Source organism: Planktothrix sp. PLAVEN19ND, assembly GCF_057220675.1.
Genome location: NZ_CM170132.1, coordinates 1740001 through 1797671, shown reverse-complemented (window position 1 = coordinate 1797671; position 57671 = coordinate 1740001). Strand labels below are relative to the sequence as shown.

The following is a 57671-nucleotide window of genomic DNA, read 5'->3' as shown; positions in this document are numbered from 1 at the left end:
AATTCGGTATCTGCTAACCGAATGCGATCGCCCACCGTCGGCCCAAAGGTTTCTGCATAAGCCCGCCGATCCATTTTATAACCCATTTTCCACTCCTTCAGTAGTAAGCCCTTCAGGGCTTTCTTCAATCATTTAATTCTACAAGCCTAAGTCAAACTAAAATTATTTTTTCTTCTTCCCCTTGTCTTTTTTATCTTTCTTAACCTTCTCTTTTGTATCCTTTTTATTTTCTTCGGGTAAATTCAAATTTAACTGACCTTCCACTAAGCCATTAAACCCATATATTTCTCGACTTCCAGCCATTGTCACTAACTCAACTTCCTGTTCATCTCCGGGTTCAAATCTAACCGCAGTTCCCGCCGGAATATTTAACCGCATTCCTTTAGTTTTTTCGCGTTTAAATTTCAGGGCTTCATTAACTTCATAAAAATGATAATGTGAGCCAATTTGAATTGGGCGATCGCCTGTATTCGCAACTTTAATCTTTAAAGTCGGACGACCAACATTAAGTTCAATTTCACCTGCTTTAACAATCAGTTCACCTGGAATCATTGGTTGTTTCCTCTTATAATATTAATATTGCAAATCGGATCTCTTTATTATACAATAATTATATCCCATTGAAAATATTTCTTGATGTAATTATCTAGGATTATTCCTAAATTGGCAAGAATTTAGGGATAAAACACATTGACATCGAGATTTTATTGATTTAAAATGAGAATAAGCTATAATATTAGTGATAACAACTATATAATCAAGATGAATGCTCAACAGTTAGAAAAACAACTCAATAATTTAAAGCCTGCTGAAAAATTGCAATTGATTCAAACCCTGGCTCACAATTTAAGCGATGATTTTTTACCCAAAGAAACCTCTGAACCTGACTCAATTGCTAATGTGGGGCGTGTTTCTATTCCGGTTTGGAAATTAGTCGGTTATCGCCGTTTAGGTTGGAGTGATTTACAAATCTTAGAAAACTTTCCGCATTTACAAGCTGAAGATTTACAAACCGCTTGGAACTATGCAGAAACTTATCCAGATCAGATCAATCAAGAGTTAGAATTATATCAACAGAATCAACCTTTATCCGTGAATTATTCCCCTTGGGATGAACTTATAAACTCGATTGATCGTTGTACTGTTGATGTATAAATTATAAATTAATATTACACTGTAATCATTAATCGCTCAAAAATCAGTGAAAACACGTATGGTAATTTATTTTAAATTATTTTATAATCCGTTGTGAATAAATTTATATCATATATATTAATAGGGGTCGTCGCTATAGTAAAATTTTAAAAACAGACCAATATCTACAAGAATACAAAATTTATCAAGATAAACTTTTTAAAAAATCTATGCAACTTTCAGGCAATAGTCAATCGATACGTCCTCCAAAAATTAACAAACTGTTTAAGAAAGGGCGGAATCAATGGGGGTTTGGTAGTGAAGAAGCCTTAGAAGATTTTATTTGGGATAATTTGAGCAATTTATTAGAACTTACACCTTTAAAACGTCAATATAAAGTTAATGGAGGTTTTTGTGATATTTTAGCATTGGACAAACAGAAACAATTAGTTATAATAGAACTAAAAAATGTAGAAGATCCAAGAGTAGTGCAACAGTTAACTCGTTACTATAATAATCTAATTACTGTTAAGCCTTTTGATTTAGGGATTGATTATAGTAACTCTATTCGATTAATGGCTATTATGCCAAGTTTCCATCAACAAAATTTTATTGATCAAGAATATAGTAAACTAGCTTTAGAGTTTTTATGGTTTAAAATCGTTAAAGAAGAAAGCCGTTTCTTTTTATCTTTAACTCATCTTGATACTAAGCAAGTAACCCAAGCAGAAATTCCTTATAATGAAAATGAGATCTCGGATCTGGAATCCAATTTATCTGATCCACCCGGCTTCTTATTGACAATCATTGAAAATCAATCATCAGAGCAACAAGAATATATTTTAAGGCTGAGAAAATATATTTTATGTTTTCATGAAAAAATTGAAGAAATTAATAGCAGACGAGGAGTTATTAAGTACGGACGAGGTAAAAATAATATCTGTATTGAAATTTGTCAGAAGATAGGTTCTAAAGACCCAGATCTATATTTATATTTACCAATTCCAGACAGACGAAATAGAAATTTAAAATATGCTATCGGTAGAATGGTAATTTTTTTGAAAAATGATTGGAAAAATATCTACTGGATAGGTTATATTTCCCAACAAAAATTATATTCATACAAACATTTTGAAAAATTTATTCAAGTTACAGATTCTACAGAACCTCCTAGTCAGCTAGAAAATCTAGTTAATATAGCTTTGGAAAATTGGTTAGAACGGCTTTAGTTGTTGTCCTCTGTGTAAGCGTAGCACACCTACTCTATTATCTTAAAGAATAAAAAGTTGGTGCGTGTGGTTTAACCTTACATATCTTACGAATTTGTTTGAGGAATAGCAGAAAGTAAAGAACGTAACGCATGATTAACCGCTTCAGACGTTTTAAAAACTTCAGCAACATCAGGATCTAATGTAATGGTAATTAAAGATTCTGATCTAATAATTTTGAGTTCCAATCGTTTGTTTTTCATTTTCTAAATGAGCAGTTGCTATTAAATGATTCAATTCCTCTATCGCTATTAAAACCACACTTTCCCCTTCAGCACGATTAATAACAATAATATCTCGATTCGCCACAACTTGGTCAAACAATTGAGTTATATTTTCCTTGGCATCTTCTCAAGAAATTTGATTAAATTTTATCAGATTTAGCTTTAATTTTTCCTCTAATTTAGCCGAATCAGTAAAAATTTGATGAAAATGACTACTAAAATAAACTACTTCATAATTAGGTGCTAATTCCTGATTTAACTGTTTCCATAAACTTAAACCTTCCCATTCAAAACGTTCTACTTCTTCCGGTGTAACTTCAGGAGAATCAGATGGATCAGCCAAGTTTAATCGTGCATCAAAAGAATCAGCCCAATTATACAAACGCTGAATAATTTCTTGACTTAAAGGTAAAGATTCTGGATCTAAATCACCCACTTGATCAGGTTCATCCCACCATAAAGGATAACATCCATAATCTGTCATTAGTCTAATTTTTTTAGGCATATAATTGAACCTCTTAAAAAGCGCACCCAAACTTTTATTAATCAAAAAAAATCGTGCGAGAAGCAAATTGTTAATGATTGGATTTCTTGATCAATATGTTGAGGGTGCGATCGCTCACTCTACAAACCGCACCATCAAATGTTAACTCGCCCCTAATTTTTCCGACTGGGAAACACCCGCAAAGCATTTTCCAGGACAGAAACATTAACCCGCATTCCCACAGGTAAAGCCGTTGTCGCACTGGTTCGGGCGATGATTTCCCGACCGGATGGAACCTGCAAACTATAGTGGTTTTCCCGTCCGAGAAATTGGCGATCGCGAATCACAACCGCAGCGTTATCATCGGGTTTAAGAATAAAATCCTCTTGTCGTACCATTAATTCTACCCGGTCTAATTTATCCCAATCGGGGGTAACAGCATCGACAAGATATGGATTAATTGCAAAACAACCCACTTCCGTTTCCCAAAAATCTCCCCGACGTTTGGCGGGAATAAAATTAGCTTGGGTGACAAATTCTGCCACAAACCGAGAGGCGGGTTGTCGATAAATTGCTTCCGGTGTGCCAAACTGTTCTAGGCGTCCGTTCTGCATCACAGCCACCCAATCGGAAATTGATAGGGCTTCTTCTTGGTCATGGGTAACAAAAATGGCGGTGGTTCCTGCTACTTTTAAAATATCGCGTAATTCCTGCCGCAATCTTAATCGCACCTGCACATCTAAATTACTTAAAGGTTCATCTAATAATACTAAAGCCGGATGGGGGGCTAGGGCGCGAGCTAGGGCTACCCGTTGTTGTTGTCCTCCCGATATTTCATGGGGATAGCGTTTTTCATAACTCGATAATCCGACTAATTCTAAAACTTCTGCGACCCGTCTGTGAATCCCTAAACTAGATTTTTTCTTAGTATTTTTTAAGCCAAAGGCAATATTTTTGGCAACGGTTAAATGGGGAAATAGGGCATAATCCTGAAACACCATTCCCACATCTCGTTGTTCTGGCGGTATCCAATAGTCTAACCCGGCGACCTCTCGCCCCCCTAGGGTAATCGTTCCAGTGTCCGGTTGTTCAAATCCGGCAATCATTCGCAATAACGTGGTTTTCCCACACCCAGAAGGGCCTAATAGTCCTAAAATATCCCCTTCATGTAAGTCTAGGTTAACGGCTTGAACGGCTGGGGTCTGGTTTTGAGGAAACTGTTTACCGACATCCTCTAAATGCAGAATTACAGATTGAGTCATCTTTACAGGCATTAATTTGATCTTAGGGTTCAACGGTGCTGTTGAAACTAATATTGCTGAAACTCCATTCCAATTGTACCCCCTTTTTAGGATATATTCTCACTAAGACTTAATTAAATTTTGGGGAGTGTTTGGCTGTGTCATTATCGTCCTTGGAGTCCTTGATCAAAGTCTGGCGTAGTTTAAAGCTGGATGTTTGGACTGTTTTCGTGGTGGCGATCGCCGTTTTGATTGCGACTCCGGTATTATTTGTATTAAGCAGTGTTTTCACCAATTCAGCCGAGGTCTGGAACCATTTAGGCTCAACGGTTCTCCCAGGTTATATTCTTAATTCCTTATTGCTAATCTTTGGCGTTGGTATAACTGTATTGCTGCTCGGGGTGAGTAGTGCTTGGTTAGTAACTATGTGTCGGTTTCCGGGTAGCCGTCTGTTTGAATGGGGGTTGTTAATTCCCCTAGCTGCCCCTAGTTATATTCTCGCCTATGTCTATACCGAATGGTTAGAATTTTATGGCCCAGTACAAACCCTCCTGAGAAATACTTTTGGTATCAGTGGAATTGATGACTATTGGTTTCCTGATATTCGTTCTATTTGGGGGGCAATTTTTTTATTATCTTTAACCTTATATCCCTACGTTTATTTATTAACTAGAGTTGCTTTTTTAGAACAATCAACCTGCACCTTAGAAGCAAGTCGTTCCTTGGGTTGTAACCCTTGGCAAAGTTTTTTTACCGTAGCTTTACCCCTAGCCCGTCCCTCTATTATTGCCGGATTAGCCTTAGCATTAATGGAAACCCTGAATGATTTTGGAACGGTGCAATATTTCGGAGTTGATACTTTTACAACCGGAATCTATCGCACTTGGTTCGGAATGGGAGAACGGGTGGCAGCTTCCCAACTAGCGGCGGTTTTAATGTTATTTATATTGGGATTAATTCTAATCGAACTTTGGTCACGTCGTCAAGCCCAATATTACCAAACGGGCAATCGCTTTCAATCGTTAAACCAGTTTAAACTTACGGGATTTAGAGCCGGATTAGCCTGTTTTATCTGTTTATTCCCCATTGTTTTTGGGTTTTTGATTCCTAGTGTAATTTTATTCAAAATGACCTTAGAAAATTTAGGAACCTTTTTAAATTCCGAGTTTTGGAATTATGCCTTACACAGTTTAACTTTAGCGACTATTAGCGGAATTTTAGCGGTTCTCATCGCCCTAATTATGGCCTATGGTGTCCGGTTAAATGCTAATTCTTTGATGCGATTATCCACCCGCATTGCCGCCATGGGATATGCGATTCCGGGTTCGGTAATTGCGGTGGGTATTTTAATTCCGATTGGTCAATTAGATAATGCAATTGATGGGGTAATGCGGTCTACCTTTGGTATTTCCACAGGATTGTTATTGAGTGGCACAATTATCGCTTTAATTTATGCCTATTTAGTCCGATTTTTAGCGGTTTCTTTCGGGACAGTAGAATCGAGTTTAAGTAAAATAAAACCCAATTTAGATGAAGCTGCGCGTAGCTTAGGATACGGGGCGACTGGAACTTTAATTAAGGTGCATACTCCGATTATGTGGAGTGGATTATTAACGGCCGGAATGTTAACTTTTGTCGATGTGATGAAGGAGTTATCTGCTACCTTAGTGATTCGTCCGTTTAATTTTGATACCTTGGCAGTTCGGGTATATAATTTAGCCTCAGATGAAAGATTAGCTGAAGCTGCTGCCCCCGCATTAGCGATTGTTTTAGTAGGGATTATTCCGGTTATTTTCTTGAGTTTAAGAATTAGTCAATCCCATCACCAATAAAAGGAACCACAAAGGCACTGAGACACCAAGGAAGGAACAAAGATTATATAGTAATCCTAAATAGGTTGTAACATTTTATCGTAGGGGTTGGGTCTCCCAACCCTCTTTGCTTTAGGCAATTTGGTTAATAAACTTGGCGACAATTTTAACAAATTCTGCGGTCGATTCGTAGGGTAAAACGTTACGTCCTGGAATTATAGCAGATTGGCAATTTTTCCAGCCTTTTTCATAAAGTTGACAACGTTGTTCTGGGGTTTCTAAAAATCCACTGCGGCTAATACTGGATGCAGTTGTGCCAAAAACTGCTAAGGTGGGAATCGAAATTCCCGCCATAATATCCGTATAGTTTTGTCGCCAGAATCCAGCTAAAAAGGAATAAACGGCATAACGACTTTGATCATTTTTGGCTCCTGTTTCTAATAAGTCTAACCAATTTTGATCGACATCTTCAGCCTTGGCAAAAAGTTGCCGAATGGAGAAGGATTCGATAAACTGACGACGACGGGCATAGAGCCAGAATAAATTGCCAATGGGAGAATCAAAGAATAGATTCCAAGCGAGTTTTTGCTGTTTTTCTGAACTGGGTTCACTCATGACTCGCCAAGCTGGGGGGCCAGATAATATTAATCCTTTAATTAAGTTAGAATTAGATTGGTTTTGGAGTTGGGTTAGGGCGATCACAACGGGTAATAACGCTCCTTGTACGACTACAATAACAGGTTTTTGAATAATATTTTGTAAAAAATAATTCAATTGTTCTGCCCAATCTTGGGGATAATAGGCAACTTTCGGAATTTCAGACTTTCCACAACCGATTAAATCGGGATTGTAAATAGCATGATTTAACCCTTGTTTCCGTGATTCCTGACAAAATCGATACCAAAAATTTCCCGATAATCCCACTCCAATCGGATGAATTAATAGTAATGAAATCTCCTGATTATTGGGATTAAGGGTCGAATAATCTTCATAAGAACATTGATATCCCTGCCAATTATAGGATTTTGATTCAGGAGTAAATAGGGAAGATTCGGGATGGGATTTCATAATATTGGTAAATAATTAATTGAATAGATTTTACAGATTACATTAATATTGAAACAAACTATTAAGGTAATCTGCACAATCAGAGTAATCTTTCAATCAGCGTTAACGGTTTGGGTTTCTTCTGTGATGATTTTGGGTTCAATTGTTAATTCTGGCGTGGGAATTTCTATTTCAGAAATGGGATTTTGTTCCTCTGAGGTAATTTCTGGAACTGGGTTAGGGGTTTCTTCAGGTTGGGGTTCGGTGACAGGTTTGGGAATTGGAACTTGATCAACAATTTCAGGTAGGGGTGTCGGAGAATTAGATGTTACCTGAACTGGATTCAAAAAGGGAAGACGGAAACGAGTCAAAAATCCACCCAATTGTTTAATTAGGGATTCAGAAGGGACATCCGGTGTTGTTTCTTCGGGTTGAATTTCAGATGCTACAGGTTCAATCGCAGGTTCTTCCGCTTCTACCACGTCCGATGGAGGAGTTTCGGGTTCTAGGGTTGTTTCTACAGGTTCCGATGGAGTATCTAGGGTTGTTTCTACAGGTTCCGATGGAGTAGTTTCGGGTTCTAGGGTTGTTTCTACAGGTTCCGATGGAGTATCTAGGGTTGTTTCTACAGGTTCCGATGGGGTAGATTCGGGTTCTACCGTTGTTTCCACTTCTGGCGTAGTTTCCTCAACGGGTTCGGCGGTGGGTTCGTCTACGGGAGGCGAAATAACTTCGGGTTCGGTCGTAGGAAGTTCTTCCGGTTCAGGGGTTTCAATCAGGTCTTGAGTGGCAAAATTAGGATTCAGGATTCCTTTAAGTTCTGCAAAGGATAATTTTTCTTGAGTCAGTTGAGACAGGGTATTTTTGAGATTGGGATTATAGGTAATCACCCGGGCGGTTTTATTAAAAACGTTATCAACGGGATTTCCCTGTTCATTCAGATATTCAATTTGTACCCAATTTTTACCCGGTTTTAACCCTTTTATATATAAAGGTTGCCATTTATCGGTGGTGAAGCTTTCGCCGTTAAGGGTAATCCGAATTTGCCAATCTACTATTTCATCTGTTGGATCTTCTTGAGCCACAATATGTAGAGGGGCGTTATTGAGGTAGAAGTCTAGTAAAATTGGTTCCGCACCGTATGCTCCTTGGGGACGGTTATAAGTAAGTAGGGGAAGATTTTGGTCGGGGTCATGATCGGGGGTTTTTGTGAAAACATGAAAGGTGGTTTGGGCAAAAGACCCTTCGTTTTTATAGCTTTCATCCCAGGGATAGGCAGCAAATACTCGGAGAGTATGGGTTCCGGGGTCTAGGTTGGGGAAGGTAATGGGAGTGGTGATATCGTAAACATCAATATTAGGTTGGTTATCCAGGATTACTTGTAAATGTGGCCCTAAACCGAATTTAGGATCTTGGAATAGGGGTAAACCCTGAACCTGAAGTTGCAGATTAATTGTATCGTCTTCAAGCAGTTGATCGGGTTGAGGATTGAGGATGGTAACTTGAGGCTGGTAAGCATCGAGGGATTGATGTAGTTTCTGGATCAGCTTTGGGGGAGAAACTTGGGAAATTGGTAACGCGGATTTGGATATCGTCAGGGTTGGAGGCGTTTGGGGCGGAACTTCTGAGGAGGAATTTCCACATCCAGCCAGACCAAAGATGATTAAGAGTGCTAACAGGGTTTTGAGTTGGGTTTTTACTCTTGTCCATACCTGAAGTATGGGATTTAGCACCCGATTTTTCTGAAGGAAGCCCAATCTAGTTTTATCCATAGGTTTTTTATTGAAAATCATAAGCCCAACCTTAATCTATCGGTTTTGGGGGGGTATTTAACTTCCCTGGGTTCGGTGGGGTGTCACTTGAGGAGTTCAGACTAATCCTAGCGCGGAATTGGGACACCAAGAACCTAGAGATTAAAGTCCGGTGGAATTGATTTTGATTCCAGCTGGAAATGGACAAGGTTTTCAACCTTCTAAGTTATTCTGATAAATTTTAAGTTTTGTAACATTTGTTGAGAAATATTTGACTTTTTGAAACCCTTATGAAAACTAAAATGATGATTCTGTAGGGAATCAGAGGGAATTTTAATTATTGTTACCAAGTCATTCCCCCCAGATTCAAAAAGATGATATATCATTTAAAGACAACAGCTACCCCAAACGGAAAGCCATTGCTATGCAAGGGTTTAGGTGTGGGTTAGTTGTCGAAATAAAATTTTAAAAGCCTTAAGGCAAATGGAAGGGTGTCCTGTTGCCCCCGAACAAAGGTTAGTTTTAGTGCAGGTATAAACCTGAATAATTAGTCTCATAGAAATTCATCTATGAAACGATTTAACGAAACACTAACTTTTGTTAAGGATTTTGAAAAAGGGGTATAACTTCTGTCAGAATCTGCAACGTTACTTATTTTTTGTCACAGGTCGAGGAGAGTCTAAATGACAATCAGTCCTCCAGAGCGTGAGGCAAAAGTAAAGGTTGCGGTTGATAAAGATCCGGTTCCTACATCTTTTGAAAGATGGTCTAAACCAGGACACTTTCGCCGTGACCTCGCCAAAGGGCCAAATACAACCACTTGGATTTGGAACCTACACGCTGACGCTCACGACTTCGATAGTCATACCAGCGATTTAGAAGATATTTCGCGTAAAATTTTTAGCGCCCATTTTGGTCATTTAGCCGTGATTTTTATCTGGTTAAGTGGTGCCTACTTCCACGGCGCTAAATTTTCGAACTACGAAGCTTGGTTGGCTAACCCTACGGGGATTAAGCCTAGCGCGCAAGTTGTATGGCCAATTTTCGGCCAAGAAATTTTAAACGGTGATGTTGGTGGTGGCTTCCACGGGATTCAGATTACCTCTGGATTATTCCAACTGTGGCGAGCTTCCGGTTTTACCAACACATACCAGCTTTATTGCACCGCCATTGGTGGGCTGGTCATGGCAGGTTTGATGCTGTTTGCTGGTTGGTTCCACTATCACAAACGGGCTCCCAAACTGGAATGGTTCCAGAATGTAGAGTCGATGATGAACCACCACTTAGCTGGACTGTTGGGTCTAGGCAGTTTGGGATGGGCAGGTCACCAAATTCATGTGTCCTTACCCGTGAACAAACTACTGGATGCGGGAGTGGCGGCGAAGGATATTCCTTTACCCCATGAATTCATCCTCAACCCCAACCTGATGGCAGAACTGTATCCCAGTTTTAAAGAAGGTTTAACACCATTCTTTACCTTGAATTGGGGAGTCTATTCTGACTTCTTAACCTTCAAAGGTGGATTAAACCCCCAAACAGGCGGTCTGTGGTTATCCGATACTGCACACCATCACCTGGCACTGGCAGTCCTGTTCATCATTGCTGGCCATATGTACCGGACAAACTGGGGCATTGGTCACAGCATGAAGGAAATTTTAGAAGCCCATAAAGGCCCCTTCACTGGAGAAGGCCATAAAGGACTCTACGAAATCCTGACCACCTCTTGGCACGCTCAGTTGGCGATTAACCTCGCATTGATGGGTTCTTTGAGCATCATTGTGGCTCACCACATGTACTCAATGCCTCCCTATCCTTACATTGCGACGGATTATCCCACGCAGTTGTCTCTGTTCACACACCATGTGTGGATTGGTGGCTTCCTGATTGTGGGTGCAGGAGCTCACGCTTCCATTTTCATGGTGCGTGATTACGTTCCGGCCAACAATGTCAACAACTTGCTCGATCGGGTGCTTCGTCACCGCGACGCAATTATCTCCCACCTGAACTGGGTCTGTATCTTCTTGGGATTCCATAGCTTTGGGTTATATGTCCATAACGACACCATGCGTGCGTTTGGTCGTCCCCAAGATATGTTCTCTGATACAGGGATTCAACTCCAACCCGTGTTTGCCCAATGGGTGCAAAACATTCACGCTCTGGCCCCGGGTAGCACTGCTCCCCATGCCTTAGCCAGTGTTAGCCCTGTGTTTGGCGGCGGTGTCGTAGCCGTCGGTGGCAAAGTAGCAATGATGCCGATTGTGTTAGGTACGGCGGACTTCATGGTTCACCATATCCATGCCTTCACAATTCACGTCACAGTCTTAATTCTGCTAAAAGGCGTTTTATACGCCCGTAGCTCTCGCTTGGTTCCCGACAAGAGTGAATTGGGTTTCCGATTCCCTTGCGATGGGCCAGGTCGGGGTGGTACTTGCCAAGTCTCTGGCTGGGATCACGTTTTCCTGGGTCTGTTCTGGATGTACAACTCCCTCTCCATCGTAATTTTCCACTTTAGCTGGAAGATGCAATCCGATGTCTGGGGAACCGTTGGTTCAGACGGCACCGTTTCTCACATCACCAGTGGCAACTTTGCCCAGAGTGCCATTACCATCAACGGATGGCTGCGTGATTTCCTGTGGGCGCAAGCTGCTCAGGTAATCAGTTCCTACGGGTCAGCCCTCTCCGCCTACGGTCTGTTGTTCTTGGGTGCCCACTTCGTTTGGGCGTTCAGCTTAATGTTCCTGTTCAGTGGCCGCGGTTACTGGCAAGAATTAATTGAGTCCATTGTCTGGGCCCATAACAAGCTGAAATTAGCCCCAGCAATTCAACCTCGCGCTCTGAGTATTACTCAAGGTCGTGCGGTTGGTGTAGCTCACTACCTCTTAGGGGGCATTGCTACAACTTGGGCATTCTTCCTAGCCCGAATTATTTCAGTAGGATGAAAACTCTCTGCTCAGGGGCAGGGATTGGCTGAATCAGCTTTCTCCTTCCCCCTGAAGCGGAATAACAAAGAACACGATTTAGTTAGGACTTATGGCAACTAAATTCCCAAAATTTAGCCAGGACTTGGCCCAAGACCCGACAACACGTCGGATTTGGTACGGGATTGCCACAGCCCATGATTTCGAGACCCATGATGGCATAACAGAGGAAAATCTTTACCAAAAGATCTTTGCTTCCCACTTCGGTCACCTCGCTATCATTTTCCTCTGGACTTCAGGCAACCTGTTCCACGTCGCTTGGCAAGGTAATTTTGAACAATGGGTTAAAGATCCTTTAAATATTCGCCCCATTGCTCACGCCATTTGGGATCCCCAATTTGGCCAACCTGCGGTAGAAGCTTTCACCCAAGCGGGTGCTTCTAACCCAGTGAACATCGCTTATTCTGGGGTGTACCACTGGTGGTATACCATCGGAATGCGCTCAAATGCTGACCTGTATCAAGGGTCGATCTTCCTGTTGCTTTTGGCTGCTACCTTCCTGTTCGCAGGTTGGTTACACCTGCAACCCAAGTATCGTCCCAGTCTGTCTTGGTTCAAGAATGCTGAATCTCGTTTGAACCACCACTTGGCAGGTCTGTTCGGGGTTAGTTCCCTGGCTTGGACTGGTCACTTGGTTCACGTTGCCATTCCTGAATCTCGCGGACAACACGTTGGTTGGGATAATTTCCTCAGCACTCTGCCCCACCCGGCAGGTCTGGCTCCCTTCTTCACGGGTAACTGGGGTGTGTACGCACAAAGCCCAGATACCGCCGGTCACATTTTTGGAACCTCTACGGGTTCTGGAACCGCTATTCTGACCTTCTTAGGTGGTTTCCATCCTCAAACCGAGTCTCTCTGGTTGACGGATATGGCTCACCACCATTTGGCGATCGCAGTGTTATTCATCATTGCGGGCCATATGTACCGGACAAACTTTGGAATTGGTCATAGCATCAAAGAAATGATGAATTCCAAAGATCCTCTGTTCGGGATCAAAAATGAAGGGCCGTTCAACCTGCCTCATCAAGGGTTGTACGACACCATGAATAACTCCCTGCACTTCCAATTAGCATTTGCTCTGGCTGCGCTGGGTGTGATCACCTCCCTGGTGGCGCAACATATGTACGCGCTTCCTCCCTACGCCTTCATCGCTAAGGATTACACCACGATGGCGGCGCTGTATACCCACCACCAATATATTGCTGGGTTCCTAATGGTCGGGGCTTTCGCTCACGGGGCAATCTTCCTGGTGCGCGACTATGATGCCGAACAGAACAAAGGCAACGTCTTGGATCGGATGTTACAGCACAAAGAGGCCCTCATCTCTCACTTAAGCTGGGTGTCTCTGTTCCTCGGTTTCCACACTCTGGGCTTATATGTCCATAACGATGTTGTGGTTGCCTTTGGAACTCCTGAAAAGCAAATTCTGATTGAACCGGTTTTTGCTCAATTCGTTCAAGCTGCTTCGGGTAAAGTGCTGTACGGTATGGATGTTTTATTGTCCAATGCTGACAGCATCGCCAGCACCGCTTGGCCGAACTACGGCAACGTTTGGTTGCCCGGTTGGTTAGATGCTATCAACTCTGGTAGCAACTCCCTATTCCTGAGCATTGGCCCTGGAGACTTCTTAGTTCACCATGCCATCGCTCTAGGTCTGCACACCACCACCCTGATTTTGGTCAAAGGTGCGTTGGATGCCCGTGGCTCGAAGCTGATGCCCGACAAGAAAGACTTCGGTTATGCCTTCCCTTGCGATGGCCCTGGCCGTGGTGGTACTTGCGACATCTCCGCTTGGGACTCTTTCTACCTTTCGATGTTCTGGATGCTGAATACCATTGGTTGGACTACCTTCTACTGGCACTGGAAGCACCTGGGCGTCTGGCAAGGAAACGTTGCTCAGTTCAACGAATCCTCTACCTACCTGATGGGCTGGTTCCGTGACTATCTGTGGCTGAATTCGGCTCAGTTAATTAACGGCTACAACCCTTATGGAACCAATAACCTGTCGGTTTGGGCTTGGATGTTCCTATTCGGACACCTAGTTTGGGCGACTGGATTCATGTTCCTGATCTCTTGGCGGGGTTACTGGCAAGAGTTAATCGAAACGATTGTCTGGGCTCATGAACGGACTCCTCTGGCGAACCTAGTTCGTTGGAAAGACAAACCCGTGGCTCTTTCTATCGTTCAAGCTCGTGTGGTTGGTTTAGCTCACTTCACCGTTGGCTATATCCTCACCTACGCAGCCTTCCTAATTGCCTCGACTGCGAGTAAGTTTGGTTGATGTAACTATTAACTGCATCCTCGTTTGATTGGTAATTAAAAATATCCCCTGCCTGCGGGTAGGGGATTTCTATTTATTCTATTTGTTGTTGCGCTTTAGCGCAATATAGGGGTATCTGTTGTATCTGTAAATGCAAGTGACCAACGCACTACAAAGAATCAATAATCTCAATAATCATATCAGTGATAATTCTAATTGAGGTGTATCAGTTCTTAGTCTGTGTTCCGCTTGTTGACAGTATTCTGCCGATAGATCGATCCCAATAAAACTTCTTCCTAGCCTTTTTGCTGCTACTGCTGTAGTGCCACTCCCCATAAAAGGATCAAGAATTATTTCGGCATTTGTTGACTCAATACATCGTCTGGCTAATGCTATCGGAAAAGGTGCGGGATGGGAGTTATTCATTTCTTGCATGAACTCCCAAACATCACCATGAGCATTAGCTTTAGGTGTCAACTTAAATTTTGGCTTCGTTATTAAATAAATGACTTCGTAGGTGGGTAAAAAGTAACCCTGGTTGAAGTTAATTCCTCCTTTTCGTCGCCAGATGATAATTTGTCGGACTGGGAAACCCGAAACTATATCTTGTCTGTCTTGAAGTAAACCGTCTTGAACCCGCCATTTATGATTATAAAATATTGCCCCATCATCTTTTAATAAACGCATCATTTGGGATAGACATTCTCTTTGCCATTCCACATATTTTTCATGGGGCATATTGTCATCATAGTCTGAATAACCATGCACAAGTTGAGCATTTTTCCACTTGCCACCTCTGCCATCCTTCATCCCATTTCCGGTAGAATTTTTCAGGTTGTAGGGTGGGGAAGTTACAACTAAACCCAGACAATTATCTGGCATTTGACTCATTATGGATATACAATCTCCACAAATAAACTTATCTAATAACTGATCCAGAGTCATTATTTATCCTTGATAATAACTTAATGGTTTGATTTGAGTGAAAATTACTAGACTTTGACCTACATTCGCTTTAAAAACACCGATTTTGCCTAAGCTAACGCAGATTTTGTCTCCGGTCAAGAGCTACTCAAAAAAATTGATTATTTTCCAGTGTCCATGATTTGCGGTAAAATACTTATAAACCCAAAGGGGAATAGAAAATGAGTTAAGCTAATGATCAACTTCCCCTTAACTTTGAGCTAGTTTTAGCCTTGGTCAAACAACTGCAACACTATCATAACCCATAGTGAAGATCACCTCCATTTTCTCGGCTAACACTAACATAAATACGCCTTTAGTTAAAAATCTAGTTAAAGCTATTGATTTAATATAAAATGAGTGTCTCCACCTCGATACTAACAGAATTGCTGAAGTTTTTGCCCAATTTAAAGCCCCAAATTTATTTTAAATCCTCTTTAACTGCGTTATCTCATGCGATGGAGGATCAGATTTTAGCTGGAACTGAACAACCTCTGGTTATTGCTACCTTCCAACAGGAAAGATTTTATCGTAAAGAAGCTCACCGTTACCGAAAAATTGCTGAACTCACACCACAGGTTTATGTGATGGCGGCGTTAGAAACGGAGTTTCAAAACTCCTCTGATAATCATGAAACCGTGGCTTTTTACCCGCAAGATCAACTAAGTCAAGAATGGAATTTATTAGTTTTAGGACAATATTATTCAACCTGTTTAGTTTGTGTTGAACGAGAAGATTTAGTCCAGAATTCTGATATATCTGAACAGTTATTGATGGATCAAGCTCGTCCCTTTGAAGGAATTTGGACATCAGATCGGCAAGTTTCTATTAAGGTTGCAGAATTGCTTTTAGAACGGACTTTATATTACCGTCCTGAATTGACTGAAAAGGTAGAACAAGCCTATAGTATTTATGGTATTCGTTCAGTAGCTAAAAAAACCAAAAAATCTTCAAATCCCACTAAATCAAATACTATCTCTACAGATTATTCTTCTCTCAATGATCCCTTTGCTTATCGTTTAGTTACTTATCTACAAGCAGGACAACATGAACTTTTACGAGTCTATCGTTCCTTAGCAGCAAAAGAACGGAAGGAACGTTTAGTTAACTCTATTACAGCAACAATTCGCCAATCTCTAAACCCTCAAGAAGTGATCAAGGTAGCAACCCAGGAATTAGGGGAAGCAATGGGAGCTTGTCGTTGTTTAATTTATCGCTGCAAGGCAACGGATAATTCTGTTAAAATTTCTAATGAATATTTATGTAATGATGTCGTTTCTATCATCGGAAAAACTTGGATATTGCGAGAAAATCCGCTATTTCAAGAAGTTGTTAAACGTCAAGAACCTATTTATATTAATCAAACCGATAAAATTCATCCAGACTGGATTAATAATACTAATAATAACTCAGTAAAGCCAAAAGAATCATTAAAAAAAATTACCCAAAGATGGGAAATTAAAGGTTGGTTAATGATTCCTATTTTATACCAAGGTCAACTTTTGGGAATGGTAGAATTACACCAATGTAATTGTAATCTTTCCCTGTGGCAAGAAGATGATTTGTTAATGGTAGATGCGATCGCGACTCAACTAGGTGCTGCCATTATTCAAGCAGAAACCTATGCCAATTTAGAAGATCTTAACCAACAATTAGAAGCATTAGAACGCACCCGCAGTAATTTAATTGCCATTACCGGACATGAACTAAGAACTCCCTTATCCACAATTTTAATTTGTTTAGAAAGTTTAAATCAAGAGCCGAATATGCCCGTAGAAATGCGAAAAATTATGTTAGATACAGCCTTAACAGATGCAGAACGGTTAAGAAAATTAGTCCAAGATTTTTTGAAATTATCCCATTTAGAAAGTGGCCGTGTAGACTGGAACCCCGAATCTTTAAGATTAAAAGAATGTATTGATTTAGCCATTAGTGGAATTCGTACCCATCATAATCAAAATCAAGTTCCAGGTATTGAAATAGAAGTTTCACCGAATTTACCTTTAGTTCAAGCCGATGGAGAATGGTTAGTAGAACTACTATCTAAACTTTTAGATAATGCCTGTAAATTTACTGATTCTGATGGCAAAGTTACCATTAACGCCAAATGTAATCAAGAACAAATGGTAGAAGTGACAATCTCTGATACTGGACGGGGAATTGAACCTAATCGTTTAGACGCAGTATTTGAGCGTTTTTACCAGGAAGAAGGATCACTACGTCGGAGTGTGGGTGGAACAGGCTTAGGATTAGCGATCAGTAAACAAATTGTAAATGGTTGGGGCGGGATAATTTGGGCAGATTCCCTGGGTAAAAATCAAGGGAGTCAGTTCCATTTCACGATCCCTTATGTTGAAGGTGATTCCTGATTTGTAGTAAGCCCTTTAGGGCTATCTAACTCTGAGTCCTGAAGGACTCACTACAATAGTGACCAGGGTGTTAAAACATGAGATCCTAGAAAAAGTCAACAATAGTAAATTGAGTTAGAATTTCATGGCAAATCAAGCAACAGTTGTGATTACGGGAGCGTCTTCGGGCGTTGGTTTGCAAGCCGCTAGAGCCTTAGCCCAAAAGGGTTGGTATGTGGTGATGGCCTGTCGTAATTTAGCCAAAACTGAACAGGCGGCCGAATCCGTGGGAATGTCCAAGGACAGCTATACCATTCTCCCCATAGATTTAGGATCTTTAGCTAGTGTCAAACAGTTTGTCGCTAATTTCCGGTCTCTGGGTCGCTCGTTAGATGCCTTGGTCTGCAATGCGGCGATTTATATGCCTTTAATTAAGGAGCCTTTATGGAGTCCAGAGGGTTATGAATTAACGGTGGCGACCAACCATTTAAGCCATTTCTACCTCTGCAATGTCATGCTGGAGGATATGAAACGTTCCTCCTACCCCGATCGCAGAATGGTGATTTTAGGGACTGTGACCCACAACCCCGATGAGTTAGGGGGTAAAATTCCTCCCCGTCCCGACTTAGGCAATCTCGAAGGATTTGAACAAGGTTTCAAAGATCCGATTACCATGATTAATGGAAAACAATTTGAACCTGTTAAAGCCTATAAAGATAGCAAAGTTTGTAATGTTTTAACGATGCGAGAATTACATCGCCGTTACCATGATTCAACGGGGATTACTTTTACTTCTCTCTATCCTGGTTGTGTGGCAACAACAGCTTTATTCCGCAATCATTATCCCCTATTCCAAAAGATTTTTCCCCTATTTCAAAAATACATTACTGGGGGATTTGTTACTGAGGAATTATCAGGTGATCGCGTCGCCATGGTGGTGGCTGATCCTGAATATAAACAGTCGGGAATGTATTGGAGTTGGGGAAATCGCCAGAAGAAGGATCGCCAGTCTTTTGTGCAAAAGGTTTCTCCCCAAGCCAGCGATGATGAAAAAGGGAAAAAAATGTGGGATTTAAGTGCTAGGTTGGTGGGATTAGCTTACTAATAAAATCAGGGAGTAGGGACAATACTTTTGGCTGTTTCAATGAATTCTTGTACAAATCCCCTACTTTTAAGTGTGGGGATTTCCCTGTTCCCTATTCCCTATAATTATATCAATAAACGAGGAGGTTAAAATGTCAATTCAAGTTTTAAAACGACGTTTTACCGTTGAAGACTATCAGAAAATGGGGGAAGTTGGGGTTTTTAAAGCCGATGAGAATAATGAATTAGTGGCGGGAGAAATTATTAAAATGTCACCGATTGGAAAACGTCACGCGGCTTGTGTACGACGGTTGGATTATTTATTGAATCGTCAGTTAGGCGATCGCGTTATTATTGATACTCAAAACCCAATTCAATTAAATAATTTATCACAACCTCAACCCGACTTAGTTTCTCCTGCAACCTCGTCCCGATTTTTATGAAGAAAGACATCCCCAACCCTCGGATATTCTGTTATTAATAGAAGTCTCGGATACAACAATTGATTTTGACCAACAGGTAAAAATTCCCCTCTATTGTCAGAGTGAAATTCAGGAAGTTTGGTTAATTGACCTGAATCAAAATATTGTGCGGGTGTATCGAACTCCCACTACTAATGGTTATCAATCTATTCAGTTTTTTACAGTAGAACAAACCTTAACGATCGGTGTTTTTCCTGAATTTAATTTTAACGTTAATCAGATTTTTTGATCTTAAGGAACAGGAACAAAATCATAACCGAGTCCTGAACGATTTCCCGGTTCAATAGTAACTAATTGTAAGGGTTGATTGCGATCGCCCGAGGGTAAAAACCGAATCACCCCCGTTGCTCCCTGGGGCGTAAAATCCGGGGCGGAAAGCGCTTGTTGCACCCCTGTCCGGGTCGGATTTTTACTAATAGCAGCAACCAAGGCTTTTGTAGCATCATAGGAGGTGGCGGTGCGCCAGTTAACCGTTGCTCCCCAGAGTTGATTTGCTGTTTGAGCAAAAGCCGAATTAGGATTAGCTAAAATATGCCAAGGAATTGCTATGACCATCCCCACCGCATCGCCTCCCACCTTCAAAGTTTCCGGTCGATATAAACTATCTCCGCCCAATAACGGTAACTGTTTGCGATTAATTCTCACCACTTGTAACGCCTGTTCAATAGTAGAAGAATCGGGCGTTAAAACAATTACTTCGGCTCCCTGTTGGCGAGCTTGTTCTAGGGCTTGAATGGCATTAAAATTAGGTTTAGCAATATCAAAAACGCTGACTATTTCCCCCCCATCTCCACTTAAAGCCGTGGTAAATTCAGTTTGTAGGGATGTGCTATATTGATTAGCACTATTAAAAAATAGTACCGCTTTTTTCAAGTTTAACTTATTGAGTAAATATCGAGATAAGCTACTTCCAGCAAAGCGATCGCTCGGAACAGTTCTAAAAATATAGTCTCCCGCATTAGAAATAGAAGTTGATGTACTGGTTGGAGAAATTAAAACTAATTTTCCGGCTTCATAAATCGGTGCGGCGGCTTGGGTGGTATCACTGCCAAAATGACCAACTACCCCCAAAACTTCTGAATTATCTACTAACTTTTGAGCAACTTCTTTAGCAACTTCAGGACTATTATCATCATTGACAATCATCACATTTAATGATTTTCCTCCAATTCCTCCCCCTTGATTAACTTCCATTTGAGCCTGAGCCACTCCTCTTAAAATCTCCTGGGCGGTATTCACAGAAGTTCCAATTGGAATAGATACTGCTATAGTATAAAAGGGTTGATTATTTTGCAGAATTTGAGCATTATTTCGATAAACTAAGGCTTCAGGATCGTTTTTATTTTGTTGTAATGCCGCATTAAATTGTTGAACCGCATTCTGATATTGACGAGAAGCGAAAGCCGCAACTCCCGACTGTTTCAGAGCTAAATCTCCCGAAGCAATTAAAACTTTTTCTCCTTGACTCATGCGAGTTTCTATCGACCCCACCGCAATATTAGATGAGGACGCTGGGGGGAAAGTTCCAGAGGGGTTATTCGTATTTAATAGGGGTTTAGGAGAAAATCCGAAAAATAAAAAATAACCCGCCCCTAATAAGCCCCCGGTGATCAGAAGTGCTAAAAATAAGATTAGAGATTCATTTTTTTGAGACATCGGATTATCAATTGATGCTGAAGTTATATTCTAACATTTTTTTGGGGATTAACCTCTAAGTTAACAGACAGAAACATACCCAGCCTAACAAACTTAACGGATTCTAATAAATCCCAGTTTTTCAATTAAATCTTGACCTTGAGACGTTAATAAAAGTTGAGTGTAGGCTTCTCCAGCCTGTTGTTCAGATTGATTATTTTGTTTAACTATAATAAATAAACGTCGGGTGAGAGGATAAGCTCCATTTTTAAACACAACTGGATCAATTTGATTCCGTTGTTGAGGGCAATTTTCCGGGGAAATTAAAGGATTTTTATAAGGTTGAATTAAAGCTCCAGAGGTTAGACCTATAGCGATGGGTTTAATCGTACATTGGGCGACCACTTCTGGAGCAGAAGCATAATAGATTCCCCCAGGATTATTAGCGATCGCTCTTAGGGCTTCTGTGGTGGTCGGAATAAATTTTATCGTCTCGGCAAAACTCTCTCCTCCTAATACATTTGTAATAAAAAATTCTGTTGTTCCTCCGGCTTCTTTCGTCCGAGAATAGGCAACAATGGGAATATTTTCCCCGCCGAGTTGACTCCAATTTGTGATTTTACCCGTATAAATTTGTTTTAATTGATTGATAGTTAACCCTGGAATATTCAAGTTGGGATTAACCGCCACTACAATTCCATCAAGAGCAATAGGAACTTCGATTAAATTTAAGCCCCTTTGTCTGGCTTGTTGATATTCTGATTCTTGTAAAGGTCGAGAAGATTCAGCGAAGGTAATTTGATTATCAATTAACATTTTAATCCCACTTCCTGAACCTGGGGATTGACTAGGATTTTGAAAATATCGTAATTGAAATTGAGGAAAAACAGTTTGAACTTCTGGATTAATTCCTTGACGAATAGGTGCAAAGGTGGTACTTCCGCCATAGGTAAAGACTCCATTCGGAACATTAGGAACTTCAGCAAAGGTTTTAAAATTTGTTGTGGAGGTTTGAGGCACAGAAGTGGGTGAAATTGAATTAGAGGGAGAGGGATTAGAATTTAAGACTGTTGGCAAATTCATATTGCGAGTAAACCACCAAACTCCGCCACTAATTAATCCTCCGGTAATGAACAAGGCTAGAATTAAAGTTGTAGTATCATTTTTTTGAGCCATAAATCTCAAAGGTTTTGGATGTTAGGCAAAATCTTAGCACTTTTGTAGGATTCTTGGGGCAGATATTGATATAATATTACTGAAGGTATGGAATAAAAGCAAAAAAACCATCTCAAAATCATTCAAGGAATAATTGCTTATGGTTTCCTCAATAGAGCCTCAATCTAAACTCTCTTTACAAGAGTTTTTGCAATTACCAGAAACGAAGCCGGCGAGTGAATATATTAATACCCATATCTACCAAAAACCTATGCCACAAGGAGAACATAGTATTTTGCAAACTCGCTTAGTAACGGAAATTAATCGAGTGGGTGAATCGCAAAAATTAGCCTATGGACTGACCGAGTTACGTTGTACTTTTGGAGGAGTTTCTATTGTTCCAGATATCGCTATTTTTGAATGGAATAATATTCCTTTACGCCCCAATAAAAGAATTAAAAATCGGTTTGAAATTCCTCCAGATTGGATCATTGAAATTCTCTCTCCAGATCAATCCCCTAATCGAGTGATTCAAAAAATTGCTTTTTGTCTGAATCATGGAACAAAGTTAGGTTGGTTTATCGATCCCGAAGATGAATCCGTGAGTATTTTTCAACCGAATTGTATTCCCGAAGTTAAATCAGATAGGGATAGTTTACCTGTGCTGAAGGTGTTAAATGATTGGCAATTTTCAGTAACAGATTTATTCAGTTTACTCTATTTAGTCTAATCTTTTCTTGTCCTGGTTTATAAAAATCGTTTAAGTAGAAGATAAATTAACCGGAATAAAGTAGTTACAGCCACGCTAAATACAGCCATAATTAAAGGAACTGTAGTTAACATGATAGAAGGGCCTAATTTTAATAAAATAAAGTATAAAACTCCTATGGAAATTAAGGGGATAATGATAAAATCTAATCCGACTTCGAGCCAACGGTGATATAGGGCAAATATTAATCCCGTGACCGTGACTAAACCAATGATTAATAAAAAAATAGGCGGGAAACTAAATACCTTAAATACAGCAAATCCTAAGCTGGCGAAAACTCCCATTTCAAACCCAATAAAGGCGGCATTCGATAACAATTCTAAGGTAGAAAAAGAGCGAGTTGTTACTAAAGGTTGAACGGGAGTTACAGAAGGAGAAATAGCAGGAGAAGGGATTGGAGGAGGTTGGGGAATGGGTGGAATTTGGGGAGGGTTTAAGGCGGTTAAAACTTGAGTAGCGGAACCAAAGCGATCGCTAGGTGTAGGTAATAACATTTTATCTAAAATATTCGCTAATTCATCGGAAACCCTAACAAATTGTTTCCAGTTTCCATTGATTACTATAACTATCAAATAAATCTTGAGGATCTTTTGCGGTTAATAATACAATACAAGTCACTGCCAAGGCATATAAATCCGTGGAAGGAAACACCGTATAACCTCGCATTTGTTCAGGGGGTGCAAATCCTAAAGAATAAATTCCGGTCGATGTACCCCCTGGACTTTGGGTGACTTGTTTAACCGCACCAAAATCTAATAAATGTAAAAGACCTTGGCGATCGCGCATAATATTAGAGGGTTTAATATCGCGGTGAATCACATCATGATCATGAACAAATTCTAAAATTTTTAGCACTTCTTGGAGAACTTCCCTAACTTCTGCTTCTGAAAATTGTCCTTTTGAATGAATTTCGGTTTCTAAATTTTCTCCATTAATATACTCTTGAACAATATAAAAAAAACATTCTGGTTTTGAGGTATGCCATCCAGGGGCTTCTAAGGGAAAATAGGCAAATAAATCAGGAATTTGGGGATGTTTATTGCCCAATTGTTCCAGAACATGAGCTTCTCTTTCAAATAAAACCTGAGCCGTTGCTAATTGTTGAGCGTTTAAATCCGATGAGGGTTTAAATTGTTTAACCACACAATATTTCAGAGTAGGAGAGCGACGATCTTTAGCTAAATAAGCTGTCCCAAACCCACCTTGTCCTAATAATCTTTCGGGGAGATAACGACCATCTAAAATTAAAGGCATTCCGCAGGTGGTACAGAATTTTTGCTGTACGGTTTTGAGGATCATTTGATCCTCTAAATCGGTAAAATTATTGCGATCAGCCCCCAAACATCCCGGACGAGTACAGTAAATTTTCATAGTGTTGCTGCTGATAAAACATTAAAATTTTAGTTTCATAGTTTTGAAGTTTTAAGATTAAGAAAATTAACAGAATATCAAGTTATCACCTACTTTATTTTTATGGGTTCAAGGTTCTAAGTCTTGAGTATCTTGAAAATCCGTAGGAGAAATAAATGTCTCAATATTAATCGGTTTTTTAGAAGAATTTGAGGAAAAATTATGGGTGTTTAATATCCAACTTTGGGCTGTAAATAAGGGTAAGATATCTCGACTAAAAGCCTCAGATGCCTTGGATTGATAGCGATGATGGTTAACAATGACTGAAAGCATTCGTTTAACAACAACATCTTCAATCACCATGCGATGTAAAACTTTCATTTCTAATTCTTTTTCAATGGCTGAAGTCGAAACAAAAGCAGCACCTAATCCGGCTTGTACCGTATTTTTAATCGCTTCAATGGAATTTAACTCCATTTCTACTTTCAGACAGCGAGGATCGATCTCTGCTCGGATTAAAACTTGATCAATAACTTTGCGAATTGTAGACTGATAATCCAAAGAAATAAAGTCAAGTTGATACAAGTCTTCTTTTTGAATTTTGTCTAATTTAGCAAAGGGATGGGAAGGGGAAATGATTAAGGCTAATTCATCTTCAATATAGGGTTGAATCGTCAAAGCATCTTGCAATTCCGGTGGTACTTCCCCCCCCACAATAGCTAGATCAATTTGTCCATTTGCCACACTCCAAGCGGTGCGTCGAGTCGAATGAACGTGCAGTTGCACCGCCACATCGGGATATTTTTCTCGAAATAAACCAATCATCCGAGGGAGTAAATAGGTTCCGGTGGTTTGGGAAGCACCGACAATTAAGGTTCCCCCTTGGAGATTTTGTAAATCCTCAATGGCGCGGCAGGTTTCCTGACATAAACTCAAGATTTTTTCGCCATAATTTAATAAAAGATGTCCGGCTTCTGTTAATTTAGCTCTGCGTCCTCCACGATCAAATAACGGAACACTTAACTGTCGTTCTAAATTTTGGACTTGTAAACTAATAGCGGGCTGGGAAACATATAAACTATCCGCCGCCCGCTTAAAACTTCCCTCAGTTGCGATCGCTTTGAGAATGCGTAATTGATCTAAGGTAAAAGGAACATCTGTCATTGTGAGAGTGGGTAAAGAATTGAGCAAAAATAGAATCAAAAATCAGATTATTTTAGATAATTTTAACCTCAAGGGTGAAAAACAACTCGGTTAAATCAATCTGATAAAGGTAAAGCCGTGTATTCAGTTGGGTATTGAACATCAATACTATGTTTGTTAAAATCGGGGCTGGCAAACTTGGGTAAAATTTCATTTGTAAATGCCTCGGCTGCCTTGGATCGATAGCGATTCGGATTATAAATCACCGATAACGTCCGTTTGACAATCACCTGATCAATTTTAACCCTTTGCAGCACCCCCATTTGCAACTCTTTTTCAATGGCAGACGTGGAAACAAAGGCAACTCCCAACCCCGATTGAACTGCATTTTTAATCGCTTCAATCGAACTGAGTTCCATTTCTAATTGCAGATGGGTGGTATCAATTCCACAACGGGTTAAAACTTGATCAATGACTTTCCGAATGGTTGATTGAGCATCCAAACTAATAAATTTTAACGAGTATAAATCCTCTTTAAGAATAGTTTCTCGCTGGGCAAATTCATGGGATGTGGGCACAATTAACGCCAGTTCATCCTCCGCATAGGGAACAATTTCCAAGGCGGACATCAATTCCGGCGCAATTTCCCCCCCGACAATGGCTAAGTCAATTTGTCCATTCACCACACTCCAGGCGGTGCGCCGGGTCGAATGAACGTGTAACTGTACCGAAACATCGGGGTATTTTTCTCGAAATAACCCAATCATCCGGGGTAACATATAGGTTCCGGTGGTTTGAGATGCCCCGATAATTAAAGTTCCCCCCCGCAAATTTTGTAAATCTTCAATGGCCCGACAGGTTTCTTGACATAGGGAGAGAATTTTTTCACCATAACTCAGGAGCAGATGACCCGCTTCTGTGAGTTGGGCGCGACGTCCCCCTCGGTCAAACAGTGGCACATCCAACTGTCTTTCTAGGTTTTGCACCTGAAGACTAACAGCAGGTTGGGAGACATAAAGACTATCGGCAGCGCGTTTAAAGCTACCCTCAGCCGCGATCGCTTTCAGGATGCGTAACTGATCTAAAGTGAATGGAAGGTCAGACATATTCCTCAACCTCGGTAAAATAAGGAAGCGTGATGACTTTTAGGATGGGGGATCAAGTTCTTTCAGCATACTGCAACGATGAAGGGTAATTGAAATTAACTTTATTATTAATGGAGAAAAGGTCAAAATGTCTGAGCATTGGCTAACATCTAGCCATTTTGTGATGTTGGGGTTACTTTTGGGGTTTGCGATCGCCCATAGTGGTTTAGCAGCCTTGCGACCTTGGGGAGAATCGAAAATTGGGGCTAGGGTCTATAGAGTTTTATTTGCTTTGGTGAGCATCCCGTTAGCCACGGTTCTAATTATCTATTTTTTTAATCATCGTTACGATGGATTACAACTTTGGATGGTGCAGGATGTGGTTGTTGTTAAACCCATCGTTTGGATCTTATCCGCAATTTCATTTATTTTTCTCTATCCAGCCACTTTTAATTTGTTAGAAATTGCGGCCATTCAGAAACCGGAAGTCCATCTGTATGAAACCGGAATTATCCGCATTACCAGACATCCGCAAATGGTGGGTCAAGTGATTTGGTGTGTGGGTCATACCTTATGGTTGGGGACGAGTTTCACCCTGTTAACTTCCCTGGGGTTGATCTTGCATCACTTATTTGCCGTGTGGCATGGCGATCGCCGTTTGTTAGCCCGTTATGGCAAATCCTTTGAAACCGTGAGATCTCGCACCTCTGTGATTCCCTTTTTAGCGATCGCCCAAGGTCGCCAAACCCTTGAATTCAAAGAGTTTTTCCGATGGGCTTATTTAGGAGTCGGTATTTTTATCCTGTTACTCTGGCAAATTCATCCCCTATTAATGCGTGCAACAGGTAACATAGACTGGTAGCATGATCCCAGGGATATAAAAACACTGATTAATAAAATTTGAGGAATGATGCTATTGTCGGTCAATGAGCAGATGTTTACTCAAGAAGTTCTGGAATCTTCTTCTCCTGTTTTAGTACATTTTTGGGCACCTTGGTGTGGACTGTGTAAGCTAATTATGCCTCAACTGCGTCAATTCCAGGAGGACTGGCGAGGCACAATCAAGCTAGTAGGTGTGAATGCGGATCAAAGTTTAAAGTTAGCGAGTACCTATCGCCTCCAAACTTTACCAACATTAATTATTTTTGATCGAGGTCAGGTTTTATATCGGCTCGAACATTTTCAAGGTCGAGAAGATTTACGACGTCGCCTTGATAGTTTTATGGTCAATTATCCGAGTTCACAACCCACCCGTCAAACCCAGGAAGTTTTGCCTTTAGAAGTTTGACGGGCTTTTTGCAGTGATTAATTAATTAACACTGTCCCGTTTTTTGATTCCCAGGCTAAGGCTTGGGAATGCTTTTAAGGGTTTAAATTCATTCATTATACCAATAAAACTAGCTAGTGGTTGCAGCTTTTTAACACACGGATTCTTTTTTTGAAAACTTTTTGCCCCATCTTCAGGGTCTAACATAACTCAATCTAGCTAAGAAAGAAGGCGGTTTTAAATGGGTAACTACCCGATTTAACGGTAAAATCCGCATTTGATTATGGTGCATAACATTCACTTGATACACTTTTTTATTTGTAATATCTAGTCCCGTTAACCAACCACTTTTTGCGTGATAAACCCCCGTATCAATTCCTAACCATCCCTGACCTTGAACTAACTGTCCCGGTTCAATACCATCAAAAGTAAAGGTAATGGTATGACCAATAATAATTAACTTGTCCGCAAAATAGGGTTTAGGGATATTATGAAATTCTCGCCGTATCCAACAAAATTCTTCCTCATTTTGTTCTTTAATTGACATTTTGGGATGCACCCCCGCATGAACCAGCCAAACATCCCCTAAATCTAAATATAGGGGTAAAGAAGCCATCCAATGCACATGATCCCGAGGAATAATTCCTAAATCTTGATAACTGGTAATCGTAGTCAGACCGCCACTATATAACCAAGCTTGCCACGCTTGGGGATTTTTCCCTTCATCGGGCAACGCATTTAACATCAGTTGTTCATGGTTGCCCCGTAAACATTGATAGGGACTATTTTTGACAAAATTAACCACTTGGGCGCTTTTCGGCCCACGATCAATTAAATCCCCCAAAAAATAAACCTGATCATTTGTACCCGGAGCAATTCGATCTAATAAAGTCATTAGCCCGTCATAATGCCCGTGTACATCACCAATAACAATGCGTCGAGTCAGCATTTTTTATTTAATTGCACACACTATAAGGTGTTCTTCAAAATAGAAATTATCGACTTAAGGCGCGAATAAAACTCTGAAGTCCAGATAAAACACCTTTTCTCGGCCGTTGGACAGTTGGCTCCACTGACGAGTCACCCCCCTGAGTCGCCTGTGCCAGAATCAGATCCAATTCATCGCCGACGGGTTTTGTCGGTTGTTCAGTGATTAACTGGTACTGTCCATCAACTTCTAACCAAACTTCCCACATTGAAGGATAACAACGTCTGAGTGCTGCACCTTCTAGGGATTTGAGGTAATAGCAAGATTCAATGGTCTTGATAAACCTTTCTCGCAACTGACGAGCAGCATATCCTATTCCTATAATAGCAATATCTTCTAGTTTTGGATTAAGTAAAATTACTGGACGATCTCCGGCTAATTGAGATAATTTTTCCATCTGAGCCACTTCCACCGCAGAAGGGGATACCACTAAAAATTGCTGATCTTCTGCTTCTAATCGAGTTTCAACCGGAGAACGAGAAGTACCTAAATCAGTGACCCGAAAAGATGTTTTTCCCCAGTCCCGACGGGCTAAAGCAGCGGCTCCGGTATCGGGAAATAAGACGACTAATTGACTATCAGGTTTCTGAATAACGGGAATAAATTCTAGGGCAATAGATTGAGCTTCTAGTTCAATTTCAGGAAAGACTAATTCGATTTGAATTAACTTATAACCATCATCTAATGCAGCTTTAGTGGCTTGTTTTGCCTGTTCAATTGCCTCGGCTAAACTATTAGGTAATTCGGGCATAATTTTAAATTTATTAATGATTAACTGTTGTTAAAAAAATGAGTGGATATCCCCCTAGATCCCCATTAAAAAGGGGGACTTTTAAGTCTATTTCCCCCCTTCTCAAGCCAGGGTTAGGGGGGATCTCAAGGTCTGTGTATAATTCCCCTAACATCGTGCTAATTCGATACGGGGAACTAAACGCTTGAGGACTTGTTTCACCACCATGGCTGTCCAATCAATATCGGCTTTGGTGGTATCCCGTCCCAGGGTAAAACGAATCCCACCTAAAGCGGTGATTTCGTCATATCCCATTGCCAATAAAATCGGACTGGGACTGAGTTTACCACTACTACAGGCCGAACCTGCACTAATACCAATTCCGGCTAAATTCAGTTGACGGACTAGGGTTTTTCCCGTTAAGGTGGCAGGGTTGATGTGTTTTGGGGCAACACAGAAACTAACATGATGGGGTAAACGATTTAAACGATCGCCTGTGGGTAATAAATACGGCACATCGGCTAATAAGTCAAATAGGCGATCGCGTAACTCCATTAACCGAGACGTTTCTGTCACCATATCCTGGGCCGCTAATTGGCAAGCTAACCCAAATCCGGCCAGGGTGGGGACGGCCTGTGTCCCAGAACGCAGTTGAAATTCCTGTCCACCTCCAGCTAATAACGGAGTTAACTGTACCCCTTCCCGCACATATAACGCCCCTGCTCCCTGGGGGCCATACAATTTATGACTGGATAGGGATAATAAATCAACGGGTAACTGCTGCATATCCAGGGGCAAACGTCCCGCTACCTGTACCGCATCGGTATGAAATAAAGCCCCATGAGCATGGGCAATTTTGCCCAGGGTTTGAATCGGTTGCAGGGTTCCCACTTCGCTCTGGCCATAAATAATCGACACTAGCACCGTATTTGGTTGAATGGCTGCCTGTAAGTCCAGGGGGTGAACACGTCCGCGACTATCTACAGGTAAGCGGGTAATTTGCCATCCCCATTGTTCCAGAAGTTTTGCGGGTTCGGCAATAGCCGAATGTTCCACCGCAGAAATAATTAAATGTTGCGGCTGGGAATATTGACGGGCGACCCCCATAATCGCTAGATTATCGGCTTCTGTTCCCCCGCAGGTAAAAATAATTGATTCCGGTGGGGCGTTAATCAGGTGGGCCACCTGTATTCTGGAGCGTTCTAAAATCATAGCGGCTCTGTTACCCCACTCATGAATACTAGAAGGATTTCCCCAATTTTCAGTCATCACCGTTTGCATTAGGGTGATCACTTCTGCACGGGGGGGAGTGGTTGCGCTATGATCGAGGTAAATTTGCATAGATTTTTATCAATCAAAAGTTGAGTTTTGTTTTCCGCAAGCACAATTAAAAATCGTTAGAATTGAGAGGATTTGAGTTAATTAATCTCCTGGTTTACAAACGTTGTAATCTTCATGAGAAAGAACTTTTTGAGGAACTAATAAATTACCGCTATCTTGACAAAGCATTCGATAATTTCGCGTTACGGGAATACTGACAATAAAACGATTATGGCGTAGTCGCTTACCTCCAAAGTCTCGATAATTTTTTTGGTCACTTAAGCCCGCTAAAATAGTCCTGGCCTTAATCACAACATAATCGGGTAAGCCTCTGAGATCAATGATATCCTGAGTAAAGGAGGCTTCCCATTCTAGTTTTTTGGTTCGTTTGTCCTCCATAGCCTGACTGTGGGAATCCTGTGTCACCTCTTGTTGATTACAACGATGACAAATTTTCCCATATCCTTTATGGCCACAGGGAAATGTCCTCTTTCGTTTTGGCATAGCACAGCAGTGAGGGTGATTCGCGCCTACAAGCTCTGAGCAAGTGCTTACGGCGCTGACAGACTGTTATATCTTTTTCCGTCGGTGACTTGGCAGAAATTAAGTTAATCTCGTCCTATTAATAGATTACCGAAAATTTGGGGTTTAAAGTCCTGTCCCATTCGACAAGCTCAGGGCAAGCCTTCTAGGACGGCTTTTTTTGTCTAGGTGTTGTCAACCTAATTTTAGTCTGCTAAGATAGTTTGCGTAGTAGGTTGCTCACGCAAATGTTTGTTCTGGAGTACAAGCTTAGAGGGAAAGAATATCAGTATCGCTCAATTGATGAGGCTTGTACAGTTATTATTAAAGCTTGATATTAGAGATATTACTCCTCAGTTAGAACCTACCCAACAATGTGTAGGTCTGGATATGGGACTAAAATATCTTTATGCTGACACCAACCAAAATGTTGTTGAATGTCCTAAATATTATCGACGAGCAGAAAAACGTTTAAATAAATTAAATAGGAGGAAATCCAAAAAATTTATCCAAGGTAAAAAACCATCTAATAACTACATTAAGGCTAGAAGAAAGTACGCTAAGGGACATTTAAAAGTAAGTAGGCAGCGAGAAGAGTTTGCTAAGAGACTAGCACTCCGTTTAATTCAGTCAAACGACTTGATAGCCTATGAAGATTTAAAAGTCAAGAACCTTGTGCGTCACCCAAAACTAGCTAAGAGTATTAATGATGCTGGTTGGTCACAATTAAGAAAATGGATTGAGTATTTTGGAGTTAAGTATGGTAGATTAACAATTGCTGTTAATCCGGCTTATACATCTCAAGAATGCTTTAACTGTGGTCAATTAATCAAAAAGTCTTTATCGGTTAGAACTCACATTTGTTCTTGTGGATATTGTGAGGATAGAGATAAAATAGCTGCATTAAATATACTCAAAAAAGCTACGATAGGGCATATCGGAAGTTGGTCGGAAGACCTAAACGCTTGGGGAGATACAACCTCTATCTGGGCTGGTAGTAATACCTGTCAAGACAAGTTGAGTCAGTGAACCAAGAATCCCCGCTCTTTTAGGGCGAGGGAGTGTCAACTGAATCATGAAGCTAGGCAATGGGCAATGGGTTTTAGAAAAATGGGCAATAGACAATAGTTATTGATTTTTTGATTGTTATCTAAAATCTCGGTTAAAAATTCATGCCCCCGAATTAAGTTTAAGGTTCATTGAAAGATAATTCATAGTGATTAGATATTATATATTAATTTCGATACACTCAAATCCGGGCTAATAAATGATCTAAAATTACGGTTGAGTTTAGGCTAAACTATTTATATCCTGATATCTATAATTTTTAAAGACTCTGTAAAATTGGTCATACGCTAGTTAAAGTTTCTGTAAATTTCCTCAACTTATTGCAGTATAAATACTTATCTAAGCAACACTATAGATATGCTCAATCTTCCTGATGTGACGATTATTTCCCAAATCTATGAAAGTGCAAACTCTCTAGTCTATAAAGCGATTCGAGAGGAAGATAATCAACCAATAATTTTAAAAGTTCTCAAAGAAAATTATCCCACTCCCACGGAACTCGCTCGTTATCGCACGGAATATGAAATTACCCAATCCTTGAATTTACCCGGAGTGATTAAAGCCTACAATTTGCAAAAATATCAAAATACCTTGGTAATGTTTCTAGAGGATTTTGGGGGAAAATCTTTGAAACTTTGGACAGAAAAACACCCGTTGACCCTCAAGGAATTTTTACAGATTTCCCTTTCTATTGCGGAAACCCTAGGACATATTCACGCAAAAAATATTATTCATAAAGACATTAATCCCTCTAATATTATTTTCAACCCCACGACCGGACAAGTAAAAATTATTGATTTTGGGATTTCTACCAAATTAACTCAAGAAAATACAACCCTTAAAAATCCGAATGTTCTCGAAGGAACCCTCTCCTATCTGTCCCCGGAACAAACTGGACGCATGAACTGTAGTTTAGATTATCGCACGGACTTTTATTCTCTTGGGGTTACTTTTTATGAATTGCTAACCCATCAACTTCCTTTTGAAACAACGGATGCCCTAGAATTAGTTCATTGTCATATTGCTAAACAACCTTTAAACCCATCAAAGATTAATTCAGACATTCCCCAAGTTGTTGCGGATATGGTCATGAAACTGATGGCAAAAACGGCTGAAGAACGATATCAAAGTGCGTTTGGAATTAAATCAGATTTAGAACAATGTCTGAATCAACTTCAGGATTCTGGAACTATATCAAATTTTGTTCTAGCCGATCAAGATATTTCCGATAAATTCCAACTTCCTCAAAAACTCTATGGGAGAGACAGAGAAATTGAGCAGTTACTCAGTGCTTTTGAGCGGGTTATATCTCACAGTGAAATGATTTTAATTGCGGGATATTCCGGTGTTGGTAAAACGGCTTTAGTGCAGGAAATATATAAACCAATTACCAAAAAACAGGGGTATTTTATTTCAGGTAAATTTGATCAATATCAGCGTAATATTCCCTATAGTGCTGTGGTTAGTGCATTTCAATTTTTGGTTAAACAACTATTAACAGAAAGTGAAGCAGAGTTAACACAATGGCGAGAAAAACTTTTAATAGCATTAGGTGTGAATGGTCAGGTAATTATTGAGGTGATTCCAGAGATTGAATTAATCATAGGAAAACAACCGCCTGTAGCTAGACTGGATGCTAATCAGTCTCAAAATCGATTTAACTTAGTTTTCCAAAATTTTATTCAAGTTTTTACACAACCCGAACATCCTTTAGTTTTATTTATCGATGATTTACAGTGGGCGGATGGGGCATCATTAACCCTAATACAAGTGCTGATGAGAGTTAATTCATCGGGGCTATTTTTCATTGGTGCTTATCGAGATCAGGAAGTCACGTCTATTGATCCATTAATGCTAACCCTAGATAAAATAACCCAACAAGGAATTGTTATTAATCACATTTATTTATCTGCTTTAGATGAATCAAATACCGTTAAATTTATTACTGATTTAATTAATTTTGATCAAGAATCAGTAAGAGAGTTGGCTAATTTAGTGCATTTAAAAACCGGGGGAAATCCTTTTTTTATGAATGAATTTTTGAAATCACTTTATATGGAAGGGTTATTAAGTTTCGATTATCAACATTTAAAATGGAAATGGGATTTAGAGCGAATTAAAAGTCGAGATTTTACTGATAATGTGGTAGAATTTATGATGGAAAAAATCAAAAGTTTACCTGAGAGTACACAGGATCTATTGACCCTATCTGCTTGTATCGGAAATCAATTTGATTTGGAAATTTTGGCTTTGATTACCCAAAAAGAAATCGAGACAATAATCGTTGATTTATATATAGCTGTTGCAGAAAATTTAGTAACTCCCGTGGGAAACATGATCGATATAGAATTGGTTTTGGCTAAAAAACAATTTTCGCTAAAATCCCGGGAAATTCAAGAGATTAAATCCCCCGCATATCAATTTAATCACGATAGAATTCAGCAAGCTGCTTATGGGCTAATTGAAGATAGTCAAAAATATTATTTTCATCAAAAAATTGGTCAATTAATCCTGAAAAATACGACTTTAGATAGGCAATATGAGAAAATATTTGATATTGTGAATCAACTCAATTTTAGTATTCCCTTAATTTCTGACCTGTTAGAAAAACAAGAATTAGCAGAATTAAACTTGATAGCAGCGAAGAAAGCCAAGTTGTCTGCTGCCTATCAACCCGCTTTAAATTATTTACAAACGGGAATAAAACTATTAACAACTGATAGCTGGGAAACCCAATATAACTTGACACTTTCTTTATATGAAGAAGCGGCGGAGATTGCCTACTTAAATACGGATTTTACTTTGATGGAAACCTGGATTGAAATGGTAATTTCTCACGCCAAAACAGTTTTAGATAAAGTCAAAGTTTATGAAATAAAAATTATGGGTTATAACGCCCAAGGAAAATTCAAGGAAGCGATTACAATTGGATTAGAAGTCTTGAATTTACTGGGGATTCGGTTACCCAAAAATCCTGGTAACTTTGATATTTTATGGGGACTATTACGAACAAAACTAAGCCTAGGATTTCGACCGATTAATAGTTTGATTGACTTGCCAGTCATGACCAATTCTTCTGCTCAGGCAGCCATGAGAATTTTAAGCAAAATTAGCAGCACAACCTATATGTTTGCCCCTTTAATGTTACCTTTAGTTGTGTTTGAACAAGTTAATTTATCCATCAAGTGGGGGAATACTTCGGAATCCCCTTTTTCAGCCTATAGTGGCTATGGAACAATTCTTTGTGGTATTTTTGGTGATATTAATGCTGGCTATCAATTTGGTCAACTGGCTATAGCATTGGTCTCAAAACTGAATGCTAAAGATGTAAAATGTAGAACAGAATTTACAGTAAATAACTTTATAATACATTGGAAAGAACCTGTAAAAAATATATTAACTTCCCTTCAGAATGCTTATTTAATTGGACTGGAAACCGGTGATTTAGAATTTGCTTCTTATGCAACTTATGCTTACATCTGTTGTGCTTTTCTGAGTGGTTTTGCATTACCACAACTGGAGTTAGAAGTAGCAACTTATACCCAAGCTGTTCGTCAATTAAGACAAGATAGAAGTGCTGATTTAAACTGTATTTTGCATCAAGCTATTCTCAATCTAATGGAATTATCAGAAACACCGCATAATTTAATTGGACAATCTTTTGATGAACAAATAGCCATCCCCATATTTCATGATAGAAATGATCGGAATGCGATTTTTTTTCTATATTTTTTTAAATTTGTGCTTTGCTTTTTATTTGGGGAAATAGACCAGGCTATTATTAATAGTAAAATTATCCAGAATTATAATGATGGAGCGATCGCCCTGTTAAAAATAGCCCAATTCCATTTTTATGATTCCTTGGTTTGTTTGGGTTGTCATCAAAGTAAATCTGCCTTTAAACAGAATTATTTAAGAATAAAAAACAATCAAAAAAAACTGAAAAAATGGGCAGATTATGCTCCTCAAAATAACCTGCATAAATATCTGCTAGTGGAAGCCGAATTGTGTCGAGTTTTAGGTAAAGATTATTTAGCCATGGGTTATTATGATCAAGCGATTAGTTTAGCAAAAGAAAATGAATATATTCACGAAGTGGCGATCGCTCATGAACTAGCAGCTAAATTCTATCTATCCCGGGGTAAAGAAATTATCGCTAAAGCCTATATGCAAGAAGCTCGTTATTATTATCAAATCTGGGGTGCAACAGCTAAAGTCAAACAATTACAAACCAAATATCCAGATTTATTAACAGTAACTCAACGAGATATTCCTTCTAGTCAAATCACCACCACTGGCTCGAGTTCAAATCTGGATATTGCCACAGTATTAAAAGCATCACAGGCTATTTCTAGTGAAATTGAATTAGAGCAATTACTCTCCCGCTTAATGAAAATTTTAATTGAAAATGCGGGGGCGCAGCGAGGGTATCTGATTTTATCAAACCAGGGAAAACTATTCATTGAAGCGACAGGAACAATTGACAGTAAACAGGTAACGGTATTACAATCGATTCCGGTTGAAAATTTTTTAGAAATCTCCCAGGCGGTTGTCAATTATGTGGCTCGGACTCAAGAGAGTGTTGTGCTGAATCATGCCACCCAAAACAGTCAATTCAAAAATGATTCTTATATCGAAAATTATCAACCTAAATCTATTTTGTGTGTTCCCTTAATTAATCAAGGTCAATTAATTAGTATTGTTTATTTAGAAAATAATTTAACCACAGGAGCTTTTACCACCGAAAGACAAGAACTGTTAAATTTGCTCTCGGCTCAAGTTGCCATTTCCGTTGAAAATGCCCAACTCTATAAGAATATGGCACAATTGAATCGAGCCTATGAAAAATTTGTTCCCAGTCAATTTCTTCAGTTTTTAGAAAAATCTAGTATTGTTGATGTGAAATTAGGTGATAACGTCCAGTTAGAAATGTCGGTGCTATTTTCCGATATTCGGGACTTTACAACTTTAAGTGAAAGCATGACACCGGAAGAAAATTTTAAGTTTATTAATTCCTATCTGAGTCAGATGGAACCCGCTATTGTTGAAAACCATGGCTTTATTGATAAATATATTGGCGATGCTATTATGGCTTTATTTAGCGGGGATGCGGATCATGCTTTAAAAGCGGGAATTTCTATGTTAAAGCGACTGGATAAATATAATATTGGGAGACTCCAAAATAATGATCCACAATTAAAAATTGGCATTGGTATTAATACCGGATCTTTAATGTTAGGAACCGTTGGGGGACAGAATCGGATGGATGGAACTGTGATTTCTGATGCGGTTAATTTAGCCTCCCGGGTGGAAGGTTTAACGAAAAATTATCAGGTGTCTTTACTAATTACTCAACAAACCTATTCTCGGCTCAAAAATCCTTTAGACTATTGCATCCGTACCATTGATATTGTTAAGGTTAAGGGAAAATCGGAGGCGGTGACGGTTTATGAGGTATTTGATGGGGACTCCCCCGATGTTAAGGATGGAAAGTTAGTAACCCTGCCTTTATTTACGGAAGCATTGGATCTTTATACTCAAGGAAAATTAGCTGAAGCGGGGCAACTTTTTGCTGAATGTTGGCATCAAAATCAAGGCGATCTCGTGGCAAAAATTTATGAGAAATGCTGTCAACAGTTAATATAATAAAAAAGCCCCGATTTTTTTATGGTCGTGCATCAAGTAATGAGGATATCGTTACGGTTGGGTTTAACCCTATTGTTAGCTTTGGGTCTGGATGGTTGTGTTCAAACCCCATCCCAATCCGTCTTAAAACCCCGTTTAGAACCCCTGGTTCAAGATCCTTTAATCCAGGTTTATTTTAACCATTCGGAAGCCTCGGTTTATACTGAACCTTATCGGAATATATCTCGTTTTGGAGATAATTTAGAACAAATTATTATTGATACTATTACTCAATCTACATCAACAATTGATCTGGCGGTTCAAGAATTTCGTTTACCGAATATTGCCCAATCCTTAGTGGAACGTCACCAAGCTGGGGTTCGGGTACGAGTAATTTTAGAAAATAATTATCGTCGTCCCTGGAGTCAATTTACCTTGGCAGAAATTCAACAGTTACCAGAACCAGAACAGGCTCGGTATCAGGAATTTCTCTTACTCGCAGATTTAAACCAAGATGGAAAAGTTAGTCCAGAGGAAAGTCAGCAACGGGATGCTTTAATCATATTAGAAAAGGCTGGAATTCCGATTATTGATGATACCGAAGATGGCTCAAAAGGTACGGCGTTAATGCACCATAAATTTGTTGTAGCAGACGAAAAAACCGTAATTGTTACGTCTGCTAACTTCACAACCAGCGATGTTCACGGAGATTTTAAAACCATAGAAAGTCTAGGAAATGCCAATAATTTATTAAAAATTGAAAGTCCAAAATTAGCAAAATTATTTTCTAAAGAATTTAACTTGATGTGGGGGGATGGAGTGGGTAAAAAAAAGGATAGTCTATTTGGAATTAACAAACCATTTCGCGGGGTGCAGAATATTTTAGTGGGGAATACTCCGATAAAAGTACAATTTTCTCCCACGTCGAAAAAACAACCTTGGCAAAATAGCACCAATGGTTTAATTGATCAAAAATTACAGAGAATTAATCAATCCTTTGATTTTGCTTTGTTTGTATTTTCCGCCCAAGATATTGTCAATATTTTAGAAAAAAAACATCAAAATAACGTCTCAATTCGAGGATTAATTGATCCGAGTTTTGCCTATCGTTCCTATAGTGAGGGTTTGGATATGATGGGAATTGCTTTAGTTAATAAGTGTCGGTATGAAGTAGGAAATAATCCTTGGAAACAGCCGATTTCAACGGTAGGAGTTCCTAATTTATCACCAGGCGATCGCTTACATCATAAATTTGGAATTATTGATGGTAAAATTGTTATTACAGGTTCCCATAATTGGACGGAAGGCGCAAATACCCAAAATGATGAAACTCTAATTGTCATTGAAAATCCCACGGTGGGAGTTCATTTTCAGCGAGAATTTGAGCGTTTGTATCAAAATTCAGCCCAAGGGATTCCTAATTGGCTATTAACAAAAGCTGAAAAAGATCTAAAAGCCTGTGGTAATACGGTTATCTCTCAAACTGCTCCTACAAAAACAAGTTCCTCTGGTAAAATCAATCTTAATACCGCTAGTCAACAGGAGTTAGAAACCTTACCCGGCGTCGGGGCAAAATTAGCTCAAAATATTATAGTAGCTCGACAGAAAAAACCCTTTACTTCCCTAGAAGATTTAGATCAAGTATCTGGTTTTGGGCCAAAATTGTTAGAGAAAATTAGCGATCGCATTACTTGGTAAACTAGAATAGGCAATAGTTATTACTAGGGGCGAGTTTATCTGTGATTGGGGTGATTAACCAAGGTTTAATAAAGCCCTGAAGGGCTTACTACTAATATGAATAAAATCGGTTTGCGAGGGCGTTTATTTTTATCCCATTTATTAGTAATGTTAATTGGGGTAACATCTTTAGTGATTATTGGAAAAATATATTCTCCTCGATTTTTTGTCAGTAATTTAGAACAACTCGAAGGCCCAGGATTTCGGTTACAATATATTAGAACTCGCCTGGTCAAAGGCTTTGAAATTGCCTGGAACCGCAGCACCTTTTGGTCAGTTTTAGCTGGAACAACCGCCGCCGTCGGACTCAGTTATTGGTTAACTAAACGCATTACTAAACCCTTAACCGAAATGGAAGAAATCACCCAGAAATTTGCTTCCGGGGAATGGTCAGAACGAATGTCTCCTAATGATATTCCTGAATTAAATCAATTAGCCATGAGTTTCAATCAAATGGCGGCTAGTTTACAAAATGTAGAAAAAGGTAGACGGGAATTGATTGGTGATTTAACCCATGAATTAAGAACTCCTTTAACAATTGTTAGAGGTTATTTAGAAGAAATAGCCGATGGAAATATTGACCCCTCCCCAGAAATTTATCAACAATTAGCCAAAGAAACCAAACGTTTAGAAAGGTTAGTAAATAACTTACAGGAACTCTCAAAAGTTGAATCCGGTTATTTACCCATTCATCAAAAACCCGTTAATTTATATCCGTTATTAGTATCCTTAGTTCAAAAATTTTCTGACCAACTCTTAGAAGATGGGCCGATTATTCAGTTAGAATCACCATCAAATTTACCTTTAGTTTTAGCGGATTTAGATCGAACCGAACAAATTTTAGTTAACTTATTAGGAAATGCTATTTGTTATACAGAAACCGGAACTATTACTGTGAAAATAGGTTATGACTTAAACTTTTTGTGGATTGGGGTTATCGATACTGGAATCGGCATTTCTCCCGAAGATTTACCCCATGTTTTTGAACGTTTTTGGCGGGCTGACCGTTCCCGTTCTCGACATTCAGGTGGAACCGGAATTGGATTAGCCATTACCCGTCGGTTAGTGGAATTACAGGGCGGAAAAATTACGGTTTCTAGTCATTTAGGAAAAGGGAGTATGTTTAAATTTTCACTTCCCCTAGCCAAATAAACCATAATATTTAGAGTTGAAACGGGTATCTATTGATTTTTCCCCTCCCCCTTTCTTAATATCCCTGTTTTCGCTAAAGTGATTGGGATGATTTATCTGGAGCTAACTGTGGATCTAGTTACAGGATTTTTCTCACTGGACTCGATATTCTCAAGTCTGGGATTAAATTTCTTGCCGATTTTGGGGACAGCAACGGAAGCCTTTCCTCCCGTTGAAGCTGAATCAAGCATGGTACTCCTGGGAGTTATGCTGAGTTTAGTCGCTATTTTTGTAGCTAGTAAAGCGGGTGGAGAATTTGCCAATTGGTTAGGATTTCCGCCAGTTCTGGGAGAACTCCTCGGAGGCGTGATTATTGGAGTTTCCGCCCTGAATTTAGTGGTTTTTCCAGAAGGGGGTATCGATAGCACTCAATCTGTAATTATCAGTATCCTAGAAAAAACCGCCGGGTTAAGTCCAGATGCCGCAGAAGCGACGTTTAAAAGTCAAAGTGAAGTTTTAGAGATTTTATCGGAACTGGGTGTGATTGTTCTGTTGTTTGAAATTGGTCTGGAATCCAATGTTGAACAACTTCTTGCTGTCGGAATTCAAGCCTTTGTTGTTGCTTCTTTAGGGGTTGTGGTTCCCTTTGTAGTAGGGACAGCCGGATTAATCATTATTTTCCATGTTCCTGTAATTCCGGCGGTTTTTGCCGGGGCAGCACTGACCGCTACCAGTATCGGAATTACCTCTAGGGTGCTATCAGAAATTGGTTGTTTGTCTACCCAAGAAGGTCAAATTATTTTGGGTGCGGCGGTAATTGATGATGTCTTGGGAATTTTGATTTTAGCAGTGGTTGCCAGTTTAGCTAAAACCGGTGAAATTGATGTAACTAATATCATCTATCTAATTATTAGTGCCACTGTTTTTATTGTCGGTGCAATTGTTTTAGGGAAGTTTTTTAACGGGACTTTTGTGGCCCTGGCTTCCCAATTTAAAACCCGAGGTCGGGTTGTGATTCCTGCCCTAACTTTAGCGTTGCTTTTAGCCTATATTGGCGGCGCGATTCACTTAGAAGCAATTTTAGGGGCATTTGCAGCCGGGTTAGTGTTAGATGAAACCGAACCGGGTAAAGAGTTAGAAGAACTCATTAAACCCATTGCCGATGTAATTGTCCCGGTATTTTTCGTAGCGGTCGGGGCAAAAACCAATTTAGGGGTTTTAAACCCGGCAGTCCCAGAAAATCGGGAAGGATTAATTATTGCGACCTTTTTAATTGTGGTGGCAATTGTGGGCAAAATTGCCGCGGGTTGGGGGGTATTTGGTTTAGATAATCCCAACCGTCTTGGCATTGGCGTCGGGATGATTCCCCGAGGAGAAGTGGGTTTAGTATTCGCCGCCGTGGGTTCGGCTAGTGGTGCATTATCTCCAGCGTTAGATGTGGCAATTATTCTAATGGTAATTATCACGACATTCTTAGCGCCTCCTTTACTGCGAATTGTGTTTAAAACCGACACTCCGCCGCCATTATCCGAAACAACTTAACGGAATGGCTGTAAGAGTTAAGGTATGGTGAGAAAACGAGGAAGCAGTGCGAGCGTCCTCGCTCGCTAGATATCAATATCTCAATATATGTTATCTTTAAGGAGAATAGCAGTCTAACGGCTAAAAAATGAAAGCAATTACAAGTAACCAAGCCAAACAAAAATTAGATGAAATCATTGATAGAGTAATCCTTGATGCGGAGCCGACTATCTTATGTAATGATCAAGGTAAACAAGCTGTTTTAATGTCTTTAGATGAATTTAACTCTTGGCAAGAAACACTATATTTATTATCAAATCCAGCCAATGCAGAACACCTATTAGAATCAATTAAACAAGCCGAATCAGGTAAAAAATCAGTTAGACAATTAGTTGATGAATGAAAATTTCTTTTACTGAAGCATCTTGGGTAGACTATCTTTTAGATTTCACTATCAGAAATAGTAACTTTATATGTAGGGGTAATTCATGAATTACCCCTACATATAGGGATAAAAATCTGTAGGGGTTGGGTCTGGTCAACCCTCTTTGCACCTGGGCTACGATAAAATGTTACAACCTATTTAGGGTTGCTATAGCAAGTCTATTTGAGTTGTACAAATCAAACCCAGGTAAAACTCTTGCCGCGTCAGCATAGCCATGATACAAATGATTTAGACTTGCTATATATAGCAAAATTCCCGATTCGTAATTCGTAATTCGTAATTCCCAATTCGTAATTCCCTAATATATAAACGGACTAATCTCTCCCGCTTTAACATTTAAAATTTGAGTATGTTTTAACCATTGAGCATCAAAAGCCCCTAAATGAGTCGTTGTAATTAAAGTTTGAAATCGGTCTTGAATCGCATCTAAAAGTTGATTTTGTCGGTTTAGATCTAATTCTGCTAAAACATCATCTAAAAGCAGTAAAGGTGGCTCCCTCACGACTTCTTCAATGAGTTGTAATTCCGCTAATTTTAAGGCTAAAACTAATGTCCGTTGTTGACCCGATGAGCCATAACTTCGGGCTGGAGTTTGATTAATACTAAAAATTACATCATCTCGATGGGGCCCAACTAAGGAAATTCCTTGCTGTTTTTCCGCGATCGCTCTGGTTCTAATTTTATCATAAAAAGCCTGTTGAATTTTTTCCGGTGGCGCCGTTGATAAACTGTGATTGAGTAAATCTAAATTAACATTAGGTTGATAACTAATATCCAATAATTCCGTACTTCCACTAATAGATTCATGCCAAACTTTAGCCAAAGGGACTAAACGTTCTAAAACGCGATCGCGACGGCGGATAACCCGAGTTCCAGCCACGGCTAATTGAACATCCCAGAGTTCTAATTCCCCTTGTTTATGGTGAATTTCTGATGTTTCTGGATTTTGTTTAATTTGTTTTAATAAAGCATTTCTTTGGCGTAAAACTTGATTATATTGTTGTAAAATATAAGCATAAATCGGTTCTAACTGTACCAATAAACGGTCTAACCAATGGCGTCGATATTCAGGACTTCCCCGGACTAATTCTAAATCCAAACTAGAAAACTGTACCACATTTAAAACACTCAAAAAATCCAAATGTCGGCGCAGGGATTCCCCATTTAAAGAAACAGTTCTTCCCCCTTGGGAACGCAGAGTAATCCCTAAATCTAATGTCCCTAAATCCCGTTCTAAAGTTGCTGTAACCTGTGCAGTCGGTTGGGGATTGAAAATCAAATCCCGATCTCGACTCACCCGATGACTTTTGAGGGTAGACAGTAACTCGACCGCTTCTAGTAAATTAGATTTTCCTTGGGCATTATTTCCTAATAAAATTGTTTTGGGAGCTTCAAATATAACTTTTTGATCGGCATAATTGCGAAACTGTCGAAGATGTAATAATTTTAAATACATGGCTAGGCAATGAGAATAGGTAATGAGTAATAGGTAATAGGTAATGGGTAAAAATTAGATGTATCTCATGTCCTAAATTAATGATTTTAAAGACTAAAGAATGGGGCAATAAGCTATAGATATAGCTAAAACCTGATTACTTTTATCATATATAAAAATTAAAAAATAAATTACTCATTACCCATTACTCATTACTCATTACCTATTCCTCACTCCCTTGAACCCGTATTACTTTACCATACTATCTAATGGAGTTTTGGGTTGTTACCCCAGCCCAATTCGGTGCTAAGATGCCCTAAACTAGATCAATCAGTGAATTGGGGTTACATTGGAAGGGGGCAGGGATGGAAACCGTAGAAATCACTGATCCGGAGACGCCATCGCACGTCTCTACTGATAACTTATAACTAATTACTGATAAGAGGACAGTGCCATATTTAATTTGTAATCCCGACACAACCGGTGCCATGACCTTTAACCTACAGTTCGGTGTAAATACCATCGGACGGGGACGGGATAGCACAATTTGTTTAGCGGATGTGAGTCTTTCTCGTCATCACGCTCGCATTGATGTCAGCGAAGGAAAAAACACAATTACCGATATGCAGAGTAGTAATCATACCTTTGTGAATGAGGTAATGATTGAACACGCGAATCTTAAATCTGGGGATTTAATTCGTTGTGGTCGTGTGGTGTTTAAATTTATGAATGTTTCCCTCACACCCTCTTTAAAATCGGAGGCTGAAAATTCTCAAACCTCGGTTATTCAGGAATTTGCTACCGATAACAGTTATACTATTATTCAAGATTTATTAGGAACTTCCCAAGCCAGAAATTCGGTTTTAAATATTCGACAACAAGATGCTAATTTAAGAATTGTTGATAAGTTAAAAATTTTATTAGAAGTTAGTAAAGAGTTATCTTCTCCCAATGAATTGAATAAACTTCTGGATAAGATTTTAGATTTATTATTTCAAATCATGAATTTAGATCGGGCGGCTATTTTGTTAGTTAATCCGAAAACCAATAATTTAGAAAATAAGGCGGTTAAATTTCGGGAAGAACCCCTGGCGGATGAACATTTTTATAGTAAAAAAATTACCAATATCGTCAGAGAAACGGGAAATGCCGTATTAATAGATAATGCTCAAGCCGATGAGCGATTTGAGGGGTCTGAGTCTATTCTCTGTCAAGCTATTCATGCCTCGATGTGTGCGCCCTTAAAGTTGCGGGATAGTGTGATTGGGGTTTTGTATGTCGATAATTTATCTTTATCTAATCTTTATTCTCCCGAAGATGTAGAATTTTTAGCCGCCTTAGCCAATCAAGCGGCGATCGCAATTGACAATGCCGAACTCTATAAAAAAATGCAGGAAGAAGCCGTAATTAGAAATAAATTAGAACGGTTTTTTCCGCCAGCAGTGAGTCGAAAACTGCGGGAAGAAGGAAAATTTGATGTGATCGTGGAAAGTGAAGTAACGGCTTTATTTTCTGATATTACTCGATTTACGGAAATGTCTTCTCGGATGCAGCCCCGTCAAGTGATTTCCATGTTAAATGAATATTTTAAACTGATGGTGGAGGAGATTGTTTTTCCCTTTGAGGGAACTTTAGAAAAGTATATTGGGGATGCGTTAGTGGCGGTTTGGGGCGCGCCCTATTCCCGCCATGATGATGTGGATCGAGCGGTGCGAGCCGCCATTGAAATGCAGTGGACGGTAGATAGAATGAATCAACAATGGAAACAGCGTTATGGAGAACCAATTTATATTCATATTGGACTGAATACTGGACAGGTAGCGGCGGGAAATATTGGGTCAGAAAAACTGATTCAATATACCCATATTGGAGATACCATGAATGTCGCCAGTCGCATTTGTTCAGCAGCTAATAGAAACGAAATTTTAATTTCTCAATCAACTTTGGATCAGTTAAAAGATCGGAGTTTACCTTTAGAAACAATACCTCCTGTTATTGTTAAAGGGAAAACCGAACCCCTACAACTTTATCGTTTACATTGGCAAGAAGTTCAATCAACAGCCCTGTCTTTTTAAATTCAATCATTAAGAAACCCCTGAAGGGGTTACTACGGTTGTTATAATCTGGCTCGTTTTAAGGCTTGCCAACTGGTGTATCCTAATAATCCAGTTGCACCCATGGCATAGGCTAAACCACTCGGTATTCCCGAAAAAGCTAGGGCTAAACTTCCCACCCAAAGGGTGAGAGAATAGATAAATAATACCGTTCGGCGTTGGGATAAACCCGCGTCTAAGAGTCGATGATGCAGGTGGCGTTTATCCGCAGTGAAAGGGGATTTACCATGACGAATTCGATCCAAAATCACCGCCGACATATCTAAAATCGGAACCGCTAGAATGACATAGGGGAGAATAACCGAGGTCACGGCCGTTACTTTGACTAAACCAATCACCCCAACCCCAGCTAGGGTAAATCCCATGAAATAGGCTCCTCCATCCCCCATAAAAATCTGGGCGGGATTGAAGTTATACCTGAGAAATCCTAGGGCACTTCCTGCTAAAGCTGCTGCAATTAAAGCTGCGGCGGGTTGATTCATAAATAAACTGACAATCAACATGACAACGGCGGCAATACCACAAACCCCCGCCGCCAGTCCGTCTAAACCATCAATCCAGTTAATGGCATTGGTCATCCCCACTAACCAAATAACCGTAATGGGTAAACTCAACCATCCAATGTGAACTAGACCCCAATTCGGAATCGTTAAAAAGTCAATGCGGACACCCACCCACCAAGCCAGACTCGCTACCCCAGTTTGCAGGACTAGGCGAGTCACAGGGGATAGGCTAAACAGGTCGTCCGCCAGGCCAATCATAAAAAAGGCAATACCCCCAAGGGTTACGCCCCAAATTTCATATTCATCCCGTGGGCTCAGGGGTTTTCCCGCAGCATCAATAAAGCCACCTGACCCCCAAACCAATAACAGAGCAATTAAGGCACCAGCAAAGATGGAAACGCCACCTAAGCGCACCATCGGTTGTTGATGAACTTTACGATCATTGGGCAAATCAACCCGTCCTGAACGGATGGCGATTTTCTTAACAATCGGGGTACTCCAGATCACAACTAGAGCGGAAATGATAAAAGCGAGTAGGTGGTACAGATGGTGGGGCATCTGAGGTTACAGGTGCAAGAGGTTCTTTAGGTGTCAGCCAGAGTTTACTACATTTGGGAGCCTTTCTCGCAAAAAGTTTTGGCCTAGGGTTTGAGATTTATGGCTTGGGGAGTCTGAAATTGTAGAAATCCCGGCGATTAAAATTGCGGCTACACAAACGATGTCCGCCTGCGCGGACAAATAATCTCCACAGCATCCAAATCTTCAACCCGCATCGGCGGGTTTTGTTTGTGTAGCTGCGGTTTCAACCGCCTTCAACTCTTGGGTCTGCTCTTGGGTCTTGCTTAAGTCATGAGATTTTTCGGTCAGGGTAACACCTTTTTTAGCGGTCATTTGTCTGACTAACTGTTTCCACTCCTCAGAATTCGTTAAACTTTCTGAATCTAGTTCCATGCCCTGGGCTAAGGACAATTTCGAGAAACTTTCTAACCAGGTTAAAATGATTTCACTGGGGGAAGCTGTGGTTAACTTTAAGGCTTTTTGCAGGTGGGCTTTCATTTGAGGGAGTTTACCATTTCGATAGGCATTCCAGGCATCCCAAATTAAGAGGTTATAGTCCATCTCAGTATGTTTTTTAGGATCATTGCTTAGGGTTTGTTCCAGTTGTTGTCGCTCTTGGATTTGTTGGATTTGCAATTGAGATTGGGCTAATTCAATCTGAAGTTGATACATTTGAGATTGCGATCGCTTTAATTCGGTTTGCAGTTGATTAACTTGGGCTTGTTTTTGTTTTAATTCTCGCTTGGTTTCCTGGAATTGGGATTGAATTTCGGTTAACTCAGTTTGGGCTTGTTCGAGTTGAGATTCGGACTGTTGTAATTGAGAATGGGATAAATCAAACTCGCTTTCTACTTGATACAGTTGGGAAGTAGACCGTTTTAAATCTCGCTTTAACTGTTTAACTTGATTACTTGTTTCTTGTAAGTTCTCTTGATCCTGTTGTAGTTGAGTTTTAGTTTGCTCTAATTCTTCTAAAGTTTGATGCAGTTGAATTTGAAAACGTTCTTCCCGTTTTTGGGTTTGCTGTAACTGAGTTGTTAGTTGACTTAAACTTGCTTCGACTTGATCTAGTTGAGATTGAGCATCTTCCCATTCCCGGCGATGAAGCTCATAATATTCTAATTCCTCTTGAGTTTGATGTAACTGTGATTGATACCGCATCACATCAAATTGAGATTGACTTAATTGGGTTTTAGCTGTTTCTAATTCAGTACAGGTTTGATTGAGTTGATAATGAGATTGTTGTAAAACAGACTCGGTTTTACTTAACTGATTTTGAGATTTTTCTAAAACAGATTCGGTTTCTCGTAATTGAGATTGATATTGCTCTAATAGAGATTCTGCTGTTTTGAGTTGGGTTTTCGTTTGTTCTGCTTCAGCTTGAATAACTTTTACTTCTTCTAACTCATCACATTGCTCCTGCAATTGAGCTTTCAGGGATTTATTTTCTATTTCTAATTGACGTAAATTAACCCATTCTTGAAAAGCCCAAGTTTTGTATAGAGAAGGTTTTAATAATTCTTGCCAAGAAAAATCCGGTGTTTGTTCAGGATGCCATCCTCTCCCTTCTAGTTCTTGATAGAGTTCAATGGCTTCGGGAAAGTAACTGTCAATTAAAGTGGGTCGCTGACTATTCGATGAAATTTCTGTTTTCAACAAAGTAGGATCGTAAGCCGTGGGAGCAGGATGACTTAAATTAACGTTAAACTTATGATTAATAGTGTCAATATAGGCGGCTTGATATTGAACAATTGTTTTGAGGTTAGTCAACAAGCAACGATGTTGTTCTTGATTATAAAAATCGAGGATTTTTTGATTATAATGCTGCCAATATTTGATTGCTAATTCGGGTTGAGATTGAAACATTTCATCTCCCCTTCTATACAAAGAGTCAGCGACTTCCCAAGGCGATCGATAAATTAATAAAAATTTGGCTTCGGGTAACAGTTTTGCCCAAAATTCTAAAAATAAGGTAGTTCGAGGTTCTTTCCATCCCCAAATTGAACTTAAGGCATTTTGTTCTATGAGTTGTTTTGCTCGGTCAACAAATTCTCCTTTGATTTCCAGATTATCCTGTAATGTCCAACCCGCACCACTAACTCCTTGTGAGTCCAAAATGTTGATATGAAACTGAGAAAAGTCAATATTTTCAAAATGGCTTTTAATATTAACATGATCTGCACCTAATAAATTTCGGCCAATATGAACCCCCGCACTTTGCAAAATTGATGCGGCTAAGGAGGTTCCTGAACGGTGCATTCCGGTGATAATGAAAATGGTTTGTTCTGTGTTAGACTTTTGCATGATCTGTGAATAATATCTCAAGAAAATAATTTTAGATGAAATTGGTAATCTATCTCACCAAATTTCATGAATATGATCGAGAATTTCTACAAAATTGGCAGTAAGAATTGCGTCTTATAGCAACTCATACTGCCAATTTTTTGGCCTTAATTTTGCCTCTAATACTAGCATGATTACAACCTTCAAGTTGATAATTGTGATCTGATCATATTTTATCAGATTTTAGAAAACGCAGTTCTAAAAAATATGATATTGTGGCTAAAGTCGCATCCACCCATCCCGACACCTGAAGGAGTGGGCTTTCGTGGCGAAAAAAGCTGTAAACAATTATACCCCGGAAGACAAAAGGAACGATTGCCAATAAAACCTGGACAAATTACCACTGTTCATACTGCCATCCCTTCTAAAGCGGGAAGATAAAAACCCTCTCCCTCTTTTTGGTTAGGAAGAAATACGGTTATTCTAGCGCGATTTAGCTGTTCTAAATAGTCTTCCCTGGAAAGTTGAGTGGTTAATAGTTCTGCGTGACATGATTAAAATAATCCCAAACTTTTAAATGTCCCCCGGCAAAACCTCCATAATCTCGGTAAAATAAAATTGACGATTGAGGGGGTTGAGTCGGTTCCGTCGGCGCAGGGGTCAGAGTTGATCAAGATTGGAAAGATTCTATCTCAAATTGAATGTTTTCTAACCAGGACTGTGATCGCTCTAGTTGATCTCGAATTTTTTTTAATTGGGAAGCAGAAAATGACATGAATTAGGTGTAAAATTCAAAATGGGTATAGTGGGGTGAAGACTCAATGGGAACAATTAGGGGGGGATTAGCTTCTGAACCTCTAATAGTTTTTCTTGTATTTTTAGGCAAAATATCCCTAAACTTTCGGTAAAATCATAGAAAATATTGAGAATTTTAGTATGAGTATTAGCTATTTTGAAACCGCCAATCAACTGTTAAGAAAAAGCCAGTTTGAGAATGCTATTGAAAGTTACCAGAAAGCGATTGAGGAAAACCCAAAATCGCCTTGGTATTACTATAACTTAGGGGAAGCCCTCGTCAACAGTGGAAATCCAGAAGCTGCGATCGCAGCTTATCAAAAAGCTGTGGATCTCAACCCTAATTCTCCCTGGTTTAATGACCGCTTAGGCAGTTTAGAAATGCAAGTCGGAGATGTGAGTAAGGCCATAAGCTGTTTTCAAAAAGCGATTAATCTCGATGGCAGCTATTATCAATTTTACACGAATTTGGGCATTGCTCTAACTCAACAAGGTAAGATTCCAGAGGCTATTTCTTCCTTTCACAAGGCGTTAGCACTAAAATCTAATGATGGGGAAACCTATTACCACCTCGGACGGGCTTTTACACAACAAAACCAACAGCCAGAAGCGATCGCTGCTTACCATCAAGCCTTGGAGATTAACCCCTATGGGTCGGAATGTTATTTAGAATTGGCTAAACTTCAAGAGCAGTTAGGTCAAACCGATGAAGCTGTCAAAAATTATCGTCGGGCTTATCAACTCAATCCTAGTTTGATAGAGGCTTATCAGAATTTGCGATCTATTTTAGAACAACAGGAACAATGGGAAGAAATTGTTAAACTCTCCCGTCGTTGCTGTCAGGTAAATTCCCATTCTGCGGTGGCTTATTATGATTTAGGAACGGTATTAATTCACCAACAAGAGTGGGAAGAAGCGGTTATTGCTTTGCATAGAGCTTGTGAACTTAATCCTGATTTTGTAGAGGCTTATCAAAAGTTAGCAAAGGCTTTGGTGACACAAGACCAATGGGAAGAAGTTGTGACTGCTTATCGCCGCTGTGTTGAACTTGACCCTAATTCCGTCGAATCTCAAGGAGGTTTAGCTCAAGCATTGGTTCAAGTTTATCAATTGGAAGAAGCGATCGCCGTTTATCGTCAAGTTTGTCATTTACAACCTTCCTCGGCGGAATTATATGATCAATTGGCACAGAGTTTAGCCCGATTTTATCAATTTGAAGAAGCGATCAGTGCCTACCGCCAAGCCTTAGAATTGAATCCCGAAAATCAGAGTGAAATTCAAGCTCGCCTACAACATATTTTAGACAAACAACGTCAATTTGAAGAAGCGATCGCCATCTATTCTCGTACCCAAGAATTTAACCCCAATTCCTTTGAATCCTATCAAAATTTAGGACAAACTCTGCGACAACAAGGTAACATTGAAAATGCCATTGTCGCCCTCCGGCGCGCCTGTGTTCTCAACCCCGGATCTCCAGTGGCTTATCACCTTTTAGGTCATACCTTTGCTATGTTCCAAAAGTGGGATGAAGCCATTAGTTGTTATCGTCGCGCTTGTGAAATTTATCCCCATTCTCCCGATATTAATTTACATTGGGGTGAGGCCTTGGAACAGAAGAAAAATTATCAAGATGCTTTAGTTTATTTGCAAAAAGCAATTAACCTAAAGCCGGATTTTGATTTAGCTTATGAAGCCATGGGTCGTGTGATTTCAAAAAAAAAGGACGAAAAAGCGAATAAAGGGTAACGCCTTAATTGCCCATTGCCTATTCCCTATTGCCTCTTGCTATAACAACCATCAACTATCAACCATCAACATTAGGCGATTAGCATCAAGGCACACATACCAAGGAAAGGGCTGATCTTTAATAGCGTCCCACTTTTCTTTGAAAACTTCTGCCTGTACATGGTAGTCCTGAGAGTTAGTCGGTGTGGAATTGAATTTGAGAAACAAGGTCATACGGTGGGGAGTTTGGCTGGTGGAGGCTAACCAACAGGGATAAATATTATCGCCCACCGTACCAGAAAAATTAGAATTTGTGGTGATCTTGATTTGGTGCGCGTGGATGCCAATATTAGTTAGAGAATGAGGAATTGCTTCGAGGACTTGTAAGGTCACGCCCCAATCCGTAGCAGTCACGGAATTAGCCCCCTGTATTACCGCCCGTGAGAAGTTTTTGCAACCTGTAAGTTGTGCCACCCGCATGGTGTGGGGATATTCAAAGATTTGATGCTTAGTCCCGGAAGCGATCGCCCGACCCTCAGACATGACCAGCAGGTTCCCACACAGACGGTAAGCCTCCTCTAGGTTGTGGGTGACAAACAGGGTAATGCCCCCATAGGAGGTAAGAGTGGCCAGGAGTTGTTGCTCCATTTGGCTACGGAGATGGGTATCGAGGGCGGAAAACGGCTCATCGAGCAGAAGTAATTCCGGCTCCGTTGCCAAAGCCCTAGCTAGAGCTACCCGTTGTTGTTGTCCCCCCGAAAGTTGGTGAGGGAAGCGATCGCCCAGTCCCTGTAGTTCCATCAGGGCAAGCTGTTGAGTCACTTGTTGTTGGCGGAGGAATTTAGGCAGGTGCTGTAGGCCAAAGGCAATATTTTGGGCTACTGTCAGGTGGGGAAACAGGGCATAGTTTTGAAATACCAAGCTAACCCGGCGTTGATGGCAAGGCAGGTTAATCTGCTGATCAGCATCAAACAGCGTCCGTCCATTCAGGACAATCCGCCCCCTAGTTGGCGTTTCCACTCCCGCCAGACAGCGTAGGGTCATACTTTTTCCCGAACCCGAACCCCCAAGAATCCCCAAAGTTTCCTGCTGGGCAGAGAACGCCAGATTCAGTTTGAAGTTGGCTAATTGTTTTTCAATATCAACGACGAGCAAACAGTTATTATCAGTGATCAGTGAACAGTTATCAGTTATCAGTTGTTGAGTATTTCCAGACTTACAGTTAACTGTTAATTGTTTTCCTCCCTTTGCTGCGGTGAAATTGACTGCCATGAGGCCGGAGAGGGAGATGGACATGATGGCGATCGTCCACAGCCAGGCTTCACGGAAATCCCCAGCTTCCACAGCAAAGTAGATGGCCATGGGCATAGTTTGAGTTTGACCGGGAATATTGCCAGCCAGCATCAGGGTCGCTCCAAATTCCCCCAAAGCCCTAGCGAAAGACAGGGTTATCCCCGCTACCAGTCCTGGAGCCGCTAAGGGTAAGAGAATTTGCAGCAAAACCTGGACTTCATGAGCTCCCAAGGTGCGGGCAACTTGCAGCAAACTACTATCGATTTGCTCAAAAGCTCCCAAGGCGGTTTTGTACATCAGGGGAAATGAAACTACGGTGGCGGTGATGACGGCGGCATACCAAGTGAAGACAATCGAGAAGTTTCCCCAAGATAGGAATTGACCGAGAAAGCCGTTTTTCCCAAAGAGTAGTAATAGCAGAAATCCCACCACGGTAGGCGGCAAAATCAAGGGGGCAATCAGCAGCCCCTCCATCAGAGATTTCCAACGTCCTCGATAGCCCAACATCCCATAGGCTGTGGCTGTTCCCAGAAAGAAAGTCGCGATCGTCGCTAGTCCCGCCGTTTTCAGGGAAATCCACAGGGGCGATAAATCGGTAGTCATAGCCTTTAGATCTGCGGTCACGCCTTAGTTGGCAATGCCAAAACCGTATTTTTTGAACACATCTTGGGCGGAGTTACTGCTCAAAAACTGTATGTAAGTCTTGGCAGATTCCTGATTCCGGCTGGCTTTAATTACAGCGATCGGATAGACGATCGGGGAATGTAAATCCTTTGCGGCAGTGGCGACTTGTTTCACCTGCTTAGAGATTTTGGCATCGGTGAGGTAGACAATTCCCGCATCGGCATTGCCACTCTCTACGGCGCTTAAAACATTACGAACTGAGTTGCCATAGACAAATTTGGGGCGCAATTCTGCCAAAATTCCTAACTTAGTAAAAACTTCTTCGGCATATTTCCCAGCCGGCACACTTCGGGGTTCTCCTATGGCAATTTTTCCTACATTATAGTCGGTTAACTGTTCAAAACTGGTGATACTTAAGGTAGAATTATTTGGCACAATTAAAACTAAACTGTTAGTTAAAAGTTGCCGCCGAGTATCGGTGAGAATCAAATCTTTTTTCTGGAGATTATCCATCTGTTGAGCAGCGGCGGCAATGAAAACATCCACTGGCGCGCCCTGCTCAATTTGTTGTTGTAAAAGCCCAGAGGCGGCGAAATTATATTTTAATTCCACCCCAGAATTAGCAGACTTAAATAGGGGATTAATTTCTTCTATGGCATTTTGTAAACTGGCGGCAGCAGCAGTTAATAAGGTAGTAGCTTGGGAGGTTACGGCTGGGGTGATAGTTCTTGTCACTTGGGGAGGAGTGGCAGAAGGGGAAAAGGCTCCTACAGCCAATAAGACGACAACAACTAGGCCAATTAAAAAATATAAAATACGTTTAGGCATGGCTATTAATTTTAGTGGTTTGTGAACAATACTTAAACAGAAATGGCTTTTATAGCAGTCGCCACATCTATTAGGACATTCTTGAAAGCTAAAAGCTTTTCACAGTAAGTATTTACCTATAGCGAGATTGCCTATTCCCTATTGCCTCTTGCTATAATTTTGTTTAATTTGAATCATTTAATAGTTTAATCTGTTTAATTATTAATCAAAAAAAATAGGTGCAGGTTGACTCTTAACTGACACCCCACACCTATCTTTTACCCTTAAAATTCGTGCATCAAGCAGTAGAACCAATAATCTCCTGAAATTGAATCATATCCATACGGGGATCAACATGACTCACCTTCACCTCAAACTGTTCTCCAACTTCTACGGAACGACTAAATCGCATCGGTAACTCTAAGGCTAACTCCTCTAAAAAGACTAACCCTAAATTGGTATCTTCCCGCAGCCATCGCAACATTGTGGCTTGCCAAATTTCATCGCTATTCCGGCGCAAAAACTCCAAACTCCAATAACGATTGGTTTCCCGTTCCACTTTGGACGCTTCCTTCACCGCCGGCCCTAAACTCATCACAATCGCCTGCATATCTTCTAGGGAAAAAGGAGAGGTTTCACCTCGCAGATGGGCTTTAATTTGAAAATGAGCCAATAAATCACTATAACGACGAATCGGCGATGTCACCTGGGTATAAGTTTCTAAAGCCAAACTCGCATGGCGCGAAGGAGTCAAACCCACCTCACTACGGGGCATATAACGTCGCATAGTACAAGCTCTCACCGCCCCTGGTGGCAGTTGCATCAACTCCTCCTCCGGCGGTAATTCTGGTTGGGGTTGACTGCGATAAGGTAACGGTAAATTATGGGTTTGACCATAACGAGCCGCTACTTCCCCCGTTAAAATCATCATTTCCGCCACCATTTGGCGGGAAGGAGAATCCTCTAAAACCGTAATACTGATTTCTTCCCCGTTCACCTTAATCACCGACTCGGGCATATAAATACTAATTGCCCCGTTCGCATTTCGCCATTCCTTACGGCGTTTAGCCCACATTGACAAAGCATCAATTTCCGGTTCCCCCTGGATGCCAATTTGCAACATCTCATCTACATCATCGTAAGTGAGGCGATAGGTCGGTTTAATATTACTGACATGAATACTATAATCCCTTACCCCACCCGTTTCATCCAAAATCACACCAAAACTCAAAGCACAACAGACCTGGCCTTGAATTAGGCTCATTGGGCCAGTTGCCAATTCCGAGGGGAACATCGGAATCATTCCGGTAGGGAGATAAACCGTTGTTGTCCGGCGACGGGCTTCTAAGTCTAGTTCATCTCCGGGAGAAATCAAACGAGTTGGATCAGCAATATGAATCCAAATTCGTCGTTGTCCATCCTCCAAAATCTCTAAACTCAAACCATCATCAATCTCACGGGTACTCTCATCATCAATCGTATAGACCTTAAGATGAGTCAGATCTAAGCGATCAGAATCCGGATCAGGCGGGGGAGAATCCAAGCAACATCGAGCCACTTCAAGCACTTGAGTTGAAAATTGGGTGGGAATTTGACTCCGACGTAGGGATAGGTTTTCATGCAGACCCCAGATCCCTAAGTCTACTAACAATTGCAACGCAGCTTGGGGCGTTTGAGAACGTTCCAAGGTTGCCAAAGTTTCTAAAGCCGGTGCGACATGGGAGGCATCTTCTCCATACAGCGCCAAACGCTCTAACGCATCCAAACGGGTGCGATCACTATTTTGCCATTCTACCACGACCCCCGCTAGTCTCTTTTCTACCCTCCGCCAATATTCTTGGACATCCCGTTGCTTGGCGCTGTTAACTTCCTGTTGATGTTTTATTTCTGCTACTTGTCCAGGAGAGCGGGGTTCGTAGCGTTCACCCTTCTGTTTGAAGTAGAGTTTATCATTCGACAACAGCACATAACTGGCATAACACTGAGGCGGACTCTGCTCAGAAAATAAAAGCAGAGCCATTTCTTTCGGGTCTACGGTTTCTCCTTGCTCTACTAAAATCTCCCAGGCTACCTCCAAACTTGACGGATCAAGATAAGGCTGCAATTGTTTAGTAAAAGCCAGGATATCCGCAGGTTTGTATGTAGCCCCCGTTACCTCATAAGCAATTTGCCGCGGGTGAATCGTATGAGCCAGGAGGTTTTCATCAATAACGACCCAATGTTTTTTCCCTTCAGGTCGATCAGCAACGGCGAGACGACGCTCTCCGTTTAATCTAAGCTCAATCAGAGTACCCTTTTCCACAGATAAAATTAGCCTTCCTTGTTCACAAAAGGCAACATCGCTAGGATTCTAGCCCGTTTGATAGCTTGTGTTAGATCTCGCTGCTGTTTGCAGGTGAGTCCAGTAATCCGACGAGGCAGGATTTTACCCCGTTCTGTAACAAATTTCCGTAACAATTCGATATCTTTATAATCGATAGGAGTTCCGGGTTTGATCGGAGAAACTTGGCGACGGAAGTAGGTCATGCTGAAATTGATCCTCTATGAATTGTTAAAGTTGATTTAAGGTTTAGGGTAAGTGTTTAAGTTATGGATACTTTATACAGCCATTACTTAATTTCTTTGTGAACCGTGTGTTTGTTACAGTGGCGACAAAACTTTTTCAGTTCTAAACGTCCTGTTGTATTCCGGCGGTTTTTGGTTGTGGTATACCTAGAAACCCCTTGAGAGCGCTTATCAGTATTTGTACGGCACTCCGTACATTCGACAGTAATAACAAGGCGAACACCTTTAGCCATAATCGTAGATAGTTGTGATTATTTAAGCACAAATGTTTATTGTCTCATCTATCGTTTCACTTTGTCAATCAAATGCCGAATTTTAACATCCAAAGAATAACCCCGTCTGCTCCCAATCACAATAGTTTGTCCAATTCGGTCATGAACAGTTTGGGGATGACGACTGGTATC

The 57671-nt window shown here is 40.3% G+C and carries 47 protein-coding genes and 1 pseudogene (2 of these 48 only partly in view); 20 read left to right on the top strand and 28 right to left on the bottom strand.

Annotated elements, in window-relative coordinates; genetic code table 11:
• A protein-coding gene (gene ureC, locus AC2D3N_RS07650; protein WP_484693258.1) for an urease subunit alpha crosses the window boundary here: on the bottom strand, positions 1 to 86 show its start. Its footprint begins 1633 nt before the window's first position; 86 of the gene's 1719 nt are visible here — the first part of the coding sequence; the start codon lies at positions 84 to 86; the stop codon falls past the left edge of the window.
• A gap of 76 nt (positions 87 to 162) precedes the next feature.
• Positions 163 to 552, bottom strand: a complete 390-nt coding sequence (locus AC2D3N_RS07645) for an urease subunit beta (protein WP_079676974.1) — start codon at positions 550 to 552, stop codon at positions 163 to 165.
• A gap of 210 nt (positions 553 to 762) precedes the next feature.
• On the opposite strand from AC2D3N_RS07645, the gene AC2D3N_RS07640 reads away from it, so the two are divergent.
• Positions 763 to 1155, top strand: a complete 393-nt coding sequence (locus tag AC2D3N_RS07640) for a DUF433 domain-containing protein (protein WP_484693257.1) — start codon at positions 763 to 765, stop codon at positions 1153 to 1155.
• A gap of 209 nt (positions 1156 to 1364) precedes the next feature.
• Positions 1365 to 2363, top strand: a complete 999-nt coding sequence (locus tag AC2D3N_RS07635) for an endonuclease NucS domain-containing protein (protein WP_484693256.1) — start codon at positions 1365 to 1367, stop codon at positions 2361 to 2363.
• 86 nt (positions 2364 to 2449) lie between these two features.
• On the opposite strand, the gene AC2D3N_RS07630 is transcribed toward AC2D3N_RS07635, so the two are convergent.
• The 4 genes and pseudogenes from AC2D3N_RS07630 to AC2D3N_RS07615 all read right to left on the bottom strand — a co-directional run bounded on the left by AC2D3N_RS07630 (position 2450) and on the right by AC2D3N_RS07615 (position 4372).
• On the bottom strand, positions 2450 to 2605 hold the full coding sequence (locus AC2D3N_RS07630; RefSeq protein ID WP_484693255.1) for a hypothetical protein: 156 nt from the start codon (positions 2603 to 2605) through the stop codon (positions 2450 to 2452).
• Positions 2571 to 2738, bottom strand: a pseudogene (locus tag AC2D3N_RS07625) (type II toxin-antitoxin system Phd/YefM family antitoxin); the annotation flags it as partial. The pseudogene AC2D3N_RS07625 and the gene AC2D3N_RS07630, both read right to left, overlap by 35 nt.
• A gap of 15 nt (positions 2739 to 2753) precedes the next feature.
• On the bottom strand, positions 2754 to 3131 hold the full coding sequence (locus AC2D3N_RS07620; RefSeq protein WP_484693254.1) for a hypothetical protein: 378 nt from the start codon (positions 3129 to 3131) through the stop codon (positions 2754 to 2756).
• Between the two features lie 152 nt (positions 3132 to 3283).
• Entirely contained in the window at positions 3284 to 4372 is a 1089-nt protein-coding gene (locus tag AC2D3N_RS07615; RefSeq protein WP_484693253.1) for an ABC transporter ATP-binding protein, read from the bottom strand.
• A gap of 137 nt (positions 4373 to 4509) precedes the next feature.
• Here AC2D3N_RS07615 and AC2D3N_RS07610 point away from each other — a divergent pair, with 137 nt between their 5' ends.
• Entirely contained in the window at positions 4510 to 6183 is a 1674-nt protein-coding gene (locus AC2D3N_RS07610; RefSeq protein ID WP_484693252.1) for an ABC transporter permease, read from the top strand.
• Positions 6184 to 6294: 111 nt separating this feature from the next.
• Here AC2D3N_RS07610 and AC2D3N_RS07605 read toward each other — a convergent pair whose 3' ends face one another.
• On the bottom strand, positions 6295 to 7230 hold the full coding sequence (locus AC2D3N_RS07605; protein ID WP_484693251.1) for an alpha/beta fold hydrolase: 936 nt from the start codon (positions 7228 to 7230) through the stop codon (positions 6295 to 6297).
• 92 nt (positions 7231 to 7322) lie between these two features.
• Entirely contained in the window at positions 7323 to 8981 is a 1659-nt protein-coding gene (locus AC2D3N_RS07600) for a hypothetical protein (protein WP_484693250.1), read from the bottom strand.
• 662 nt (positions 8982 to 9643) lie between these two features.
• On the opposite strand from AC2D3N_RS07600, the gene psaA reads away from it, so the two are divergent.
• Positions 9644 to 11899 (top strand): photosystem I core protein PsaA, encoded by a 2256-nt coding sequence (gene psaA, locus AC2D3N_RS07595; protein ID WP_484693249.1) that lies wholly within the window; start codon positions 9644 to 9646, stop codon positions 11897 to 11899.
• Positions 11900 to 11990: 91 nt separating this feature from the next.
• Positions 11991 to 14219 (top strand): photosystem I core protein PsaB, encoded by a 2229-nt coding sequence (psaB, locus tag AC2D3N_RS07590; RefSeq protein ID WP_079676983.1) that lies wholly within the window; start codon positions 11991 to 11993, stop codon positions 14217 to 14219.
• A 174-nt stretch (positions 14220 to 14393) separates the two neighbouring features.
• Here psaB and AC2D3N_RS07585 read toward each other — a convergent pair whose 3' ends face one another.
• Entirely contained in the window at positions 14394 to 15143 is a 750-nt protein-coding gene (locus tag AC2D3N_RS07585; RefSeq protein WP_079676984.1) for a DNA-methyltransferase, read from the bottom strand.
• 374 nt (positions 15144 to 15517) lie between these two features.
• On the opposite strand from AC2D3N_RS07585, the gene AC2D3N_RS07580 reads away from it, so the two are divergent.
• The 4 genes from AC2D3N_RS07580 (at position 15518) to AC2D3N_RS07565 (ending at position 19303) form a co-directional block, all read left to right on the top strand.
• Entirely contained in the window at positions 15518 to 17530 is a 2013-nt protein-coding gene (locus tag AC2D3N_RS07580; protein ID WP_484693248.1) for a DICT sensory domain-containing protein, read from the top strand.
• A gap of 124 nt (positions 17531 to 17654) precedes the next feature.
• Positions 17655 to 18614 (top strand): protochlorophyllide reductase, encoded by a 960-nt coding sequence (locus tag AC2D3N_RS07575; RefSeq protein WP_484693247.1) that lies wholly within the window; start codon positions 17655 to 17657, stop codon positions 18612 to 18614.
• 130 nt (positions 18615 to 18744) lie between these two features.
• Positions 18745 to 19035, top strand: coding sequence for a Uma2 family endonuclease (locus tag AC2D3N_RS07570; RefSeq protein WP_484693246.1), 291 nt, complete (start codon positions 18745 to 18747; stop codon positions 19033 to 19035).
• On the top strand, positions 19010 to 19303 hold the full coding sequence (locus AC2D3N_RS07565) for a Uma2 family endonuclease (protein WP_484693740.1): 294 nt from the start codon (positions 19010 to 19012) through the stop codon (positions 19301 to 19303). Before AC2D3N_RS07570 ends, AC2D3N_RS07565 begins: the two co-directional genes overlap by 26 nt.
• A gap of 2 nt (positions 19304 to 19305) precedes the next feature.
• Here the strand turns inward: AC2D3N_RS07565 and AC2D3N_RS07560 are convergent, their stop codons facing one another.
• Both AC2D3N_RS07560 and AC2D3N_RS07555 read right to left on the bottom strand, forming a co-directional pair.
• Positions 19306 to 20730: an ABC transporter substrate-binding protein gene (locus AC2D3N_RS07560; RefSeq protein WP_484693245.1), complete on the bottom strand. Its 1425-nt coding sequence runs from the start codon at positions 20728 to 20730 to the stop codon at positions 19306 to 19308.
• Between the two features lie 93 nt (positions 20731 to 20823).
• Positions 20824 to 21885, bottom strand: a complete 1062-nt coding sequence (locus AC2D3N_RS07555) for a PstS family phosphate ABC transporter substrate-binding protein (RefSeq protein ID WP_484693244.1) — start codon at positions 21883 to 21885, stop codon at positions 20824 to 20826.
• Between the two features lie 139 nt (positions 21886 to 22024).
• Between AC2D3N_RS07555 and AC2D3N_RS07550 the strand changes: the two genes are divergently transcribed.
• A complete protein-coding gene (locus tag AC2D3N_RS07550; protein ID WP_484693243.1) occupies positions 22025 to 22594 on the top strand; it encodes a Uma2 family endonuclease in 570 nt (189 codons plus the stop codon).
• A 17-nt stretch (positions 22595 to 22611) separates the two neighbouring features.
• Here the strand turns inward: AC2D3N_RS07550 and AC2D3N_RS07545 are convergent, their stop codons facing one another.
• The 4 genes from AC2D3N_RS07545 to AC2D3N_RS07530 form a co-directional block, all read right to left on the bottom strand.
• Positions 22612 to 23127 carry a hypothetical protein gene (locus AC2D3N_RS07545; RefSeq protein WP_484693242.1) on the bottom strand — a complete coding sequence of 172 codons (516 nt, stop codon included), beginning with the start codon at positions 23125 to 23127 and terminating at the stop codon, positions 22612 to 22614.
• Between the two features lie 34 nt (positions 23128 to 23161).
• Entirely contained in the window at positions 23162 to 24004 is an 843-nt protein-coding gene (locus AC2D3N_RS07540; protein ID WP_484693241.1) for a protein kinase domain-containing protein, read from the bottom strand.
• A 108-nt stretch (positions 24005 to 24112) separates the two neighbouring features.
• Positions 24113 to 25147, bottom strand: coding sequence for a LysR family transcriptional regulator (locus AC2D3N_RS07535; RefSeq protein ID WP_079676992.1), 1035 nt, complete (start codon positions 25145 to 25147; stop codon positions 24113 to 24115).
• 95 nt (positions 25148 to 25242) lie between these two features.
• Positions 25243 to 26232, bottom strand: coding sequence for a LysR family transcriptional regulator (locus AC2D3N_RS07530; protein WP_079676993.1), 990 nt, complete (start codon positions 26230 to 26232; stop codon positions 25243 to 25245).
• Between the two features lie 127 nt (positions 26233 to 26359).
• Here AC2D3N_RS07530 and AC2D3N_RS07525 point away from each other — a divergent pair, with 127 nt between their 5' ends.
• A complete protein-coding gene (locus AC2D3N_RS07525; RefSeq protein WP_079676994.1) occupies positions 26360 to 27073 on the top strand; it encodes an NnrU family protein in 714 nt (237 codons plus the stop codon).
• Positions 27074 to 27121: 48 nt separating this feature from the next.
• Positions 27122 to 27499 (top strand): thioredoxin family protein, encoded by a 378-nt coding sequence (locus tag AC2D3N_RS07520; RefSeq protein ID WP_079676995.1) that lies wholly within the window; start codon positions 27122 to 27124, stop codon positions 27497 to 27499.
• A 172-nt stretch (positions 27500 to 27671) separates the two neighbouring features.
• Here AC2D3N_RS07520 and AC2D3N_RS07515 read toward each other — a convergent pair whose 3' ends face one another.
• The 4 genes from AC2D3N_RS07515 to AC2D3N_RS07500 form a co-directional block, all read right to left on the bottom strand.
• Positions 27672 to 28427 carry a metallophosphoesterase family protein gene (locus tag AC2D3N_RS07515; RefSeq protein WP_079676996.1) on the bottom strand — a complete coding sequence of 252 codons (756 nt, stop codon included), beginning with the start codon at positions 28425 to 28427 and terminating at the stop codon, positions 27672 to 27674.
• A 46-nt stretch (positions 28428 to 28473) separates the two neighbouring features.
• Complete coding sequence (locus tag AC2D3N_RS07510) at positions 28474 to 29217, bottom strand: DUF1995 family protein (RefSeq protein WP_079676997.1); 744 nt, start codon at positions 29215 to 29217, stop codon at positions 28474 to 28476.
• Positions 29218 to 29364: 147 nt separating this feature from the next.
• The gene (locus AC2D3N_RS07505; protein ID WP_484693240.1) at positions 29365 to 30537 is read right to left on the bottom strand and encodes a cysteine desulfurase family protein; all 1173 of its coding nucleotides are present in this window, start codon (positions 30535 to 30537) and stop codon (positions 29365 to 29367) included.
• A gap of 81 nt (positions 30538 to 30618) precedes the next feature.
• A complete protein-coding gene (locus tag AC2D3N_RS07500; protein ID WP_079676999.1) occupies positions 30619 to 31020 on the bottom strand; it encodes a DUF7682 family zinc-binding protein in 402 nt (133 codons plus the stop codon).
• Between the two features lie 270 nt (positions 31021 to 31290).
• Between AC2D3N_RS07500 and AC2D3N_RS07495 the strand changes: the two genes are divergently transcribed.
• The 6 genes from AC2D3N_RS07495 (at position 31291) to AC2D3N_RS07470 (ending at position 42523) form a co-directional block, all read left to right on the top strand.
• The gene (locus AC2D3N_RS07495) at positions 31291 to 32067 is read left to right on the top strand and encodes an RNA-guided endonuclease InsQ/TnpB family protein (protein WP_200816681.1); all 777 of its coding nucleotides are present in this window, start codon (positions 31291 to 31293) and stop codon (positions 32065 to 32067) included.
• 396 nt (positions 32068 to 32463) lie between these two features.
• Positions 32464 to 37752: an AAA family ATPase gene (locus tag AC2D3N_RS07490; protein ID WP_484693239.1), complete on the top strand. Its 5289-nt coding sequence runs from the start codon at positions 32464 to 32466 to the stop codon at positions 37750 to 37752.
• A gap of 21 nt (positions 37753 to 37773) precedes the next feature.
• Entirely contained in the window at positions 37774 to 39429 is a 1656-nt protein-coding gene (locus tag AC2D3N_RS07485) for a DUF655 domain-containing protein (protein WP_484693238.1), read from the top strand.
• Positions 39430 to 39525: 96 nt separating this feature from the next.
• A complete protein-coding gene (locus tag AC2D3N_RS07480) occupies positions 39526 to 40620 on the top strand; it encodes a sensor histidine kinase (protein WP_484693237.1) in 1095 nt (364 codons plus the stop codon).
• Between the two features lie 87 nt (positions 40621 to 40707).
• Entirely contained in the window at positions 40708 to 42141 is a 1434-nt protein-coding gene (locus AC2D3N_RS07475; protein WP_079677005.1) for a cation:proton antiporter, read from the top strand.
• A gap of 127 nt (positions 42142 to 42268) precedes the next feature.
• The gene (locus AC2D3N_RS07470; RefSeq protein ID WP_484693236.1) at positions 42269 to 42523 is read left to right on the top strand and encodes a type II toxin-antitoxin system Phd/YefM family antitoxin; all 255 of its coding nucleotides are present in this window, start codon (positions 42269 to 42271) and stop codon (positions 42521 to 42523) included.
• 340 nt (positions 42524 to 42863) lie between these two features.
• Here the strand turns inward: AC2D3N_RS07470 and recF are convergent, their stop codons facing one another.
• On the bottom strand, positions 42864 to 44021 hold the full coding sequence (gene recF, locus AC2D3N_RS07465; protein ID WP_484693235.1) for a DNA replication/repair protein RecF: 1158 nt from the start codon (positions 44019 to 44021) through the stop codon (positions 42864 to 42866).
• 467 nt (positions 44022 to 44488) lie between these two features.
• Between recF and AC2D3N_RS07460 the strand changes: the two genes are divergently transcribed.
• Entirely contained in the window at positions 44489 to 46075 is a 1587-nt protein-coding gene (locus tag AC2D3N_RS07460) for an adenylate/guanylate cyclase domain-containing protein (RefSeq protein WP_484693234.1), read from the top strand.
• 41 nt (positions 46076 to 46116) lie between these two features.
• Here the strand turns inward: AC2D3N_RS07460 and AC2D3N_RS07455 are convergent, their stop codons facing one another.
• Both AC2D3N_RS07455 and AC2D3N_RS07450 read right to left on the bottom strand, forming a co-directional pair.
• Positions 46117 to 47175 (bottom strand): glycosyltransferase family 4 protein, encoded by a 1059-nt coding sequence (locus tag AC2D3N_RS07455; protein ID WP_079677008.1) that lies wholly within the window; start codon positions 47173 to 47175, stop codon positions 46117 to 46119.
• Positions 47176 to 47379: 204 nt separating this feature from the next.
• Positions 47380 to 49479 carry a chromosome partitioning protein ParA gene (locus tag AC2D3N_RS07450; protein ID WP_484693233.1) on the bottom strand — a complete coding sequence of 700 codons (2100 nt, stop codon included), beginning with the start codon at positions 49477 to 49479 and terminating at the stop codon, positions 47380 to 47382.
• A 915-nt stretch (positions 49480 to 50394) separates the two neighbouring features.
• Here AC2D3N_RS07450 and AC2D3N_RS07445 point away from each other — a divergent pair.
• Positions 50395 to 51999 carry a tetratricopeptide repeat protein gene (locus AC2D3N_RS07445; protein ID WP_484693232.1) on the top strand — a complete coding sequence of 535 codons (1605 nt, stop codon included), beginning with the start codon at positions 50395 to 50397 and terminating at the stop codon, positions 51997 to 51999.
• A 51-nt stretch (positions 52000 to 52050) separates the two neighbouring features.
• Here AC2D3N_RS07445 and modB read toward each other — a convergent pair whose 3' ends face one another.
• The 6 genes from modB to AC2D3N_RS07415 form a co-directional block, all read right to left on the bottom strand.
• A complete protein-coding gene (gene modB / locus AC2D3N_RS07440; protein WP_484693231.1) occupies positions 52051 to 53874 on the bottom strand; it encodes a molybdate ABC transporter permease subunit in 1824 nt (607 codons plus the stop codon).
• A gap of 24 nt (positions 53875 to 53898) precedes the next feature.
• The gene (modA, locus tag AC2D3N_RS07435; protein ID WP_079677012.1) at positions 53899 to 54723 is read right to left on the bottom strand and encodes a molybdate ABC transporter substrate-binding protein; all 825 of its coding nucleotides are present in this window, start codon (positions 54721 to 54723) and stop codon (positions 53899 to 53901) included.
• A gap of 277 nt (positions 54724 to 55000) precedes the next feature.
• Positions 55001 to 57004, bottom strand: a complete 2004-nt coding sequence (locus tag AC2D3N_RS07430) for a ribonuclease catalytic domain-containing protein (protein WP_484693230.1) — start codon at positions 57002 to 57004, stop codon at positions 55001 to 55003.
• An 8-nt stretch (positions 57005 to 57012) separates the two neighbouring features.
• Positions 57013 to 57228 (bottom strand): 30S ribosomal protein S18, encoded by a 216-nt coding sequence (gene rpsR, locus AC2D3N_RS07425; protein WP_026788747.1) that lies wholly within the window; start codon positions 57226 to 57228, stop codon positions 57013 to 57015.
• A gap of 83 nt (positions 57229 to 57311) precedes the next feature.
• The gene (gene rpmG, locus AC2D3N_RS07420; RefSeq protein ID WP_071782501.1) at positions 57312 to 57500 is read right to left on the bottom strand and encodes a 50S ribosomal protein L33; all 189 of its coding nucleotides are present in this window, start codon (positions 57498 to 57500) and stop codon (positions 57312 to 57314) included.
• 48 nt (positions 57501 to 57548) lie between these two features.
• On the bottom strand, positions 57549 to 57671 hold the 3' portion of the coding sequence (locus AC2D3N_RS07415; RefSeq protein ID WP_079677014.1) for an RDD family protein. Its footprint extends 402 nt past the window's final position; only the last 123 of its 525 coding nucleotides appear in the window; its start codon lies beyond the right edge, outside the window; it ends in the stop codon at positions 57549 to 57551.

Excerpts from the sequence above, each read along its gene's own strand:
- AC2D3N_RS07645 (WP_079676974.1), bottom strand. The coding sequence starts at position 552 with ATGATTCCAGGTGAACTGATTGTTAAAGCAGGTGAAATTGAACTTAAT.
- AC2D3N_RS07640 (WP_484693257.1), top strand. The coding sequence starts at position 763 with ATGAATGCTCAACAGTTAGAAAAACAACTCAATAATTTAAAGCCTGCT.
- AC2D3N_RS07635 (WP_484693256.1), top strand. The coding sequence starts at position 1,365 with ATGCAACTTTCAGGCAATAGTCAATCGATACGTCCTCCAAAAATTAAC.
- AC2D3N_RS07630 (WP_484693255.1), bottom strand. The coding sequence starts at position 2,605 with ATGAAAAACAAACGATTGGAACTCAAAATTATTAGATCAGAATCTTTA.
- AC2D3N_RS07620 (WP_484693254.1), bottom strand. The coding sequence starts at position 3,131 with ATGCCTAAAAAAATTAGACTAATGACAGATTATGGATGTTATCCTTTA.
- AC2D3N_RS07615 (WP_484693253.1), bottom strand. The coding sequence starts at position 4,372 with ATGACTCAATCTGTAATTCTGCATTTAGAGGATGTCGGTAAACAGTTT.
- AC2D3N_RS07605 (WP_484693251.1), bottom strand. The coding sequence starts at position 7,230 with ATGAAATCCCATCCCGAATCTTCCCTATTTACTCCTGAATCAAAATCC.
- AC2D3N_RS07600 (WP_484693250.1), bottom strand. The coding sequence starts at position 8,981 with ATGGATAAAACTAGATTGGGCTTCCTTCAGAAAAATCGGGTGCTAAAT.
- psaA (WP_484693249.1), top strand. The coding sequence starts at position 9,644 with ATGACAATCAGTCCTCCAGAGCGTGAGGCAAAAGTAAAGGTTGCGGTT.
- psaB (WP_079676983.1), top strand. The coding sequence starts at position 11,991 with ATGGCAACTAAATTCCCAAAATTTAGCCAGGACTTGGCCCAAGACCCG.
- AC2D3N_RS07585 (WP_079676984.1), bottom strand. The coding sequence starts at position 15,143 with ATGACTCTGGATCAGTTATTAGATAAGTTTATTTGTGGAGATTGTATA.
- AC2D3N_RS07580 (WP_484693248.1), top strand. The coding sequence starts at position 15,518 with ATGAGTGTCTCCACCTCGATACTAACAGAATTGCTGAAGTTTTTGCCC.
- AC2D3N_RS07575 (WP_484693247.1), top strand. The coding sequence starts at position 17,655 with ATGGCAAATCAAGCAACAGTTGTGATTACGGGAGCGTCTTCGGGCGTT.
- AC2D3N_RS07570 (WP_484693246.1), top strand. The coding sequence starts at position 18,745 with ATGTCAATTCAAGTTTTAAAACGACGTTTTACCGTTGAAGACTATCAG.
- AC2D3N_RS07560 (WP_484693245.1), bottom strand. The coding sequence starts at position 20,730 with ATGTCTCAAAAAAATGAATCTCTAATCTTATTTTTAGCACTTCTGATC.
- AC2D3N_RS07555 (WP_484693244.1), bottom strand. The coding sequence starts at position 21,885 with ATGGCTCAAAAAAATGATACTACAACTTTAATTCTAGCCTTGTTCATT.
- AC2D3N_RS07550 (WP_484693243.1), top strand. The coding sequence starts at position 22,025 with ATGGTTTCCTCAATAGAGCCTCAATCTAAACTCTCTTTACAAGAGTTT.
- AC2D3N_RS07545 (WP_484693242.1), bottom strand. The coding sequence starts at position 23,127 with ATGTTATTACCTACACCTAGCGATCGCTTTGGTTCCGCTACTCAAGTT.
- AC2D3N_RS07540 (WP_484693241.1), bottom strand. The coding sequence starts at position 24,004 with ATGAAAATTTACTGTACTCGTCCGGGATGTTTGGGGGCTGATCGCAAT.
- AC2D3N_RS07535 (WP_079676992.1), bottom strand. The coding sequence starts at position 25,147 with ATGACAGATGTTCCTTTTACCTTAGATCAATTACGCATTCTCAAAGCG.
- AC2D3N_RS07530 (WP_079676993.1), bottom strand. The coding sequence starts at position 26,232 with ATGTCTGACCTTCCATTCACTTTAGATCAGTTACGCATCCTGAAAGCG.
- AC2D3N_RS07525 (WP_079676994.1), top strand. The coding sequence starts at position 26,360 with ATGTCTGAGCATTGGCTAACATCTAGCCATTTTGTGATGTTGGGGTTA.
- AC2D3N_RS07520 (WP_079676995.1), top strand. The coding sequence starts at position 27,122 with ATGCTATTGTCGGTCAATGAGCAGATGTTTACTCAAGAAGTTCTGGAA.
- AC2D3N_RS07515 (WP_079676996.1), bottom strand. The coding sequence starts at position 28,427 with ATGCTGACTCGACGCATTGTTATTGGTGATGTACACGGGCATTATGAC.
- AC2D3N_RS07510 (WP_079676997.1), bottom strand. The coding sequence starts at position 29,217 with ATGCCCGAATTACCTAATAGTTTAGCCGAGGCAATTGAACAGGCAAAA.
- AC2D3N_RS07505 (WP_484693240.1), bottom strand. The coding sequence starts at position 30,537 with ATGCAAATTTACCTCGATCATAGCGCAACCACTCCCCCCCGTGCAGAA.
- AC2D3N_RS07500 (WP_079676999.1), bottom strand. The coding sequence starts at position 31,020 with ATGCCAAAACGAAAGAGGACATTTCCCTGTGGCCATAAAGGATATGGG.
- AC2D3N_RS07490 (WP_484693239.1), top strand. The coding sequence starts at position 32,464 with ATGCTCAATCTTCCTGATGTGACGATTATTTCCCAAATCTATGAAAGT.
- AC2D3N_RS07485 (WP_484693238.1), top strand. The coding sequence starts at position 37,774 with ATGGTCGTGCATCAAGTAATGAGGATATCGTTACGGTTGGGTTTAACC.
- AC2D3N_RS07480 (WP_484693237.1), top strand. The coding sequence starts at position 39,526 with ATGAATAAAATCGGTTTGCGAGGGCGTTTATTTTTATCCCATTTATTA.
- AC2D3N_RS07475 (WP_079677005.1), top strand. The coding sequence starts at position 40,708 with ATGATTTATCTGGAGCTAACTGTGGATCTAGTTACAGGATTTTTCTCA.
- AC2D3N_RS07470 (WP_484693236.1), top strand. The coding sequence starts at position 42,269 with ATGAAAGCAATTACAAGTAACCAAGCCAAACAAAAATTAGATGAAATC.
- recF (WP_484693235.1), bottom strand. The coding sequence starts at position 44,021 with ATGTATTTAAAATTATTACATCTTCGACAGTTTCGCAATTATGCCGAT.
- AC2D3N_RS07460 (WP_484693234.1), top strand. The coding sequence starts at position 44,489 with ATGACCTTTAACCTACAGTTCGGTGTAAATACCATCGGACGGGGACGG.
- AC2D3N_RS07455 (WP_079677008.1), bottom strand. The coding sequence starts at position 47,175 with ATGCCCCACCATCTGTACCACCTACTCGCTTTTATCATTTCCGCTCTA.
- AC2D3N_RS07450 (WP_484693233.1), bottom strand. The coding sequence starts at position 49,479 with ATGCAAAAGTCTAACACAGAACAAACCATTTTCATTATCACCGGAATG.
- AC2D3N_RS07445 (WP_484693232.1), top strand. The coding sequence starts at position 50,395 with ATGAGTATTAGCTATTTTGAAACCGCCAATCAACTGTTAAGAAAAAGC.
- modB (WP_484693231.1), bottom strand. The coding sequence starts at position 53,874 with ATGACTACCGATTTATCGCCCCTGTGGATTTCCCTGAAAACGGCGGGA.
- modA (WP_079677012.1), bottom strand. The coding sequence starts at position 54,723 with ATGCCTAAACGTATTTTATATTTTTTAATTGGCCTAGTTGTTGTCGTC.
- rpsR (WP_026788747.1), bottom strand. The coding sequence starts at position 57,228 with ATGACCTACTTCCGTCGCCAAGTTTCTCCGATCAAACCCGGAACTCCT.
- rpmG (WP_071782501.1), bottom strand. The coding sequence starts at position 57,500 with ATGGCTAAAGGTGTTCGCCTTGTTATTACTGTCGAATGTACGGAGTGC.